The organism is Leifsonia sp. NPDC056665, assembly GCF_042791795.1.
GTDB lineage: Bacteria > Actinomycetota > Actinomycetes > Actinomycetales > Microbacteriaceae > Leifsonia.
Genome location: NZ_JBHTXK010000003.1, coordinates 1 through 55,234, shown reverse-complemented (window position 1 = coordinate 55,234; position 55,234 = coordinate 1). Strand labels below are relative to the sequence as shown.

Below are 55,234 nucleotides of genomic sequence, written 5' to 3'. Positions count from 1 at the left end.
CCATCGACTCCTTGGTGCCGACGGCCTCCAGGACGCAGTCCGGTCCGATGCCGTCGAAGAGCTCCTTGACGGCCGCGATGCCCTCATCGCCGCGCTCGGCGACGATGTCGGTCGCGCCGAACTCGCGGGCGAGCGCCTGGCGCGACTCGTGCCGTGACATGGCGACGATGCGGGAGGCTCCGAGGCGCTTGGACGCGAGCACGGCGCACAGGCCGACCGCGCCGTCGCCGACCACGACGACCGTGCTGCCCTCGGTGACGCCGGCGGAGACGGCGGCGTGGTGGCCGGTACCCATCACGTCCGACAGGGTCAGCAGGCTCGGGATGAGCTCCGCCCGCGGGTACTCCGGCGTCGCGACGAGCGAGCCGTCGGCGTGCGGGACGCGCACCTTCTGGCCCTGGCCGCCGTCGGCGAAGCCGCCGACCTGGTCGTCGGCGCCCCACCAGCCGCCGTGCAGGCAGGAGGTGCTGACGCCGTTCTTGCAGTTCTCGCAGGTCATGTCGCAGTCGTAGAACGGGGCGATCACGAAGTCGCCGACCGAGATCGTGCTCACCTCGGAGCCGACCTCCTCCACGACACCGACGAACTCGTGGCCGATGCGGCGCGGGGAGGCGGTGGGGGTGACGCCGCGGTACGGCCACAGGTCGGACCCGCAGACGCAGGCCGCCACGACGCGCACGATGGCGTCGCCACCGGTCGAGAGGACGGGGTCGGGGACTTCTTCGAGGCGCACATCGCGCTCTCCGTGGATGATGGTCGCAAGCATGCCTCCCAGCCTACGCGCGGCAGGTGAATACCCCCTCTCTGCGGGCCAGAGGAGCGCCCGGTGGATGCCCTAAGCTCGCATCCGTGCTCCGCGGAAACCCCCGCCGCGACGAGCCGAGGAAGGATCGCCCGTGCCCGAGGTATCGCGACGTGCCGTGATGGCGCTGCGCATGCTCGTGCTCGGGGCGTCCGAGCGGGGCGCCGGCGATCTGCGGGCCGTTCGGCTGCGTCCCGTCGAGCCCGTGGAGACGGCGCCCGAGCTGCCGGCGACGTCCTCCGCCGTCCTCCCGGGCGCGGTGACGCTGAGGCCTTCGACCGCCGCCGACGAGCCGTTCCTCCGGCGCGTCTTCCGGGATGCACGACGCTGGGAGCTCCCGGGAGCAGAGGGCGCAGAGCTCGATCCGGCGCTCGGACCGAAATACCGCGCGCACTCGGCCGACCGTCGCGACCGCTACCCCGACGCCGAGACCTCCGTCGTCCTGGAGGGCGGGGAGCCGGTCGGCATCGTCACGCTCCACGACGAGCACGGCCGCACGCACGTCGTGGAGCTGGCCGTGCTCGCCGAGCACCGCGGCCACGGCATCGCCTCCCGCGTGCTGACCGGGCTGCTCGCCTCCCACCGCCGGCTCACGGTCACGGTGTGGGAGCAGAACCGCGCCGCCCAACGGCTGTACGAGCGGCACGGCTTCGCGGTCGTCGCCGAGCAGTTCGGCTACCTGCTGATGGCGACGGAGGCCGACCGCTGACGGCCGGCCCCGGCACCGGCGGCTAGGCCTGCTCCTCCCGGACCGGCGCGACGGCCAGCCGCTCGCCGGACGGGTCCAGGTCGACCCGCACCGTGTCCCCGTCGCGGATCTCGCCCGCGAGCAGCTCGGTGGCGAGCCGGTCCTCGATCTCGCGCTGCATCAGCCGGCGCAGCGGACGCGCCCCGTAGATCGGGTCGTAGCCGCGCTCGGCCAGCCAGCGCCGTGCGTCCGGGGTGACCGCCAGCTCCAGCCGGCGCTCCTCCAGCCGCCGCATCAGGCGGTCGATGTTGAGCTCCACGATCTCGCCGAGCTCCTCCTGGGTGAGGGTCGAGAACACCACGATGTCGTCCAGCCGGTTGACGAACTCCGGCTTGAACGCCTGCCGCACCATCTGCAGTACGGCCTCCTCGCGCTCCATCTCGTTCAGGGTCGGGTCGACCAGGTGCTGGCTGCCCAGGTTGGAGGTCAGGATCAGGATGGTGTTACGGAAGTCCACCGTGCGGCCCTGGCCGTCGGTGAGGCGGCCGTCGTCCAGCACCTGCAGCAGCACGTCGAAGACCTCGGGGTGCGCCTTCTCCACCTCGTCCAGCAGGATGACCGAGTACGGGCGCCGCCGCACGGCCTCCGTGAGCTGGCCGCCCTGTTCGTAACCGACGTAGCCGGGAGGGGCGCCGACGAGCCGCGAGACGGAGAACTTCTCCCCGTACTCGCTCATGTCGATGCGCACCATCGCCTTCTCATCGTCGAACAGGAACCCGGCGAGCGCCTTCGCCAGCTCGGTCTTGCCGACGCCGGTCGGGCCGAGGAAGAGGAACGACCCGGTCGGGCGGCCGGGGTCGGAGATGCCCGCCCTGGTGCGCCGCACCGCGTCGGCGACCGCCTGCACGGCCTTCTTCTGGCCGATGATGCGGCGGCCGAGCTCGTGCTCCAGGTTCAGCAGCTTCTCGGTCTCGCCCTGGGTGAGCCTGTCCACCGGGATGCCGGTCCAGGCGGCTACGACCGCGGCGATGTCGTCGGCGGTCACCTGCTCGTTCACCATCCGCGGGTGGCTGTGCTCGGCCTGCTCGGCCTCGGCCAGCTCGCGCTCGATGCTCGGGATGGTCTCGTACTCGATCTTGGAGGCCTCCTGGTAGCGGCCGTCGCGCAGCGCGAGGTCGCGGTGGGTCTTCGCCTCCTCGAGCTGCGACCGCAGCGCGCCGACGCGGTTGAGCGCGGCCTTCTCGGCGCGCCAGCGCTCCTGGAGCTCTTCGAGGATGTCCTCCTGCTCGTGGAGGCGCTGGCGGAGCTGCTCCAGGCGGTCCTTGCTGGCGTCGTCCTTCTCCTTCTTGAGCGCGAACTCCTCCAGCTTCATGCGCTCCACCTGGCGCTGGAGGGTGTCGATCTCGACCGGGGCGGAGTCGATCTCCATCTTGAGCCGGCTGGCGGCCTCGTCGATCAGGTCGATCGCCTTGTCCGGGAGCTGTCGCGCGGTGATGTAGCGGTTCGAGAGGGAGGCCGCGGCGACCAGGGCCGAGTCCTCGATGGTGACGCCGTGATGCGCCTCGTAGCGGCCCTTCAGACCGCGCAGGATGGCGACGGTGTCCTCCACGCTGGGCTCGCCGACGTAGACCTGCTGGAAGCGGCGCTCCAGAGCGGCGTCCTTCTCGATGAACTCGCGGTACTCGTTGAGCGTGGTGGCGCCGATCAGCCGCAGCTCGCCGCGGGCCAGCATCGGCTTCAGCATGTTGGAGGCCGCGACCGAGCCCTCCCCACCGCCGGCGCCCATCAGGATGTGCAGTTCGTCGACGAAGGTGATGATCTCGCCCTCGGCGTCGTTGATCTCCTTGAGGACGGCCTTCAACCGCTCCTCGAACTGGCCGCGGTACATCGCGCCGGCGACCAGGGCGGAGAGGTCGAGCGTGACGAGCTGTTTGCCCTTGAGCGAGTCGGCGACGTCGCCGGCGACGATGCGCTGGGCCAGGCCCTCCACGACCGCGGTCTTGCCGACGCCGGGCTCGCCGATGAGCACCGGGTTGTTCTTGGTGCGCCGGGTCAGCACCTGGCTGACGCGGCGGATCTCGGCGTCCCGCCCGATGACCGGGTCGAGCTTGCCGCTCTTCGCGATCTCGGTGAGGTTGATGCCGTACTGTTCGAGCGCGCTCTTCGCGTCCTCCTGCGTGGAGGGGGCGCCCTGCATGTTCGCCATGCTGGTGGGTTTCCTTTCGAAGTCCTGTGACAAAGTTGAGTCTACTAGGCTCAACTTTGAATCGGCCAGAGGCATTCCGATGCGACTACCCTGACTCCCATGATCGACCCGTTGGACGCGCGAGTGGTACTGCTCGACGGCCAGACCGCGGCGACGCTCGCCCAAGTCCTGCCGCTGCTGCTGCTGACGCTCATGGTCGAACTGCGGCGGGTGGAGGTCCACCGGCGCGGGCGCATCCGGCTCACGCGCACACTGCTCGCACTGTTCTTCATCGTGTTCGGGATCGTGGAGCTGGTGCTGGTGATGTCGATCGACGGAACGTTCATCCCGTTCGAGTGGACCGACCTGTTGCTGGCGCTGCTGATCTTCGGACTGCTCGGGCTGCTGTTCGGGCTGTCCCTGCTGGACGCGCCCGGTGCGCGAAGGCGCGCCCGCGACGACGCGCGCTCCGAGCACCCGCGCACCTGAGCCGCCGAAGGGCACGTCGTTGTCACTTTCGCGGGCGACAAGTGACAACGACGTGCCCCTCGGGTCAGGACGTCAGCTGCGGTTGGCGGGGGTGTCGGGGGTGTCGGGGGGGGAGTCCTCCGTTGGCTGCGGGCGCCGCCGCGTGAGGAGGAGGATGACGACGCCGATCACGGCGAGCGCCACGATGCCGATGGCGATGCCGATGACCAGGCCGAGGTCGTTGCCGGAGGAGGCCTTGGTGGGCACGGCCGTGGACACGGTGGAGGTCGGCGCGGGCGCGGCGGCGCCGGGGGTCGCGACGGCATTCGACCGGGCGCAGCGGGAGGCGGCGCTGCCGGGCGCGGCGGCCGTCCCGGCCGGCGGCTGGTACGTGAAGCCGTACGAACCCGACACCGTGTGGCCGTCCGCCGAGACGACCTGCCAGTCCACCGTGTACCCGCCGGCGACGCCGAGCGCCACCGGGGCCGAGACCGCGGTGTCGAGGATGGTCGGGCATCCCGTCTCGTAGTGCTTGCCTGACGCGTCGGTGACCCGGAGGATCGCCGACGACCCGTTGCCGCCCAGGTCGAGCACTCGGTCGTTGAACGTCAGCTTCACCTGGGTCAGCGGCTCGGTCTGCGTCGCACCGCTCGCGGGCGACGTGTCCACCAGGTAGTCGTGGGCGCTCGCGGCGACGGACGGCGCCAGCGCCAGCGCGACCGTCGCCAGGAGGCCGCCGACCCCGGCGAGCACGCGTGTCGTCATCCTCGTCATGTCACTGCTCCTTCTGGGCCGTCCGCGGCCGTCTGGTCGCCGCGAACACGGCGACGACGAGCGCGATTGCCCCCAGCGCGAGGCCGCCGATACCGAGGCCGATGGCGACCGCCGCGGCGCCGGGCGAGGCGGCGGCGCTGGAGGGCGACGTCGCGCCGGAGGTGGCGAGCACGCTCGACGCGGAGCCGTCCGCGGCAGGTGGCGCGTCATTGATGTAGACCGTCGGCGCGGGGTGCTCCGGCTCGGCGCCGGAGGCCGGCGTCTTCTGGTCCCAGTTCACGACCGTGCCGTCCGAGTAGTACTGGTGGACAGGGAGGACGATGCTGCCGGTGTCGGGGATCGCGCCCGCCGAGATCACGAACTGCTGGAACTGGCCCGGCGCTACCTGGACGCCGGACGCGGCGGTCCAGATGACCTTGACCGGAGCCTCCGTGACTGTGCCGTCGTCGGTCTTGATAGGCGTGGCCAGCTTCTCGGTGACCACCTGCGTGCTCCAGCCGGCGATGGGCTGGTAGGCGACGGAGCCGAGCGGGGTGCTGGTCGGGAGGTCGACCTCCAGCTTGACGGTGCTCGCGGACGCGGACTCGGTGGGGACCTTGAAGGTGAGCGTCGGATAGCTGCCCGGCGCGGCCTGGTTCGGTCCCACGGTGACGTGCGCGCTGGCGGCGAGCGGCGACGCCAGGGCGAGGGCGATGGCGGCGATCGAGGCGGCGCCGGCGATGCCCCAGGTGCGGGTGCGAGCGGTGCGGGTGCGGGCGGTGCGGATGCGCGCGTGCGTGCGCGCGGGAGTGCTGTTCATGGGTTCGTCCGGTTTCTCGGCCGCGCGGAGGCGGCCGGGTGAGGAGAGGGTGAGCTGCCTTCCCCGGCGGCGAGCGAGTGCACTCAGCCGGCCGGGATGACGGCCCGCGGCGGACCCCTGTGCCGCAGAGCGCCGATCAGCGCCTCCACCCCGTGCAGGGTCGCAGGGACGGTGTCGATCGGCGTGGAGATTCGGCCCAGCGCCGGCGTCACCGCGGCGACGCGGTCGACGAACCGGCGCAGCCGGAAGAAGGTGAACCGCGCGACGGCGAGCACCGTCCGCTCGCCGCGCAGCAGGACGGCGATGGTCAGCGCGGCGGCCGCGGCGTGGGCCAGCCACATCCAGACGTCCTCGCCGAGGAAGGTCGGGCCGGCCGTCACAGCGTCGGGCGCGGTGCTTGCGCCCGGCACCAGCGTCAGGTGCATGCCCGCGTGGAGGTGGCCGCCCATCGGCATCCCGCTGAAGCTCGCCGACGGGCTCAGGGTGAACAGGGCGTGGAAGAGGAACTGGCTGACCGCCACCGACAGTGTCACGCGCCAGAGCGCGACCCGGCGGCCGACGAGGACGATGCTCGCGAGCGACGAGAAGACCAGGCTGAGCGTGAGGGCGACGGCGCTGGGCGCCTGGCCGCCTCCCGCCATGTGGAACAGGGCGGCGACGAGCGTCGCGACGCCGGCGGCCGCGAAGCCGCGGACGACCCGGGCTCCGCGCGAACTCATGCCCCCACTCTACGCGGCGTCGAAGAGCCGTCCAGGCGCACAAACGCGACCCGCCGAGCACCTCGGGGTCAGAGGGTGCTCGGCGGTCGCGTCGGGCCGACGGCGGCCGCGTTCTGCTCGGGTCAGAGCGCGGCCGGGTCCCTGTCGTCGATGTTCGCAGGGGCCTTCGCGTCGAGCTCCGCGGGGAGCTCGAGCGGACGACGTGTGTAGTACGCCTTGCCCTTCCGGTAGAAGAGCACCAGCGGCACGATGCCGATGGCGATCAAGCCGACGCCGAGGACGTTCACGATCGGAGTGTTCTGCGTGATGCCCATCACGAAGATCACACCCATGAAGATCGCTCCCGCCAGCGGCCAGAGGAAGATCAGGATGGCGTTCTTCACCGACTTGAACAGCACCCGCCGGTAGGCGACCACCACGGCCAGCCCCGCGAGCGTGTAGTAGAAGGCGATCTGCATGCCGATCGAGGCGATCGCGTTCGTCATGATCTCGCCGACCGAGCCGAGCAGGTTGGAGCCGACGAACAGGATGATCGAGACGCCGACGACGATGAGCGTCGCGAACGCCGGGGTCTTCCAGCGCGGGTGGATGCGGCCGAACGCCTTCGGGATGGTGTGGTCGCGGCCCATCGCGAACAGCGTGCGGGTGACCTGGATGAGCGTGGTCTCCAGCGTCGCGATGGTGGACAGCGCGACGGCGACCACGAGGATCTTGCCGCCGATGCCCGGCCAGACGGCGTCGCCGAGGACCGAGAGGATGTTGGCGCTGTTGTTCTCGATCGTCTTCGACGGCAGCATGACGAGCGTCGCGATCGTGAAGATCTCGAACAGCAGGAACACGATCACGATGCCGATGATGCCGGCCGAGCCCGCGTTCTTGTGGCCGTCCTTGGTCTCCTCGTTGAGGTTCGAGGAGACATCCCAGCCCCAGTAGTAGAAGGCCGCGATGAGGGCCGCCGAGACGAACACGCCCTGGCCGGTCAGGTGGCTGAAGCCCAGCCAGTCCCACGAGAAGGACGGTCCGGCGTGGCTGCTGGTCGCTGCACGCACGATCATCAGCACGGCGAACAGGACGAGGATGCCGACCTCGATGAGCGACATGACCCACTGCGCGCGGGCGGTCACGTGCACGCCGAACAGCACGCACGCCGCCATCACGAGGAACCAGATGGCGCCGACGCCCGTGATGAGCCACGCGTTGTTGGCCTGGTCGGGCGCGAACAGCGTCACGGTCATCGCGCCGGCCGGGAGGGCTCCCGCGACCATGAAGATCGTGGCCGAGATGACCAGCGCCCAGCCGGACAGGAAGCCGAGGATGGGGTGGAGGGCCCGCGCGACCCAGGAGTACGTGGCTCCCGCGTTCACGTCGGCGCGGCCGAGGTAGAGGAACGCCCACGCGATGCCGAGCATCGGGATGCCGCACCAGAGGAGTGCGGCGGGCGCGCCGAGTGCTGCGGCGCCCACGAGGGTCGCTGTGGTGGCTGCGATCGAGTACGCGGGCGCGCTGCCCGCCACGGCCATCACGATGGAGCCGGCGGCGCTCACCCCGTCCGCCTGCAGTGCGTGTTTCTCTTCGCCCCCGCGAGGGTCGGCTCCGTTGCCGAGTGCTACGGAATCCGGCCGGGAATATTCCTGCGTCATTGCTCTCCCTGGCTAGGGTCGCGTATGCGACAGGGGGACGTTAGCAATTCCCGGACCCGAGGACAAGCCTTTTCGCCACGAAATCGGTTGTGAATGTGAATGAAACAGACGAAAACCGAGGCGGATGAGGGCCTACTCAGAGATTATCGACACTTTTCGTCCCGAGCGGCGGGGTCTCGACGGCCCCGCGGGACGGCTGGGCCGCGCGTTCGGTGGTGTGGTCGGCCTCCGACAGGACGAAGGTGGACCGCTCGGGCGTCCCTCCCGCGAGACGGAAGCCCAGTCGGAGCGCCAGCCGGGCCGACGACGTGTTGGACCGCTCGATGACCGCGGTCACCAGGCAGGCGCCCAGCTCGTCGAAAGCGACGTCGAGCATCGCCCGGGCGGCCTCCGTGGCGTAGCCGTGGCCGCCCTCCGCCGTGAGCTGCAGCCAGCCGACCTCCGCGATCCGGGTCTCCGGCGCGACCGTGCGCAGGTGCAGGGAGACGTCGCCGATGACGCGGCCGTCGTGCTCGACCGCGAGCACCAGGAGGTCGCCGGGAGCGGAGAGCGTGCGGTGCGCCGTGCGGGCGAGGAGGTGCGCGCCCACTTGACGCGAGGTCCGCAGCGGCCAGTCGAGGCCGCGGCGCACCTCCTCGTCATCCTCGATCCGACGCCAATCGGCTGCGTCCGCCGCGCGGTAGGGCCGCAGCAGCAGGCGGGCCGTCCTCACCTCGTGCGCCTCGACCGGCAGCCCGAGCACCGGCGCACCCCACAGGGAGCGCAGCGATCGCAGCGGGCGCGGGCGGCGCGGGAGAGAGGTCACAGCGTCCTCCTCTCCTGCTTCGACGGTAGAACGGGCGTGCTATGGCTGCGCTGCGACCTCCGCGGTCAGCGTGAGAAGCCCGGAAGCGTCGCATAGCCTACGCACAGGGCGTTGCGGTCGACCCCCGACGGGGTGTCTTCAAATCCGGGGCCGAATGTGCCTAGGGTTGCCCATGAGCGGCGACGAGGAGCGGCAGCCCGGGAAGGTCTCCCGGCGCACGGTCATCGGTGTGTCGGTGGGCGCCGTCGCGGTGGTGGCCGCCGGAGCGGTCGGCGTCGGCTCGCTGCTCTCCGCGTCCAACCGGTCGACGCCGGGCGGGACGCAGCCCACCGGCTCCGGGATGCTGACGGTCGCGCACCACGGCGGCTCCCGGGATTGGCCGGAGATGTCGATGCTCGGCTACCACAACTCCGTCCTCCTCGGGGCCAGGGCACTGGAGGTCTCGCTGGCGCGCACGAGGGACGGGGTCTGGTTCGGGCTGCACGACGCCACCCTCGACCGCACGTCGGGGACCACGGACTTCGTCGCGGCCGCGCACACCTGGGCGGAGGTCTCCCAGCACCGGATCTCGGCCGCGGGGACCACCAACCCGTCGCAACCGGCGCAGCCGTACGCCCGCTTCGAGGACATCGTCGCCGCCTATGCTGCGACCCACGTGCTCTACGTCGACCCGAAGGTCGTGCCGGCCATCCACTTCCCCGAGCTGTTCGCGATCATGTCCCGCACGCCGTCGCCGACGCGCGCCTTCGTGGCCAAGGGCTACTGCACGGCGACCGACTGGCCGGCCCAGGCCGCCGCGCGCGGTTACCGCGGCTGGGGGTACTACTACGCGTCGGAGGTGGAGGCCGACGCGAAGCTGCTGACCTCCACGCAGGCGCGCTGGACGACGCTGGGCCTCGACTACAACGGCTCCCCCGCAGTGTGGGAGCGGATGCGGAAGCTCGGCAGGCCGGTGCTGGCGCACGTCGTCCCTGACGCCACAGCCGCCGAGACCGCACGGAAGCGCGGCGCCTCCGGCATGGTCGTCTCCGGCGTCCGCGAGGTCCTCGCGCCGAAGGGCACGTAAACGCCCTTAAAACGCGGTTTGAGGGGCGTCTACGTGCCCCTCGGCGGTGGCGGGTCAGGGGCGGCGGGAGGCGGTGACGGTGAATTTGGGGTTGCGGGCGATCTGGCGGGTCGGGCCGACGGCACGCTCCAGGGCGGCACGGTAGCCGAGGTGCGAGTTCCACACCGTCCACAGCTCGCCTCCCGGCGCGAGCACCCGGCCGGCGTCGGCGAACATCCTGTGCGCGATCCCGGTGTGCACGGCGCCGCCGATGTGGAACGGCGGGTTGAGCACGATCAGGTCGGCCGACCCGTCCGGCTGCGAGGCCAAGCCGTCGTCGCGCACGACCTCGACCCGGTCGGCGACGTCGTTCGCCGCGGCGGTCGCCCGCGCCGAGGCGACCGCCGCCGCGGACTGGTCGGTCGCCATCACGCTCAGGCCCGGCCGGGACGTGGCGAGCGCGGAGGCCAGCACACCTGTTCCGCAGCCGAGGTCGATCGCCGTCCTCGCCTCCGGCACCGCGTCGCCGAGCACGGTCAGCAGGAACCGCGTCCCGATGTCCACCGTCGCGCCCGCGAACGCCGCGCCGTATGCGCAGACGTGGAGGCCTGTCGCCTCGTCGAACGCCCGGTCGGGCCAGCGGTCGAGCGCGAGCTCGGCGGCCGGCTCCGGCGTGCGCGCCGTGAGCACGCGGGCCTTCTGCCGGGCGAGGGACGCCTGCACGTCGCCGAAGACCTCTCCCAGCACGCCGTTCATCGCGGTGGTCATGTGCTTGAGCATCCCGCCCGCGAAGACCACGACCTCCGGATGCGCGTGCTCTGCGGTCAGCGCGGCGATCTCGGCGAGCGCCTCCAGGCTCCGCGGCAGGCGCAGCAGCACTGTGCGGGCGCCGGCGACGAGGGAGGCGTCGAGCGGCCGGTGCTCGTACGCGCCACCGAGCCCGAGGTCGTCGGAGTTGGCGTCGAGCGCCCGCTCGGCGGTGAGCGGGTCCTGGTGCACGCGTATGCCGCGGGCGCCGCGAGACGCCGCGGCGAGGGTGAGCGCTCCGTACGCGTCCCCGATGACGACCAGCCCGTCGCGGAGGACGTCGTCGCCGGCGAGGTCGGCGATCAGCCGGTCGGCGGCGTCCGACGCGAAGAGGTTCTGCGCTTCGACGTCGGGGCGGCGGCGGAGGCGCTCGTAGGGGAACACCGGTTCAGTCAATCAGACGGGACCGCGCGGTGTGGTACTCCTGAGCCATGACCGACCCCGACCCGCACGTCCTCGCGCCCGGACTCGCGCCGACGCCGTTCACCGCCGCGGAGATCCGCGCCGGCTGCCCCGAAGGGCGGGTGTCGGTGGTCCGCCACCCCGACGGGCTGACCGCGATCCGGTTCGCGGAGGGCGACGAGGAGGGCGCCTGGATCGAGGACACGCCCGTGGACGGGGAGGGCCGGCCCGCCGGCGGGGTCGAGCGCGAGCGGTCCACGTGGCTGGAGCTGCAGGAGCACGCCGCCTTCCCGGTGGAGAACACGACGATCGACCGCGTGGAGCTTCTCGGGCCGCTGGACCAGCGCCGGTGCCTTCGCTACAGGGTGCGGCGCGGGAATGCCACGCTCCTCTTCTGGTTCGCGGTCGACCTCCCGGGGATGCCCATCCGGGTGGACCGCTGCGAAGGCGGCGTGACGCTGACCACGCTCGAGGTGGTCAGGGTCTCCGGGATCCCCGTGCCTGGAAGGTGACGTCGCCTAGAACGTGACGTCGGCGGTCCCTACGACCTCCGCCGTGCGCCCGGGCGCCCGGTGGTTGCCCCAGTACAGGTTGGTGTGCGCGATGACGAGGTCGGGCGTCGGCGCGCCCCACTCGCTCAAGTCCTCCGTCGTGTGGGCGTCGCCGACAAGCGTCACGTCGTAGCCGCGCACGAGGCCGCCGTGGATGGTCGAACGGATGCACTCGTCCGTCTGCGAGCCGGTGACCACGAGCCGGCCGACGCCCGCGGCGGCGAGCACATCCTCCAGTTGCGTCTCCTCGAACGCGTCGGCGTAGTGCTTGGGCACCAGCGCCTCCGCGTCGTCGCGCGACAGCTCCGGCACGTACTGCCACGCCTCGCTGCCGTACTCGACGTTCTCGTCGGAGTGCTGGATCCAGACGACCGGGACGCCCTCGGAGCGCGCCCGGTCGACGAGGCCGCGGATGTTGCCGACCACGTCGTCCCGGCGGTACGCGCCGCCGATGACACCGTTCTGGACGTCGATCACCAGCAGTGCGGAGCCCTCGCGGCCCTGGAGTGTCGTCATGTCGTCCCCCTCACCGCACCGACGGTACTCGGGTCGGCGGCCGGAGGAAATGGTGCGCCCCCTCGGCCGGATCATCACGGCCGAGGGGGCGGGCTTCTGTGGGACGGCGCACTGCCGCCCCGGGTCACACGGTGAACCGGATCGGCTCCCCGAGCGTCGCGACCGACGTGCCGACCTGCACGGCATACTCGCCCGGCTCGGTGCGCCAGGCGTGGTCGTCGACCGACCAGTGCTGCAGGGAGCGCGGTTCCAGTTCGACGGTCGCGACCGCGGCCTCCCCCGCCTCCGCACGGACCAGGGCGTAGCCCGCCAGCCAGAGCACGGGCCGCTCGATGTCCGAGTCGGAGACGCGCGACAGGTACACCTGCACGACCTGCTTGCCCGCACGGTCGCCCACGTTGGTCACCGGGACGCTCACTGTGCGCCCGTCGAGGGTCGCCTCGCCGAGCTCCCACTCGGTGTAGCCGAGGCCGTGACCGAACGGGATGGCCGGGGCCGGGCCGCCGAGGGCCGCGCGGCGCAGCCACTCGCGGTAGCCGACGTTGAGCTTCTCGTCGTAGAACAGCTTCCCGTCGATCGGCTCGACCTGCCAGACCGGCACGTCCTCCTCGTCGGCGGCCCAGGTGGTCGGGATGCGGCCGCCGGGCTCGCGGGCGCCGGTGAGCACGTCGGCGAGCGCGCCGCCGGTCTCCTGACCCGGGAACCAGGTGAGCAGCACGGCCGGCGCCTCCTCCAGCCAGGGGAGGATGACGGGGCCGCCGGAGTTGACGACCACGACCGTGCGCGGGTTGACCGCGAGCACCCGGCGGACGAGCTCGTCCTGGCCGTCCGGGAGGCGCAGGCCGGTGCGGTCGAAGCCCTCCGACTCCAGGGTCTCGGTCGTGCCGACGACGACCACGGCGACGTCGGAGGCCGCGGCGAGCTCGACCGCGCGCGCCAGTTCGGCCTCGGGGTCGGCGAACGGCTCCTCGTAGCCGAAGGTGAACATGACGGCCGCCAGCCCGGCCTGCTGCTGGGGGCGGTGCTCCAGCCGCAGCGAGACGCTCTGGCCGGCCTTCAGCTCGACGGGGAACGACTGCTTCGGCGGGTTGAGGAACGCCATGAACGGGTCGGTGCCCTCCGGGAAGAACAGGCCGTCGCTCTTCAGCTCGCCGTCCACCTCGAAGCGGAACAGGCCGAGGCCTGCGAAGCCGACCGAGTACTCGCCGTCCTCGGGCGCGGTGAACTCGGCGGTGGCCTCCACCACGGCGGTCTCGCCGAGGATCGGGTCGCCGAGCCAGACCAGTTTGCCGGAGGCGCGGTGTTCGTCGAGCAGCACGGCGCCGTCCTCCGCGAGGAACCGGACGTGCACGCCGGGCTCGCCGGTCACGGGGTCGGTCGCCACGCGCGCGTCGATCGGGAGGACCGACTCCGACGACTTCACGCCGGCCGCGTAGCGGACCCGCTCTGCGCCGAACGCCTCGACCAGCCCGTCGAACGGGGTGACGACGTGGTCGGGGAACACCGTCGCGGAGCCACCACCCTGCGTGCGGGCGATGCGGGCATGCTCGCCCACCCCGGCGACGGTCGGCGCGGCGGCGGGGTCGAGCGGCAGCACGCCGTCGTTGCGCACCAGCACCATCCCGTCGGCCGCGGCCTCGCGCAACAGGGCGTCGATGCGCTCCTGCGGCCACGGCTCGGCGAGCGGGGCCGCAGCCTCCACACCATCGAGCGCGCCGAGGCGCCCGGCGAGCCGGAGGATGCGGCGCACCTTCTCGTCGATGGCGGCCTCGTCCACCTGGCCGGCCTGCACGGCCTGCACCAGCGCGTCGCCCCAGACGCCCTCCGGGCCGGGCATCGCGAGGTCCTGCGCCGAGCTCCCGGCGGCGACGGTGTCGCGCACGCCCATCCAGTCGGAGACCACGACGCCGTCGAAGCCCCACTCCTCCTTCAGCGGCGCGCGCAGCAGGTCGTTCTCGGTCATCGTGACGCCGTTGACCGAGTTGTAGGAGGACATCACCAGCCAGGCGCCGCCCTCCACGACCATGCGCTCGAACGGGGCGAGGTATACCTCGCGCAGCGTCCGCTCGTCCACCTGCACGTCGACGGTCATCCGGTCGGTCTCGCTGTCGTTCGCCACGTAGTGCTTGGGCGTGGCGCCGACACCGCAGGACTGGATGCCCTTCACGGAGGCGGTGCCGACGACGCCCGAGAGCCACGGGTCCTCGCTGTACGCCTCGAAGTGGCGGCCGCCGCGCGGCGAGCGCTGGATGTTGACGGTCGGGCCGAGCGCGACGCCGACGCCCTTGCGGCGGGCCTCCGCCGCGATGAGCTGCCCGAGCCGGTGCACCCGCTCGACGTCCCACGACGCGGCGAGGGAGGTCGGCGACGGGAGGCTTGCCGAGGAGTCGCGCTCGTCCCAGAGCTGGCCGCGGACGCCGGCGGGGCCGTCGGAGACCACGATGGTCTCCAGGCCGACCTGCGGCTCGTCGTGAAGGGTCCAGAAGGACGCGCCGGTGAGGAGGCGCACCTTCTGCTCGAGCGAGAGGGAGCCGAGCAGGCCGTCGAGGAACTCGTCGGCGACGTCGGTGGCGGTGGTGGTGTCGGTCATGACGGTGGTGCTCCTAGCGGACGGACTTGATCGGGAGGACGGCGAACGCACCCAGGAGGGCGATCACGATCCCGACCGGGAACAGGGCGGCGTAGCCGCCGAAGGTGAGGATGATCAGGGCGGCGATCCCGGGGGCGAGGGTCTGCGGGAGGGTGGCCGCGATGTTCAGGACGCCCAGGTCCTTGGCGAAGTCGTCCTTCGACGGCAGCACCTCGCTCATCAGGGCCGTGTCCACCGCCTGGAAGGCGCCGAAGCCGAGACCCGCGACGAACGCGAACAGCATCATGCCGACGATCGACGGGAAGATGAGCGGGAACAGCATCGAGACAGCCATGACGCTGCCCGCCACGATCACGACGACCTTGCGGCGTCCGAGCTTGTCGGACAGCGGACCGCCGATCAGCGTGGTGATGATCGTGCCGACCATGCTGATCAGGCTCAGCAGCGGGACGTAGCCGCCGGCCTTCGCACCCAGCCCGACGTAGTCGCGGAGGATGTAGAGCTGGTAGCCGGTGACCATGAAGTAGCCGGCGTAGAGGAGCAGGCGGCCGGTGAATCCCCAGAAGAAGTCGGGGTGCTTGACCGGGTTGACCCAGAACGTCTTGAGGAAGGCGCCGAGGTTGAGCGGCGGCTTCGGCTCGCCCTTGTTCGAGCGGTCCGGGTTGAAGACGACAAAGAGGACCAGGACGATCACGGCGATTCCGGCGAAGACCAGGTAGCCCAGCGACAGGTTGGACAGGAACATGGCGCCGACGATGCTGCCGCCGAGCGCGCCCACCATCAGGCCGAGCCCGGAGAAGGCGGAGAACGATCCACGGGCTCCGCTCGGCACCCGGTCGGGCAGGATGGCCGACAGCGGTCCCTGCGCGAAGTTGTAGCAGACCTGCACCATCACCCAGCCGATCCCGATCTGGAGGATGGTGTTCGACGAGCCCATGAAGATGAGCGAGAGGCCGCCGAGGAGGGCGCCGGCCACCATCCAGGGCGCGCGCCGGCCGAACCGGCTCCTGGTCCGGTCGGAGACCAGGCCGGCGATCGGCTGCGCGATCATGGCCGCGAACGCCCCGATCGTCGCGATCAGACCGTACGTCCCGACGCTCGCCTTGTCGCCGACGATGTTCGCGATCTGCGTCGGGAGGAGCAGCCCGGGGACGGCGCCCCAGATGCTGAACACAGCGACGTTGGCGACCGCCATCCACAGCATCAGCTTCAGCAGCTTGCCGCGCACCTTGACCTTCTGCGGCGCCTGGGCCGACACCGCGGAGGTCGGGGCTGCCGAGAACGCCGAGTCGGCGGTGGTCAGCGTCGAGCCGAGCGCCACGCTGTCGGGCGCGCCGGAGAGGTTCGGGGGGAGGGTGGGCTGGACCGGGCGGGGGCCCTCGGGGAAGTCATCAGACGGCGTTGTCACGGGAGGTTGTCCTTTCAGAGCAGGCGACGTTGCGTGCTAACACGCGTAACCATACGCCACCGCCTTCCTCGAATACAAGCCATCGCTCGGTTTTGCTGACGCGAGTAAGCAGATCCATTGCCGAGACATAGACTGAGCACACCATGTTCACGCCCCAGGTCGTCAAAGCCCCGACCAGCGCCGACGTCGCGCTCGCGGCGGGCGTCTCGCGCGCGACCGTGTCGTTCGTCCTCAACGACAAGCCGAACTCCCGGGTCTCCGACGACACCAGGCACCGCGTGCTGGAGGCCGCCCGTCTGCTGGGCTACACGCCCAACACCGCAGCCAGGTCACTGGCGAGCGGCGAGTCCGTCGCCGGGCTGCTCGTCGCGTCCTCCGCGATCGACCACGGCGCCACCGTCGCCCGGGCGCTGGACGCTCTGCTCTCCCGCACCGTGGACGACGGCATCGACGCCCTCCGGCACGCCGACACCGCGACGACCGGGGCGGAGGCCGGCCAGCTCTGGGCCAAGCTGCGGCCGGAGGCCGTGCTCGCCGAGGCCGCGCGCTGCGACGCGGAGGCCACCGAGGTGCTGCGGCTCGCAGGCGTGCGCGCGCTCGTCGTTCACGGCACCGTGGCCGTCGACTACGCGCCGTCGCTCGTCATCCCACAGCGCCCGTTCGGCGGCCTGGCCGTCGAGCACCTCGTGGCACTCGGCCACGACCACATCGTCTACCTCGCCCCCGCAACGCCCGGCCCTGCAGCCGCAGAACGCCTAGCGGGCGCCCGGGAGACCGCCGACCTGCTGGGCATCCGGCTCGACGTCACGCACGCGGCCGCCTCGGCCCGCACCCTCCGCGACTGGGCGCACGGCCGCCGCTACGACACGCACGCGCCCACCGCCATCGCGGCCTCCGACGACGGCCTCGCGATGGCCGCGATCCGCGCGCTCGCGGACGCCGGCCTCCGGGCGCCGGCCGACCTCTCGGTTGTCGGCGCGGACGACCACCCGGGAGCGGCGGACTTCCTGCCCCGGCTGAGCACGGTCACGTTCGACGCGGACGCGCTGGCGGGGACGCTCCTGGATGCCTTCGCGCGCATGCGCGCCGGCGAGCGGGTGGAGCTGCTGGAGGCGCCGCCGATCCGGCTGGAGGCGCGGGAGTCGTCGGCGGCGCCGACGCGCTGACGACGGCGCCACCCCTCCACGAGCGGCACCCGGTTACGGGGCCGCCCTCCGTCCGAAACGCCCAGTCGGCCCGCTTAGGCTTGAAGCCGTGGGGACTCTCGCTTGGCTCACGCTCGCTCTCGGGCTGCTCGCCGCCTACCCGGTGGTGCGCTTCGCCGCGCGCGGATGGCGGTTCCGCGCGGGGTCGACCGTGCGCGTCGTCGTCATCGGCCAGGTCGTCGGGCTCGCCTTCATCATCGCGTGGTGCCTCTTCGCGCCGCGGGCCGACCTGGGCGGGATCGGCTGGTTCGCGATCGCGCTGGCCTCCGTCGCGATCCCGCTCGCGCTCGGGGACGCGCTGCAGTCGGCCGGCCGGCTCCGGGTCCTCTCGATCGCGCTCACAGTCGTCATCGGGCTGACCGGGGTCGCCGCCGGAGCGCTCACCATCGCCCCCACCCTCGCGACGGCGACGGTGGCGGGGAAGGCCGTCCCGGTCACCGAGCAGACATTGACCAACGGCGCCCAGCTCACCGTGCGCATCCCGCCGACGGCCTCCGGGTTCTCGGCCCGCGACGCGCACCTCTTCGTGCCGCCGGGCTGGCTGCGCGACCCGTCCAGCACGCGTCCCGTCGTCGAGATGATGATGGGGCAGCCGGGCAACCCCACCCTCGGCGCGACGCTCGACGCCCTCCACGGCATCGGCGGCGAACGGCTGGACGACGCGCCGTTCATCCTCGTGGTGGACCAGCTCGGGAACATCAAGGCCAACCCGCCGTGCAGCGACACCAGCGCCGGCAAGCTCGACACCTACCTGTCGAAGGACGTCCCGGCCTGGATCCGCGGCAACCTCCCCGTGAGCGGCGACCGCGCGAACTGGGCGATCGCCGGATACTCCCACGGCGGCGAGTGCGCGGCCTACCTCGGCGCGAAGCACCCCGGCATCTGGGCGAACGTCGTGTCCATCTCCGGGCCGGACAAGCCGGGCGAGCACCGGCCGTACTACACGCGCGACACCTACTACGGCGGCAGCCAGGCGACCTACGCGGCCACCTGGCCGGCGAACATCCTCGCGTCCACCCGCTACCCGCAGCCGACGAGGGCGATCTTCGTCACCGGCGCGCTGGACACCCACTTCCGCCCGCAAGTGGAGGCGACCGCGACCGCCGCCGAGAAGGCCGGGTGGAAGGTCACCTACTGGGCCGTGCCGAACTCCACCCACACCCAGGCGCTGGAGCCCGGGCTGAAGACCGCGTACAACCAGCTCATCGGCGTGTGGGTCTCGTCCGGCGCCGTGGCGGCGCAGGCCGATCGGCTGCTCTGCACTCCGGACCAGAACGCGCGCGCCTGCGGCCTGACGCAGGCGGGGTCGGTCGCCGGAACCGTAACGATCGTCGACCTCAGCGTGCTCGCCGTGTTCCTCGGGGCGCAGCTGCTGCTGTTCTTCCGCCGCGGGCGCCGCCTCCGCGCCGAGGCCGACCCCGCCTGACCCGCCCAGCCCGCACTTTTCGTGCCGAATGTCCCGTATCGCGTCGCTATTCGCGACATTCGTGCCGAATCGCGGCGGCTACGCGGCGACGGTGTCGCGCGCGGCGCTGAACGCCGCGACGCAGCGCCGGATCTCGTCGTCGGTGTGAGCGGCCGAGAGCTGCACGCGGATCCGCGCCTTGCCGCGCGGCACCACCGGGAACGAGAACGCCGTCACGTACACGCCGTGCTTCTGCATCTCGTCCGCGATGCGGGCGGTGAGCGCGGCGTCGCCGAACATCACGGGCACGATCGGGTGCTCGCCCGGCAGGAGGTCGAAGCCGGCCTCCGTCATCAGCTCGCGGAACAGCGCGGCGTTCGCGACGAGGCGCGCGCGCAGCTCGTCCGACTGCTCCAGCAGGTCGAGCGCGGCCAGCGTGCCGGCCACGATCGACGGCGCGAGCGTGTTCGAGAACAGGTAGGGCCGGGCGCGCTGGCGCAGGAGGTCGACGACCTCCTGGCGGGAGGAGACGTACCCTCCCGACGCGCCGCCGAGCGCCTTGCCGAACGTGCCGGTGTAGATGTCGACCCGGTCGGCCACGCCGCAGAACTCCGGGGTGCCGCGACCGTGCTCGCCGATGAAGCCGACGGCGTGCGAGTCGTCCACGAAGACCAGGGCGCCGAACTCGTCGGCCAGGTCGCAGATCTCGGCGAGCGGGGCGATGTAGCCGTCCATCGAGAACACCCCGTCGGTGACGACGACGGTGTGGCGCGCGCCCGCGTCGAGCGCAGCGGTGAGCTGGGCGCGGAGGTCGTCCATGTCGCGGTTCTTGTAGCGGAACCGCTGGGCCTTCGACAGGCGGATGCCGTCGATGATGGAGGCGTGGTTGAGCTCGTCGGAGACGATCGCATCCTCCGCGGAGAACAGCGTCTCGAACACACCGCCGTTGGCGTCGAAGCACGACGAGAACAGGATCGTCGCCTCGGTGCCGAGGAACGCGGACACCCGCCGCTCCAACTCCAGGTGCTGCTCCTGGGTGCCGCAGATGAACCGCACGCTCGCCATCCCGTAGCCCCAGTCGTCGAGCGCGGACTTCGCCGCGTCGCGGAGGGCGGGATGGTCGGCGAGACCGAGGTAGTTGTTGGCGCAGAAGTTCAGCACCTCCGCGCCGTCGGCGGTGATCAGCGCCGCCTGCGGGCCGTGGATGCTGCGCTCGCGCTTGGTGAGCCCGGCCTCCTCGATCTCCGTCAGCTGCGCCGCGAGGTGGTCGCGAAACGTCCCGTACATCAGAGCTCCGTCCAGTCGAGGATGACCTTGCCGCCGCCGGCCGCCGCAGCCGCGGCGAACCCCTTCTCCCAGTCGCGGGCCGCGAAGCGGTCGGACACGATCGAGGCGATGGAGTCGTGCAGCGGCTTGGAGGTCTGCAGCATCGCACCCATCGCGTTCCAGGTCTCGAACATCTCGCGGCCGTAGATGCCCTTCAGCGTGAGCATGTGCGTGACGACGATGCCCCAGTCGATCGCGATCTGCTGGCTCGGGAGGCCGAGCATCGCGATGCGGCCGCCGTGGTTCATGTTCTCGATCATCGAGGGCAGCGCGGTGGGGGCGCCGCTCATCTCGAAGCCGACGTCGAAGCCCTCGCGCATCCCGAGCGCCCGCTGGGCCTCCCGGATGTCGTGCTTCGAGACGTCGACGGTGAAGTCCGCGCCCATGCCCTTCGCGAGCTCCAGCCGCTGCGCGCTGACGTCGGTGCCGACGATGAAGCGGGCGCCGACGTGGCGGGCGACGGCGATGGCCATCAGCCCGATCGGCCCGCAGCCGGTGACGAGCACGTCCTCCCCGACCACCGGGAACGCGAGCGCGGTGTGGACGGCGTTGCCGAGCGGGTCGAACAGGGCGCCGACCTCCGGCTCGATGCCGTTGTGGTGCACCCAGACGTTCGTGGCGGGGAGCACGAGGTACTCGGCGAACGCGCCGTCGCGCTGCACGCCAACGCCCTGGGTGCGGATGCACATCTGGCGGCGGCCGGCGCGGCAGTTGCGGCAGGTGCCGCAGACGATGTGGCCCTCGCCGGAGACCTTGTCGCCGACCTCCACGTCGTGGACGAGGGAGCCGACCTCCACGACCTCGCCGTAGAACTCGTGGCCGGGGACCAGCGGTGCGGCGACGGCGGAGGCCGCCCAGTCGTCCCACCGCAGGATGTGCAGGTCGGTGCCGCAGATGCCGGTGCGCAGCACCCGGATCTTGACGTCCTCCGGCCCGATCACGGGCTCTGGAACCTCGACCAGGGCCAGACCTGGCGCGGCTTCGCTCTTGAACAGGGCCTTCATGTTCGCCATCCTCGTGGGGTTGTGCGGGTGCGTCTTCGCTGTGGCCGCCGTGCCTTGTGAGCGTGGAGGCCGCGCACCAGCCTACCCGCGGCGCGGGCTGGTGCGGCGCAGATGACGGACACGCGTGCGCGTCGGTAAGCTCTCCGCCATGACGGGCGAACTGGTCGGCGGCAGCACAGGCGGCGCCGCCGTACCCGTTCCCGGCGGCCGGCCGTGGACCGACGCCGACAGCGCGCTCTGGCACACCGCGCGCATCCTCGACTCGGTGGAGGGCGGTGTCCTTCCCGACCAGGGCATCCGTACGCTGTTCCCGCTGCACCCCGGGGAGGTCGCGCTCGCGCAGGGCACGTACACGCTCGACTCCCTGCGCGCGCTCGGCGACGGCAGCTACCAGCGCACCGGCTCGTTCGCATTCGGCTTCGGCGTGGTCGGCCTGGCGGTGACGGCCGGCACGCTCGCCGCCAATGCCTCGCGGAACAACGCCGCCCGCGCACAGGCCGCGGCCGACGCGCAGGTGGTCTGGCGGCCCGACCACGCGGGCCTGCTGACGGTCACGAACCTCGGCTTCTTCATCGTCACGAGCAGCGGCACGTTCTGGTGGGAGTGGGCGTCCGTGGACCTCATGCAGGTGGTCGCGTTCAACACAGTGGTGCTGCAGGGCCGCTCGGACCGCGGCCCCGTCACCTGGCGCGTCTACTCCCACTGGGCGGAGCTGCTGTTCGGCGTGTGGGCGCAGGCCCGGCATCCCGGCCACCCGCAGCTCGACGGCCGGGCGTGGCTGCCGGAGCGGTGGGAGGCGTGGGCCGGGTCGGTGGGGCATCCGCTGCCGCCCGCGTAGCGTTAGAGTGCGGTCATGAAGCGCGCACTCATCGTGATCGACGTGCAGAACGAGTACGTCACCGGCAACCTGAAGATCTGCCACCCGGACCTGATGACCTCCATCCCGAACATCGAGGTCGCGATGGACGCGGCCGCCGACCACGACGTGAAGCTCGTGCTCGTGCAGCACATCGAGGACGAGGGGTCACCGGTGTTCGCGCGCGGCTCGGAGGGCGCCGCCCTGCACTCGTCGGTCGCCGACCGCACGCCCGACCTCCTGGTCACCAAGCAGGGCGTCTCCTCGTTCGCGGGCACCCAGCTCGAGCAGTGGCTGCGCTCGGAGGGCGTCGACACGGTGGCGATCGCCGGCTACATGACCCAGCACTGCTGTGCCGGTACGGCCCGCGACGCAGCCGCGCTCGGCTTCACGGTGGAGTTCCTCTCCGACGCCACCGGAACGCTCGACCTCGTGAACGAGGCCGGCTCGATCTCGGCGGACGCCCTCCACATCAGCGTGCTGGTGACGATGGACTCGGAGTTCGCCGCCGTCGCGACCACCGAGGAGTGGACGCTGGCGGTGGAGGCCGGCGACGCCCTCCCGGCCTCGAACCTCTGGGACAGCACGGGCCACGCCCGCGTCCCGGGCAAGCACGAGGAGCTGCACAAGCTGATGCGGGAGGTCCGCGCGGGCATCGACAGCGACATCGCGGCCGAGGAGGCGCGCGAGTTCCGCAACACCCTCTACGTCGGCCAGGGCGCGTCCTCGTTGCTATAACGACCACCGCCGAGGGGCACGTAAACGCCCCTAAAAGCGCGTTTTAGGGGCGTTTGCGTGCCCTTCGGTCGTGTACAGATCCGCAGGCCCGCGGCCGCCTGGCTGAGAGCAGCCTCCACGCCGTCCCCCGCCCGGTGAACGCCGCGTGAAGCGTGGGCGAGCAGTTGCGTCGGCGCATGGCACCTGCTGCGCGCGCGGGCCACGATCGACGAGGTTGAACGCCCCCGTTCGGGGGCGGCCTCTCGAAAGGATGCTGATGGCCCCCATCAGACGGACCGCACGCCCCCGGGTCCTCGCAGCGAGCGCCGCCATCGCCGGTGGAGCGCTGCTCGTCGGCGTCACCGCCGCGCCCTCCCTCGCCGACGAAGGCCAGGGCCACGGCGCCCGCGCCGACGTGAAGCACGTGCTCCTCCTCTCGGTCGACGGCCTCCACCAGAAGGACCTCGACTGGTACGTCCGCACGCACCCCGCGTCCGCGATGGCCGCCCTTGCCGCCCACGGCACCGACTACACGAACGCCTCCACCCCGGTCCCCTCCGACTCGTTCCCCGGGATGGTCGCCCAGGCCACCGGCGGCAACCCGGGCACCACGGGCGTCTACTACGACGACACCTACAACCATGCGCTCCTGCCGGCCGGCACCACGAACTGCGTCGGCGTGAAGCCGGGTGCGGAGGTGGCCTTCACGGAGGCCGCCGACAAGAACCAGGCGAGCATCGACGCCGGTCAGGGTCTCGCCGGCCTCCCCGGCAGCATCCTGTCGATGACGGGCACCCCTGTCAGCCTGCTCGACCCCGCGCAGCTCCCGGTCGACCCGGCCACCTGCAAGCCGGTCTACCCGCACCAGTACATCAAGGTGAACACGATCTTCGAGGTCGCCAAGCAGGCCGGCCTCCACACGGCGTGGAGCGACAAGCACCCCGCCTATGAGATCCTCAACGGCCCGTCGGGCACGGGCGTCGACGACCTGTTCACGCCGGAGATCAACAGCAACGCGGCCGCGCCGTTCACCGGTGACTGGACGCAGGACAACCTGGCCACGCAGCAGTACGACGGCTACAAGGTGCAGGCCGTGCTCAACGAGATCGACGGCAAGGACCACTCGGGCACGAAGGCCGAGCCGGTGCCCGGGATCTTCGGCATGAACTTCCAGACGGTCTCGACCGCGCAGAAGCTGCCGACCTCGGACGGGCTCACCGGCGGCTACCTGGCCGACGGCTCGACCCCCGGCCCGCTGCTGACGAAGGCGCTCGCCTACGTCGACGCGTCGCTGGGCGCGTTCACCTCCGAGCTGAAGAAGACCGGTCACGCCGGTGACACGACGGTCATCCTGTCGGCCAAGCACGGCCAGTCCCCGACGAACCCGGCCGCCCTCAAGCGCGTGGACGACGGCCCGATCATCGCCGGCCTGAACGCCGCGTGGAAGGCCGCCCACCCGGCCGCAGGCGACCTCGTCGCGTTCTCGACGGACGACGACATCATGCAGCTCTGGCTGAACGACCACACCCAGGCGGCAGCGGACTTCGCCAAGCAGTACCTGGCGACGCACGCCGCGGCGGGCAACACCATCACGAAGGCGCCGGTCACGGTGCAGGCGTCGGGGCTCACGACTATCTACGCGGGCGCGGGAGTGGCGAAGTACTTCGGCACCGCGGCCTCCGACGCACGCATCCCGGATGTGCTCGGGATCGCACAGACCGGCGTCGTCTACACGGGTGGCACTGCGAAGATCGCGGAGCACGGCGGCGCGAGCGCCGACGACCGCAACGTCCCGATCCTGGTCTCGTCCCCCGGCGCGAAGCACGCGCAGCGGATCGGCGCCCCGGTCGAGACGACGCAGATCGCGCCGACCATCCTGAGCCAGCTCGGGCTCGACCCGCGCGCCCTCCAGGCGGTGAAGATCGAGGGGACGAAGGTCCTCCCGGCTTCGAAGCACTAGCGAACACGACTGAGGGGCACGTTGTTGTCACTTTCCGACCGGAAAAGTGACAACGACGTGCCCCTCGGCGTTGGGCGCTAGCGCTCCAGGGGGCGCCAGACGACGATCTGGTTGCTGCGGCGGACGCGGGTGCCTGCGCGCATGGAGACGACTTCGCCCTCCGAACCGGCGGCGAAGACGCGCCGGCCCGGCCGGTTGAGCAGCTCGTCGGCGAGCGCCGACTCCAGGTCGCGCACGCGGTCGCTCAGCGCGTTCACGTGATCCTCCAGCTCCAGGATGCGTCGGATGCCCTCCAGGCTGACGCCCTCGGAGCCCAGGCGCGCGATCTCGCGGAGCTTCTCGACGTCGCGCATCGAGTAGCGCCGCGACTTGCCGGCCGTGCGGCCGGGGCTCACGAGCCCGAGCCGGTCGTACTGCCGGAGCGTCTGCGGGTGCATCCCCGCCAGCTCGGCGGCGATCGAGATCACGAAGACCTGCGTGTTCTCATCCATGGCTAGCCCCGAGCCTTGGCCAGGATGTCCTCTCGCGGGTTCTCGTCGGGAAGCTTCTCGGCGAAGGCCTCGAGAGCCTCCTTGGCGTCACTGGACAGGTGCGACGGCACTGCGACCTGCACGACCGCGAGGAGGTCGCCCGTGCCCTTCGCGGTCTGCACGCCGCGGCCCTTCACCCGCAGCACGCGGCCGCTCGGGGTGCCGGGGGCCACACGGAGCTTGACCGGCTCGCCGCCGAGCGTCGGCACCTCGATGGTCGCGCCGAGCGCGGCCTCCGCGAAGGTGACCGGCACGGTGACGCGGAGGTTCAGGCCGTCGCGCTCGAAGACGGGGTGCTTGCGAACGGCCACGGTGAGGACGATGTCGCCGGCCTCCCCGCCGTCCGGGCTGGGCTGGCCCTTGCCGCGCAGCTTGATCTTCTGGCCGTCGGCCACGCCCGCGGGGATCTTGACCTTGAACGGCTTGCCGTCCGCGGCCTGGAGGCTGATGGTCTCGCCCTTGGTGGCGGTGACGAAGTCGATGGTGGTGTGCGCGGTCACGTCGTTGCCTCGCGTCGGGCCGCCGTAACCGCGGTAGCCGCCGCTCGTCGTGCCGAACCGGCCGTTGCCGAACAGTCCGCCGAAGACGTCGTCGAAGCCGCCCTGGCCGCCGCCCTGCTGGAAGGCCCCACCTCCTGGAAAGTACTGGCGCTGGCCGCCCTGGCCGCCGCCGAACATCCCGCCGAAGACGTCGTCGAAGCCGCCCTGGCTGCTGGAACCCGGGGCGGTGAACCGCGCCCCGGTGCCCATCGCGCGGATCTGGTCGTACTCCTTGCGCTGCTCGGGGTCGGCGAGCACCGAGTGGGCCTCGCTGATCTCCTTGAACTTGGCCTCGGCGGCCGGGTCGCCCGGGTTGGAGTCCGGGTGGTACTTGCGCGCGAGCTTGCGGTACGTCTTCTTGAGGTCCGCCTCGCTGACGTCCTTGGAGACGCCTAGGACCTTGTAGAAGTCCTTGTCGAACCAGTCCTGGCTTGCCACGGCGCCTCCTCTCCTGCCTGAGCTGTCGTGGTCGGTGCCCTCGTGGGGCCCGCTGTCTGTTTCGAAGTCTGCATGTGTCGTGGCGCGAGGAGCGGCGGGACACGCATCCCGCCGCTCCTGGCGCTCATCGTCCGGCCGGTCAGGCCGGGGTGGCGACGACCACCTTGGCGACCCGCACCACGGTGGAGCCCAGCCGGTAGCCGGTCTCCACCACCTCCGCGACGGTGTCGGCCGTCACGCCGGGGGTGGGCTGCTGGAAGATCGCCTCGTGGACCTGCGGGTCGAAGGGCTCGCCCTTCTCGCCGTACGGGGTGAGACCGAGCCGCTCGACCGCGGTGCGCAGCTTGGCCGCGATGGTCGCGAACGCGCTGCCCTCCGTGAGGTCGCCGTGCTTGTCGGCGCGCTCCACGTCGTCGAGCACCGGGATGAGGCCCTTGACGGCGTCCCCGATCGCGCGCTCGCGCTCGATCTCCCGGTTGGCCTCGGTGCGCTTGCGGTAGTTCGCGTACTCCGCGGTCACCCGCTGGAGGTCGGCGAGCCGCTCCGCCGCGAGCTGGTCGGACGTGGTCTGGCCGGAGAGAATGTCGAGGTCGTCGTCCGACAGGACGCTCGCCTCCTCCTCGTCGGCCGGACCGACGTCGACCAGCTCCTCGTGCGAGAGGTCGTGCTCTTCGCCCTGCGGCTCGCGAACCTTGCCGGTCTCGGGGTCGATCCTCCGCTTGTCGCGGATGATCGGCTCCTCGCGCTCCGGCTCCTCCGAACCGGCCCCGTCTCGGTTCTTGTCGACCATGGTTACTTCTTCTCCTCGTCCTCGACGACCTCGGCGTCGATGACGTCCTCATCGTCGGAGGAGGAGCCCTCGCCCTCTGCGCCCGCCTCGCCGGCGTCGCCGGCCGGGGCCTCGGACGCCTGCGCGGCCGAGTAGATCGCCTGGCCGATCTTCTGCTGGCTCTCGCTGAGCTTCTCGTACGCGGTCTTCACGGCCTCGTCGTCGTCGCCGGCGAGCGCGGTCTTCAGCGCGTCGATGTCGCCCTGGACCTCGTTCTTGACGTCCTCGGGGAGCTTGTCCTCGTTGTCCTTGATCAGCTTCTCGTTCGAGTAGACGAGCTGCTCGGCCTGGTTGCGGGTCTCGGCGGACTCGCGGCGCTTCTTGTCCTCCGCCGCGTGCTCCTCGGCCTCGCGCACCATGCGCTCGATGTCGTCCTTCGGCAGGCTTGAGCCGCCGGTGATCGTCATCGACTGCTCCTTGCCGGTGCCCTTGTCCTTGGCGGACACGTGCACGATGCCGTTGGCGTCGATGTCGAAGGTGACCTCGATCTGCGGGATGCCGCGGGGGGCCGGGGCGATGCCGGTCAGCTCGAAGGTGCCGAGCGGCTTGTTGTCGCGGGTGAACTCGCGCTCGCCCTGGAAGACCTGGATCGCGACGGACGGCTGGTTGTCGTCGGCCGTGGTGAAGGTCTCGCTGCGCTTGGTCGGGATGGCCGTGTTGCGCTCGATGAGCTTGGTCATGATGCCGCCCTTGGTCTCGATGCCGAGGGACAGCGGGGTTACGTCGATGAGGAGGACGTCCTTGCGCTCGCCCTTGAGGACACCGGCCTGCAGGGCGGCGCCGACGGCGACGACCTCGTCCGGGTTCACGCCCTTGTTGGGCTCCTTGCCGCCGGTCTCCTGCTTCACGAGCTCGCTCACGGCGGGCATGCGGGTGGAGCCGCCGACGAGGACGACGTGCGCGATGTCGGACACCTTGATGCCGGCCTCGCGGATGACGTCCTGGAAGGGCTTCTTGGTGCGGTCGAGGAGGTCGCTGGTCATCTGCTCGAACTGGGCGCGGGTGAGCGTCTCGTCGAGGTTGGCCGGGCCGTTCTCGGTCAGCGACAGGTAGGGGAGCTGGATGCTGGTGCTCATCGAGGAGCTGAGCTCCTTCTTGGCCTGCTCGGCGGCCTCCTTGAGGCGCTGCAGTGCGATCTTGTCCTTGGAGACGTCGACGCCGGTGGAGTCCTTGAAGCGCTTGATCAGCCAGTCGACGACGCGCTGGTCCCAGTCGTCGCCGCCGAGGCGGTTGTCGCCGGCGGTCGAGCGGACCTGGATGGTGGAGAAGTCGTCGTCCTTGCCCACCTCGAGGAGGGAGACGTCGAAGGTTCCGCCACCGAGGTCGAAGACGAGGATGAGCTCGTCCTCCTTGCCCTTGTCGAGGCCGTACGCGAGGGCCGCGGCGGTGGGCTCGTTGATGATGCGCAGCACGTTGAGGCCCGCGATCTCTCCGGCCTCCTTGGTGGCCTGGCGCTCGGCGTCGTTGAAGTAGGCCGGGACGGTGACGACCGCGTCGGTGACCGTGTCGCCGAGGTACTGCTCGGCGTCGCGCTTGAGCTTCTGCAGGATGCGGGCCGAGATCTCCTGGGCGGTGTACTTCTTGCCGTCGATCTCCTGGGTCCAGGTGGTGCCCATGTGGCGCTTGACGGACGAGATGGTGCGGTCGACGTTGGTGACCGCCTGGCGCTTGGCGGTCTCGCCGACGAGCACCTCGCCGTCCTTGGTGAAGGCGACGACGGAGGGGGTGGTGCGGAAGCCCTCCGCGTTGGCGATGACCGTGGGCTCGCCGCCCTCGAGCACCGAGACGACGGAGTTCGTGGTTCCGAGGTCGATTCCTACTGCACGTGACATATGTGCTTTCTCTCCTTTGTTGCTGGCGTTGGATAGCCGGTGAAGTAATGGGGGTCAAGAGTTGAGCCTCGACGGCTCAAGCCTGACATCCCGGGTGGGAGGCTGTCAAGCCGTGCGGATCAAAACTTGAGTACCTTTGACTCAACTTTGAGATCGAGCGGTCTATTCCGCTCAGCCGAGAACCGGGGCGTCGCTGTCCGACGGCGCCGGATCCGGGAGGCGCCGCATCCGCAGCGCATTCCCCGCGCCCAGCAGGCCCGCGGCGAGCGGGACCAGCAGCGCGACCTGCAGCGCGATCGGCCGCGACTCGGTGTTGATGCGGACGACCTCCGCGCGCACCTCCGGCGTCTCGGTGGCGAGCTGCTTCTCGAGCTGGGTGTTCGACATCACCTGGGCGTCCTCCTCCAGGGCGGTCGCCACCTGCTGTTTGTCGGCGGAGGGGAGCACGGTGCTCGCGTTGGTCATCGCGGTGAAGGTGAAGGCCAGCGTCGCCAGCATGATCGCGCCCGCGAAGGCCAGGCCGAACGACAGCCCGAACGAGCCCGCGGCGGAGTTGACGCCCGCGGCCTCGCTGACCCGCTCGTCGCTGATCGGCGACAGCGTGTAGTTGTTGAGCTGCGAGACCAGGAGACCGAGGCCGCCGCCCGACACGATGAGCGGAATGGTCAGGAACCAGCCGTTCGTGGCGATCGGGACGATCGGCAGCAGGATCGCGACGCCGATCACGGTGAGCAGGAAGCCCCACAGGATCAGGTTCGCTGGGCGTCCCTTCGCCCTCCGGCCGGCGAGCAGCGCGACGACGAACATGCTCAGCGACAGCGGGGCGATCGAGAGGCCGGCCTGCAGCGCGTTGTACTCCAGCACCATCTGCAGGTAGATGGGCAGCGCGATCATGGTGCCGCCGAGCGCCACCTGCTGGAGGAGCTGGCCGCTGACGCCCGTGCGGAACAGCTTCGACGAGAACAGGGCCGGGTCGAGCAGGGTCGGCTTGGCGCGGCGGGCGCGCGAGCGCAGCCAGAACACCAGGCCGACGAGCGCCGCGACGCCGACGACGATCAGCAGGAGCACGTACTGGCCGCCCTCCTGCCAGACCAGGATGCCGGTGACGATGCCGCCCATCCCGACGACCGACAGCAGCGCGCCGAACAGGTCGATCGAGCGCGAGCCGGTGTACGGGACGTCGTGGACCAGCCCGATCCCGGCGAGGACCACCGCGATGATGACGGCCTCCAGCAGGAACCCGACTCGCCACGACAGGAAGGTCGTGATGAACCCGCCGAGCAGCGGCCCGACCGCGGCGGCGATCGCAGCGGACGCGCCGACCAGCGCGTAGACCCGCTTCTGTTGCGCGCCCTCGAAGTTGCCGTGGATGAGCGACTGCATCGCCGGCAGCAGCAGCGAGGCGCCGATCCCGCCCACGACGGCCCAGAAGATGATGATCGCGAGGAGGTTCTGAGCGAGCGTCATCGCGACCGCGCCGACCGCGTAACCGAGCAGGCCGAGGATGTAGGCGAGCTTGCGCCCGATGAGGTCGCCGGTCTTGCCGCCGATCAGGATGAACGCGGCCGAGACCAGGGCCTCCAGCGCGATCGCACCCTGGACTCCGCTGACCGTGGTGTGGAGGTCGTGGACGACGGCGGAGATCGACACGTTCATCAGCGAGGTGTCCACGACGAGTACGAACATCGCCATCGCGAGGAGGATCGCGAGGCGGACGTTGAAAGGCGCGTCCCCGCCGGCCCCGCTGCCCCCGCCGCTCATGCGCACAGGAAAGCACAGCGGACGGACGTTTGGCGACAGCCGATTCACACCCGTTCCACAACCCGCGTCGATAGCGTCGGGGACATGGATTCGGACCCGGCCCCGCTGCTCTCCACCCGGGCGATCGAGGCCCTGCAGAGCATCGATCCGGCCACGCTGAGCGAGGTGCAGGCGTTCCGCGAGGACTTCGCGCGGTTCATCATGCCGTACAAGTTCGGCATCGACGAGATCTCCACCAAGGTGTCCATCCTGCGCGAGGAGTTCGCCGAGCTGCAGGACTACAACCCCATCGAGCACATCTCCAGCAGGCTGAAATCGGCCGAGAGCCTGGAGCAGAAGGTCATCCGCAAGAACTGCGAGCCGTCGTTCGAGGCGATCCGCGAGGCCATCACCGACATCGCGGGCATCCGGATCGTCTGCTCGTTCGTCTCCGACGTCTACCGCGTGTTCGAGCTGCTGACGGCGCAGGAGGACGTGCGGGTGCTGCGGGTGAAGGACTACATCGCGCACCCGAAGCCGAACGGCTACAAGAGCCTGCACGTCATCGTCGAGGTGCCGGTGTTCCTCAGCGGCGGCCCGGTCGCGGTGCCGGTGGAGGTGCAGCTCCGGACGGTCGCGATGGACTTCTGGGCGAGCCTGGAGCACAAGATCTACTACAAGTACGACGGCGAGGTGCCGGAGGCGCTGCTGCGCGACCTCACGGCGGCGGCGGGCACGGCGGGGCAGCTCGACATCACGATGGAGGACATCCACCGGCAGGTGCGCGGGGACGGCGGGGCGGAGCAGTACGCGTTGCCGGTGTCGGTGTAGCGATCGTCGTTTGGCGCGCGCCAAGCATGCGAGGATAACCCGGTGAGCGAGAGCACCGAACCGTCCGAGCAGCCGGCGGACGCCGAATTCCCGCGGCGCCGCTCGCGCGCGCTGGTCATCATCCTTGTCATCGCGGTCGTCGTCGTGCTGGCCGACCAGCTCACCAAGCTGTGGGCGACCGCCAGCCTCCAGGTCGGCGTCTACCACTCGCTGATCGGGAACCTGCTCGGCATCCAGCTCATCTACAACTCGGGCGCGGCGTTCTCGTTCCTGGTGGACCAGACCTGGGTGTTCACGATCATCGCCGCGCTGGCGGTCGTCGCGCTCCTCTACTTCTCGCGGCGGGTCGGCGCGCGGTCGTGGGCGGTCGCGTTCGGCCTCCTGCTCGGTGGCGCGGTGACCCATCTCGGCGACCGGCTGTTCCGGGCGCCGTCGTTCGGGCAGGGGCACGTTGTCGACTTCATCGCCTACGCGAACTGGTTCATCGGGAACGTGGCGGACATCGCGATCTTCTGCGGCGCGGTGCTGGCGCTCATCCTCGCCGTCGTCGGCGTCCCGCTCCGCGGCGGCCCGCGCCACACGCACGGCGACGATTCCGCACGAATCGCGGACTAACGGAGCGCAACATTCGTCACGAATCGCCGCTCAGCGCGCGCGAAACGCGACATTCGGCACGAATCGCGTTGGCTACTGCCGCGCGACGGCGGTGAGGTAGTCGTCGAACGTGACGGTGCCGAGCTGGGCGTCGGGGCCGGGCAGGAGGGTGCCGTCGCGGAGGGCGCGGCCCCAGCGGCCGGGGAGCGGCACCGCGAGCACGCGGGCCGGGCTCCCGGTCGCGGCGAGGTAGCGGCGGACCAGTGTGGGCATGTCCTCCACCTTCGGGCCGCCGAGGTCGCGGCTGAGCCCGGCCGGCTCCCCGGTCGCCAGCTCGGCGAGCCGCGCGCCGACCTCCGCCGCCGCGACCGGCTGCGAGCGCACCGCCGGGACCGGCTTCACCCGGCCGCGGGAGCGCGCCGCGAGCTGGGACGCGAACTCGTGGAACTGCGTCGCCCGCAGCAGGCTCCAGCCGTCCCCGCTCGCCATCACCAGCCGCTCCTGGGCGGCCTTGCCCGCGTAGTACGCGTACGGCGCCGCCGCCGCGCCCACGATCGAGAGCGCGACGTGGTGCTTTACGCCGGCTGCCCGTTCCGCGGTGAGGAGCGCCGTCGTCACCGCCTCGAAGAAGCGCGTGGAGGCCGCGCCTCCCATCGTCGTCACCGATGTCACATCCACGACGGCCGCGCAGCCGTCGAGGGTGCGGGCCAGCCGGTGCGCCTCGCCCGTGTCGTGGGCCGCCGCGAGGAGGTCCGTGCCTTCCGAGCGGCTCAGCACCACCGGCTCGTGCCCGGCCCTCCGGAGTGCTTCTACCGTTCGAGCGCCCACCATGCCGGTCCCGCCGGCCACCGCGATCTTCATCGTGTCCATACGGACAGCATCCGCACCGAACGCCTCCTGGACAACCTCCCATCCGTGCGGGCCGCGCGCCGACGTACGATCGGGCCATGACATTCACCGGGTTCGACGAGGACGCGATCGCGTTCTACCGCGAGCTGACCGTGCACAACGACAAGGCGTTCTGGCTGGAGAACCGCGAGCGCTACGAGACGCGCGTCGCCGGGCCTCTGCACGCGCTCGCGGACGCGCTGGAGCCCGAGTTCGGCGCAGGGAAGCTGTTCCGGCCGTACCGCGACGTGCGTTCTCGGCGGACAAGTCGCCGTACAAGCTGCACGCGGCGATGACGTTCGAGCGCGGCGGCTACGTGCAGGTGTCGGCGGAAGGGCTCGCGGCTGGAGCCGGCGCGCACCAGCTCGACAAGGCGCAGCTCGACCGGTACCGCCGCGCGGTGGACGCCCCGAAGACCGGCGGCGAGCTGACGGCGGCGGTGGAGGCGGTCCGGGCGGCCGGGATCGGCATCGAGGGCACCGACCGGCTCAAGACCGCGCCGCGCGGGTTCGCGGCCGACCATCCCCGCGCGGAACTGCTGCGCTACAAGGGCCTGATCACGTGGGAGGAGTGGGGCGTCCCCGACTGGTTCGCGACGCCCGAGGCCGCCGAGCGGATCGCCGGGTTCCTGCACGACAGCGAGCCCGTGACGGGGTGGCTGCGCGCGAACGTGCTCGCCGGCGACGACGGCGGCGACGGCACGCGCTGACCCCGCACGCGCGGTTCACCGCGTGTTCCCCGCCACGCCCTACGCTGTCTCCATGACGACCGAACGACCGGCGGGCGGCGACGGCGACGCCCTCGCGACCGCGGCGAGCCCGATCTTCGCCGACAGCTCCGCCGAGCGCCGCATCCCTCGCAGCTGGGTGGCGTCGTGGGCGCTGTGGGATGCCGGCGGCGCGGCCTTCAACGCGGTCATCACCACGTTCGTCTTCACCGTCTACCTGACCTCCGACTACTTCATCTCCCCCGGGCTCATCTCGGCGCAGAACGCGGAGAAGGACGCCTCCGGGCCGGCGCACCACGCGGTGACCGGCGCGATCGCCGGCCTCTCCAGCGGGCTCGCGTGGGGTATCGGGATCGCCGGGATCGTCGTCGCCGTCCTGGCGCCCGTGCTCGGGCGGCGCACGGACGGCTCCGGCCGCCGCAAGCTGTGGCTGGGGATCAACACCGGCGTCGTGGTGGTCCTCACCGCGCTGATGTTCTTCGTCGTCGGCGAGCCGTCGTTCTTCCTGTTCGGGGTCGTCCTCGTCGCGGTCGGGACCGTGTTCTACGAGATCGCGACCGTCAACTACAACGCGATGCTGGTGCAGGTCTCGACGCCGAAGACGGTCGGCCGGGTGAGCGGACTCGGCTGGGCCAGCGGGTACTTCGGCGGCATCCTGCTGCTCGTCCTCGTGCTCGTGCTGCTCGCGTCGCCCAACGGCGACGGCACGGGAGGCATCCTCCACGTCACCACCGACCAAGGGCTCAACTACCGGCTCGTCGCGCTGGTCGCCGCGATCTGGGCGCTCGCCCTGTCCATCCCGGTGCTGCTGAAGGTGCCGGAGGCTCCGGCCAACCGGCGGCTGCCCCGGGTCGGATTCTTCGCGTCGTACGGGCTGCTGTTCCGCGACCTCGGGGTGCTGTGGCGGGAGAGCAGGAACACGGTGATGTTCCTCATCTCGTCGGCGCTGTTCCGGGACGGGCTGGTGGGCGTGTTCACGTTCGGCGGCATCCTCGCGAAGGGCACGTTCGGGTTCAGCCAGTCAGGCGTGATCGTGTTCGCCATCGCGGCGAACGTGGTCGCGGGGCTGAGCACGGTGCTGTCCGGGCGGTTCGACGACCGGTTCGGCGCGAAGCCGGTGATCGTGACGGCGCTGGTCGGACTGGTGATCGCCGGGCTCGCGGTGTTCTTCCTGCACGACGGCGGGGCGATCGCGTTCTGGGTGTTCGGGCTGCTCCTGTGCCTGTTCGTCGGGCCGGCGCAGTCGGCGAGCCGGACCTTCCTGACCCGGGTGACGCCGGCCGGGCGCGAAGGCGAGGTGTTCGGGCTGTACGCGACGTGCGGGCGGGCGGTGTCGTTCGTGGCGCCGCTGCTGTTCGCACTGTTCGTCGCAGTCGGCGGGGCGCAGTACTGGGGGATTCTCGGGATCGTGGTGGTGCTGCTGGTGGGGCTGGTGCTGCTGATTCCGGTGCGGTCGCCGCGGTAGGGGTCAGCGGGGCCAGGCCTGGACGAAGCGGGCGAAGAGTTCGGCGAAGGTGCGGGCCTCCTCGGGGGTGAAGCTGGCGAGGGCGGTCTCGACGGCGGAACGGCGGTGGTCCTGGACCTCCCCGAGCTGCGAGCGCCCGGCGGTGGTGAGCTGGATGAGTGCCCGCCGCGCGTCGGACGGGTCGGGGACGCGCCGCACGAGCCCGCGCTCGACGCCCTCCTGCACGAGCCGGCTCGCGCGCGGCTGATCGACGCCGATCGCGGTGGCGAGGGAGCTGACCGAGAGCTGCCGCCCCTCCGCCTCCGCAGCGGCCAGTGCCTCGAGCATCCGGACGCGGGCGAAGCGGCCGAGCGACCCGTCGCGTCCACGGCGACCGGGGCCGGGACGGGCGGAGTCGCCGAACGGCCCGGGGAAGCCGGCCCACGGGCCGCGCGGGGACCAGGTGTGCGGGTCGAAGCCGTGCGGGGTGGGGTGGGAGTGGCCGTGGTGATCGTGAGCGGCGGCGCCGTTGCGGGGGTCGGTGTCGTCGGCGCCGGGGTGGGAGGAGTCGTGGTCGGGGCGGTGGTGGTCGGTGTCGTCGGCGCGGGCCTGGTCGGCGTCATCGGCGGGGCCGCTGTGGTCCGTGCCGTTGCCGCCGTGGTCGGCACCGTGGTTGGCGCGGCCGTGGCCGGGGTAGGCGCCGTGGTCCCACGGCCCCGTCGGGCGGCGGCGCGACTGGTCGCGGCGGACGGCGACCAGTGAGCGCTCGATGAGTGCGACCACGTCCGCTTCAGGCGAACGGTCCTGCTCTTGACGATCCTCAGCCATGCATGTAACTATACATTTACTTGTAACAGTACATAGAAAACGAAGGGAGTCTCCCGATGACGACCATCGACGACTCGAACACCCACGATTCATCCGACACCCCGCCGTACTTCTGGTTCGGCGAGATCAGCGCGCGCCTCCGCGCCCGGACGCGCGACGAGCTCCACGAGCTCGACCTCGGCCGCCGGGGCTGGCGCGTGCTCCACGCCCTCGCGGACGGCCCGGCCACCGCCGACGAGCTCCACGCCTCCCTCCCACACCGCGGACGCCGCGGCGGCCCCTTCGGAGGCCGGCCCACTGGCGCCGGAAGCCCCGCTGAGGCGGACGCACGCCCGGACGGCGACGCCCCCTCCGGCGAGCAGACCCACGCGGCCGCTGGGCCGCGGGAGTGGCGCGGCCGCCCCGACTGGATGCGGCGCGAGTGGGAGCGCCGCCAGCAGATGTACCGCGCGTGGATGGAGCACGACAACTCCCGCACGCAGGACGGCCCGCACGACCACGCCGACCACGACCACGACCACAGCGCGCACGACCACTACGGGCCCGACCACACTGGACTCGACCACTCGGGGCACGCGCACAGCGACGACCAGCAGGGGCACGACCACTACGGGCCCGACCACGGCGACGACCACCAGGCGCACGACGGGCACGATCACAGCGACGACCACGACCACGCGCACGACCACCACCACCCGCACCCCGACCACCACGGCGCCGAGCAGGCGTTCGAGCGCGGCTTCGAGCGCGGATTCGTCCGCGGCGTCGAGCGTGCGCACGCCGGGCACGGCTTCGGCCCCGGCGGGCTCGGGTACGGCGGCTTCGGCCCCGGCCGCTACGGTCGCGGCTTCGGCCCCGGCCGGTTCGCTCCCGACGCCTGGGGGCACGAGCACGCAGGGCACGGCCGTCCGCCGTTCGCCGGGCGGCACGGCTTCGACGGGCGCTGCCAGGGCAGCGTGGACCGCATCCTCGCGGACTTCGTCGAGCGCGGCTGGGTCTGGTTCGACGGCGACCGTGCGACGCTGACCGACGAGGGACGCGCCGCGCACGACACCGCCTTCGAGCGCATCCGCACGGCGCGGGTGACGGCCTCGGAGGGCATCGACCCCGCCGACCTCGCCACCACCCTCGCCACCCTGGAGGCGATGGCGCGCAACCTCGGCTGGACGCCGCGCGCGGAGGAGGCCGGGGAGACCACCACAGCCCCCGACTCCCAACAGGGCGCCGGCCCGGAAGTGGGCACCGACGCCGACTGACGCGCGGGCACACTCCCGAGGGGGCGCGACCACCGGCCGCGCCCCCTCGGCCTGCCCCCTCCCCGCATCCCGCCCGCGCCTAGGATGGACGCATGACGTCACCGCGCGAAGAGGTCGTCCTGCTCGCGGAGGACGGCACCCCGATCGGGACCGCGGACAAGGCGACCGTCCACACCACGGACACGCCCCTCCACCTGGCCTTCTCCTGCCACCTCTTCGACGGCGAGGGCCGGATCCTCGTGACCCGCCGCGCGCTGAGCAAGGCGACCTGGCCTGGCGTGTGGACCAACTCGTTCTGCGGGCATCCCGCGCCCGGCGAGTCGATGGAGGACGCGATCGCACGCCGTGCCGCCGACGAGCTCGGCACCTCCGTGGAGAACCTCGTGCCGGTGATCCCCGACTTCCAGTACCGCGCGACCGACGCCGCCGGCATCGTCGAGTACGAGGTCTGCCCGGTGTTCACGGCGACGATCGCCGGCGAGCTGAACCCGTCCGCCGACGAAGTCGCCGAATGGGAGTGGGTCGACCCGCGCGCACTGCTGGCCGCGGTGGAGGCCACCCCGTGGGCGTTCAGCCCCTGGCTGACCCTCCAGCTCCCCGCTCTCTACGCCGACGACGCACCCGAAGCTTCAGGCCAGCTGTGAGTCTGACTCACTATTTTCCACCTGTGTAATCAACTGTGGATAACTCGCGGAGCGTATGCCGCGAAGCGAATCCATTCGGAGACGAAGCAGTTCGCCGGGGTAGCAGTTGCGGGACCGCACAGCCGCTGCGCAGGACGGATCAGCCCGTTCGTGTCGCGTCGACGTGCTGCTCCAGCCACCAGGTGCGGCCCTCGTCGTTCGAGACCCAGCCGTCCCACTCGAACGACTCGTCGGTGATCTTCGAGAAGTTCCAGCGGATCGGCCGGCCGTCGGTCTGGGTGCCGTCCTGCCGGATGCCGTCGCGGCGATGCGGTGTGGCGACCAGCGTGCAGAAGTCGCCGGCCGCGGCGCCGAACCAGCTCACCCGCCACGCACCGAGCGTCGAGTCGTAGACGCGCACGGTCGAGCCGTGGGCGACGAGGGACTCGGGGTGCTCGGGATCGCGCGCCACGAGCACGTCCTGCACGGCCCGGCCGCCGAGCGTGTACGCGAACACCCACTCCTCGACCCGTTCCGTCCACGCGCCGGAGGCCTCGTCCAGGAAGCGGACGTCGGCCCGCCAGCTCCCGACGAGCCGCCCGAACAGGTGCATCCGCTGGGGCCGCTCCGGCGTCGGCTCGGTCGCGATCAGGGCTCGCGCGAAAAGGGAATCGGTCGACTCGCTCATGGGCAGCCCTCTCGGCTCGGGGACTAGCTGGACGGGCGTCCGGCTTCGGTCGCGGACACGTCGGTCCGGTGGAAGTTGAGGAACGAACGCGAGGCCGTCGGCCCGCGCTGACCCTGGTACCGCGAGCTGTACTCGGCCGACCCGTACGGCCTCTCGGCCGCGGACGACAGCCGGAAGAAGCACATCTGGCCGATCTTCATCCCCGGCCACAGCTTGATCGGCAGCGTCGCGACGTTGCTCAGCTCCAGGGTCACGTGACCGGAGAAGCCGGGGTCGATGAAGCCGGCCGTGGAGTGGGTGAGGAGGCCGAGACGCCCGAGCGAGCTCTTGCCCTCCAGCCGCGCGGCGACGTCGTCGGGCAGGCTCACCAGCTCGAACGTCGACCCGAGCACGAACTCGCCCGGGTGCAGGATGAACGCCTGGTCGGGGTCCACCTCGACGAACCGGGTCAGCTCCGGCTGGTCGATCGCGGGGTCGATGAAGGGGTACTTGTGGTTGTCGAACAGACGGAAGAAGCGGTCGAGCCGGACGTCGATGCTCGACGGCTGGACCATCGCCGGCTCGTACGGCTCCAGCGCGATCCGCCCGGCACCCAGTTCGGCCTTGATGTCACGATCGGAGAGAAGCACGCGCCCAGCCTATCGGGTGCGCGGGTACCGGCATCGGGGGTTACGCAAGAGGTCGATGGTCGGTGACGGACGGCCCGAACCGGCTAAAGGAGCGGATGGTAGAAGCCGTCGACGAACGCGGGCTCCGAGTGAACGAGGTCGAGCAAACTCTTCGAGTACCCGGTGCTCCCCTCGATCTGGTCGACCATACCGGCGAGGAGAGTCAGCGCTGCAGCCGGAGTATTGGGGGAGAGAAATCGCCGCTTCACCCGGAGAGCGATTTCAGGGAGCGTGACATAGCCATCGAATCGTCGATTCCACAGCCTCCCGTGATGAGCGGCGATGTTTCTCAGGAAGGCGATGTTCTGAATGGCCTGGAGTAGCTTCGGCTCGTCCTCGAGCTGAAGTGACTTGGTAACGGGCGCAAGGACCGACTTGTCGCGAAGCGCCTTCAGGAAACGAGAGAATGTGCCGATCGAAACCACTTCGATAGCAGCCCAGAACGGAACAGGGTCCCCTCTGTCGATGTGATGCCTGATGAATATCTCGTCGCGACCCTGAATCGCGCGGAAAGTCCCCAGGACTTTGTCGCGGTTCTTGACCTCGGCCTGCCAACGTTTCCCCCCGTTCACGTAAGAGACCGGCGTCGTCGGCGCGATTGGAAGGTAAAGGGTTTCGTCCAGGTATCCATCGCCGCCACCTATGACCTTCGCGACGTGGAATGCGACTCGGCTTCGCAGCGTCGGTTCGACTACTCCGACTCCGTCTAGTACGAGATTGCGGATAGAGCGATCGAGGTCGTAGATGTCCACGAGCTGTGCTGCAGTCGTCCCGGCGACGTACCGGTCTGCATTGGGTTGGTAGAAACAGCGCGCGTACCCGCTCACGCGGTAGTAGTTGCTCGAATACAGGAACATGGCGAACCTGCTCGTGGTCACGCCACCCAAATCGAGCCCGCGGTCTACATGCTTGTGCACTTGAGCGCTGAGATCGATCCAGTTTTTCAATTCTGCCCCCAGAAACGAAGAACCCACCCGGCTGCGCCGAGTGGGTCCGAATGTTGAGTACATCGTATGTCAGACTGCCCCCGTTACGCAAATTGGACGGTCACAACCGCAGCCCGCCCTCCAGGAACGAGAACGCCCTGTCCACGAGGACGGCTAGCTCGGCGTCCGGGTCGTCGGCGAGCTCCGAGAGCACGGCGAACATGCTGCCGATGATGGCGCCCGCGAGGGTGCGGACGCCGAAGTCGTCGCGCGGGCGGCCTGCGCGGTCGGCGATCGCCTCAGAGATCAGGAGCATCGACTGCGAGAGCTGGTCGAGGATCGCGCCGCGCAGGGCGGGGACGTCCAGGACGAGTGCAAGGCGCTCGCGCTGCTCCTCCAGCTGCTCCGCGGTCAGGTCGCCGAAGGCCTCCCGCAGCGCGACGCGCATCGCCGCGACCGGCGGGACGTCGGCGGGCTGGGCGAGGAAGGCCGAGACGATCTGCGGGTCGAAGTCGTCGAAGAGGACGACGGACTCCTTGGTCGGGAAGTAGCGGAAGAACGTGCTCGCCGACACCTCGGCCGCGTCGATGACCTGGTCGATCGTCGTGGCGTCGTAGCCCTGCTCGGTGAACAGGCGCAGCGCGTGCGACTGGATGGCCGCCCGCGTTCGCGCCTTCTTGCGCTCGCGGAGGCCTGGCCTGTCAGACGTGCCGTCCGGCATGCGTGCTCCTTCCGTCCGGGATGGGGGCGGTCACAGCAACGGGCGCGGCCGCGAGGTGCGAACCGCGCTCCGCGCGCGGCAGGACCACCATCGCCATGATGCCTCCCGCGACCGCGATGCCGGCGGAGACCCACAGCGACACGCTCATCCCCTGCGTGAACGCGTCGCGCACGGCCGCCGCGAGCGCGGTCGAGTGCAGCCGGTCGGCCACGGCGATCCCGGCGTAGACGCTGGACTTCGCCGCCGAGGCGACCGCCGCGGGCACCGGGGCCGACGAGAACACCGTGGCGAGCTGCGCCGTGTAGACGGCCGCGACCACGCTGCCGAGGATGGCGGTCCCGAGCGGGGCGCTCGTCTTCTGGAGGGCCTGGACGACGCCGGATCCCACGCCGCTGTGCTCGGCGGTGAGCCGGGACAGCGCGGCCGACATGGCGGAGGTCAGCGCGAGCCCCGCGCCCGCGCAGACCGTCGCCATCCACCCCGCGATGACGACCTCGCTGGTCGAGCCGGTCGTCCACGATCCGATGGCCGAGCCCGCCGCGATGACGACGAAACCGATGGTCACCGTGGCGCGGAAGCCGATGGCCGTGGCGATCCGGGAGGCCGGCAGAGCGCCGATCAGCATGCCGCCGACGAACGGGAGCAGGCGGAGCCCGGAGGCGAACACGTCCACGCCCTGCACCGCCTGGAAGAACTGCGGCATCACGAACAGCAGCCCGACCATCCCCATGCCGGCGACCCCGGCGAGCGCCGCGCCACCGGTGAACGTCCGGGACCGGAACAGCGTGGTGTCGACCAGCGGCGAGCGGCCGCGGCGGGTCAGCGCGACCTCCCACGCGACGAACCCGGCGAGGATGGCGACGCCGAGGGCGAGCGCGGTCAGGGCCCCGGCGTCCGACCAGCCGTGCTGCCCGGCCTCCACGATCCCGTAAGTGAACACGACCAAACCGGCCACCGAGGCCAGCACGCCGACCGCGTCGAACGACGGCCGCTTGGCCGCCTTCGACTCGGGGACGAGCAGCGCCACCGCGACCAGGCCGATCGCGACGACGGGGAGGTTGAGAAGGAACACCCAGCCCCACCAGAGGTTGGCGAGCATCCAGCCGCCCAGGATCGGCCCGAGCGGCAGCGACAGGAAGTTCGCCGCCGCGAACACGCCGACCGCCCTGGGCCGTGAGGCCTCGTCGAAGAACACGGTCAGCGCGGAGAGCGCCATGACCGCGACGCCGGCGCCCGCGACACCCATCAGCAGCCGTGCGACGAGGAACACCTCGGGAGTCGTCGCGAACGCACACAGCGCCGAACCGCCCCCGAACGCGGCGAGCGAGACGAGCAGCACGGCCTTGCGGCCGAACCGGTCGCCGAGGAGACCGAGCGGCAGCACGGCGGCAGCGAGCGTGAGCAGGTAGCCGGACGAGAACCATTCGAGCTGCGTCTCGGACGCGTGCAGCGCGCCGGCGAGGGTCGGCAGGGCGATCGAGAGGACCGTCCCGTCGATCCCGACGGCCAGGACGCTCAGGCTCACGGCGCCCAGTGCCCACCATCTCCGGGTTTCCAGGTTCATGACATTCACCTCCTTTTGGATGGTAACTCCATTTTGGAAGTTTGTGTCAATTTTGTTGAGAAAATCGCAGAAAGTCTTTTGCAGAATCTTTTCTGCGATTACACTGCCCGGTATGACCGACGAGCCGAACCCGTTCCCGGAGCTCGATCCCGCACAGGATGTGCTGCTCAGCCCCTCCGCCATGCGCGGGCTGGTCAACCCGCTGCGACTCCGGCTGCTCGACCTCCTCCAGGCCGACGGGCCCTCCACCGCGACCGAGCTCGGCCGGCGCGTGGGCCAGTCCACCGGCGTCACCAGCTACCACCTGCGCGTGCTCGCCGAGCACGGCTTCATCGCGGAGGACGCCGAGCGCGGCAACGACCGTGACCGCTGGTGGCGCGCGGTGCACCGGTCGACCTCCTTCTCGTTCCGTGTGCCTGGCGACGCCGCCACCGAGGAGACCGTCGACCAGGCCGTGCAGTTCGTGAGGCTCAACGCCGAGGAGTCGCACCGGCGCGTGCTGGCCTGGGTGGACACGCTGTCCAGCCAGGTGGACGAGCTGCCGGAGCTGCCGTGGACCGTCAGCGACTGGCCGCTCACCCTCACCGTCGAGCAGGCGCGGGAGGTCACGGCCGCAGTGCGCGAGCTCGTGGCGCGATTCCGGCGCGCGCCGGGGGCGGAGGCCGGCGACGGAGTCAGGGTGCACGCGCAGTTCCAGCTGTTCCCCGAGCCATGAGCGACATCGCCCGCCGCGCTCCCCTGCTCGGGCTGATCGGCGCGTACCTGGTCTCCGGCGCCGGCACGGCACTGTCGGCCATCGCCATCCCGTGGCTCGTGCTCGTCACGACCGGCAGCGCCGTCGCCACCGGCCTGGTCGGGTTCGCGGAGATGGCGCCGTACGTGCTGCTGCAGGCGACGGCCGGGCCGCTGGTCGACCGGGTCGGTCTGCGCCGCACGTTCCTGATCGGCAACCTCGTCGCCGCAGCTGCGGTGTTCGCGGTGTTCCTGCTCGGCGCGCTGCACGACCTCCCGCTCGGCGCGCTGGTGGCGCTGGTCGCGGTGGCCGGCGCCGTGCGCGGTGCTGCGGACGCGGCCTCCACGCCGATGATCCCCCCGCTGGCGCGGCTGGCCCGCTGGAGCGACGAGCGCGCGGTCGGGCTCTACTCCGGCGCGAACCGGGCGGCGCTGCTGGTGGGGATGCCGCTCGCCGGGGTGCTGGTCGCGCTGGTCGGGCCGTCGATCACGATCCTGATCGACAGCCTGAGCTTCCTCTGCGCGGTCGTGGTGGTGGCCGCGACGGTTCCGCGGGCCCAGCCGGTGTCGGAGACGCCCACCGTCGCGCCACGGCTCGGCCCGCGCGCCTACTTCGCCGAGCTGCGGGAGGGGCTGCGCTTCCTCCGCGCCGACCGGCTGCTCCTCAGCCTCATGGCCCTGATAGTGCTCACGAACCTGCTCGACCAGGCGATGAGCGCGGTGTTCCTGCCGGTCTGGGCGCACGACCGGGTGCACGACGCGGTCGCGTTCGGCGTGGTCGGCGGCGCCTCCGGGCTCGGGATGCTCGCCGGCGTGCTGCTCACCGCGTGGCTGGGCCGGCGGCTGCCGCGCTGGCTGACCTTCGCCTGCTGCACCCTCCTGGCATCGGCGCCGCCCTTCTTCGCGGTGGCGGGCTGGACCTCCGTCGTCGCCGTCGCCGCGGTATTCTTCGTGTGCGGCGTCTTCGGCGGCGTCCCGAACCCGATCATCGGGGCGGTGCAGTACGAGCGGGTGCCCGCGCTGCTGCAGACCCGCGTGCTCGGGGCGATGAAGGCGAGCGCCTACCTGGGCGTCCCGGTCGGATCGCTGCTCGGCGGCCTCCTCGCGCAGGGCGTCGGCCTGACCTGGGCGTGCGTCGGCGCGGGCGTGGTGATGCTGCTCGCGACGATCGCTCCGCTGGTGTTCCCGGTCTGGCGGCAGCTCGACAGGCCCGGCTCCGCGCCCAGAGCGCCGCGGCTCAATCCCGAGACGGCGTGAGCCGGGCTCGTCAGTACCCGGCAGGCCAGGCGAACGCCTTCGGCGCGGAGGCCGTCGTCCCCTTCTTCGCGACCACGAAGTCGATGTCCTCGTGCGACGTGAGCGCGATCGTGCGCGGGTCGCCGGTGTACGCCTTGCCGTTCACGAAGACGGTGACGGTCTGGCCGTCGGCGCCGTCCCGGAAGGCACCGACCTGGCCAGGCCCGAGCTTCTGGCCCCACTCGTCGAACACCTGGGCCAGCGTGAACGTGCGGACCTCCGCCGACTCGACGTGGATGATCCCGGACGTGTCGTGCGTGTGGATCGGCGAGATCCGCTGCTGCGCCTCCTCGATGCCGATGAGGGCGGGAACGGCGACGGGCGCGCCGTCGACTGTGACGCTCAGGTGCTGATGGATGTGCAGCGCCGTCCCCTCGGCGGTCAGCATCTGCAGGCCCGCGGCGCGAACTGCCCCCTCCACGTCGGCGGGCGCGGCCCAGGCTCCCGCGCTCGCGGAGGAGCTGGAGCTGCTCGCGGCGGACGTCGACGACGGCTGACCGTTCAGCACGACAGCGGTGACGATGCCGGCCACGGCGAGCACCGCGACCGCGGCGCCGCCTCCGATCAGGAGCTGGCGGCGGCGGGCCCGGCGCTGCTCCTGCAGCCGCAACTCGGCCGCGCGCTTCTGGGCCTCGAGCCGGCGATCTCGCTTGGGGGTGTCGTTCACCCTCACAGTCAATCAAGCCGCTGCTGTGCGGCCGCCTCGGACTCGGTGCGAAAAGTCCCGGAATCCTCAGGTAGCGCTCGCCTGCCGCGCCGCGGGCATGCTCGTCGGCAGCTCGATCGTCGCCCGCGTGCCGCCGATCGGCGGCGAATCGAGCCGGACTGAGCCCCCGTTGCGCTCCACCAGCTCCGCGACGATGGCCAACCCGAGGCCCGTCCCGGGAACGGCGTCGCGCTGCATCCCTGGCGCGCGGTAGAACCGGTCGAAGGCGTGCGCGCGGATCTCCTCGCTCATGCCCGGCCCGGTGTCCGCCACGACCACGGTGATCGTCGCCTCGCCGGCCGACGACGTGACCGTCACGCGCCCGCCGTCCGGCGTGAACTTGACGGCGTTGGCGACCAGGTTGGTCAGGATGCGGCCCACGTCCGCCGGCTCCGCGCGGGCGGTTCCGGCGTGGCCTTGTGTCGACAGGTCGATGCGTTTCTTCGCCGCGATGACGCTGGACGCGCTCACCACGTCGTGGATCTGCGCGTCCACGTCGGCCTCGGCGAGCGCGCCGACGGGCCTCGCCACCGCCCCCAGGGTCAGGAGGTCCTCGACCAGGGAGGACAGCCGCACGGCGTTCCGGTCGATCACCTCCACCCAGGCCTTCTCCTGGTCCCCGAGCGCGTCCGACTCGGCGAGCAGCTCACAGAACCCGACGATGCTGGTGATCGGGGTGCGGAGCTCGTGGCTCGTCGTCGCGACGAAGTCCTCGCGCTGCCGCTCCAGGTCCATCCGGGTGGTGCGCGCGGCCTCCTGCTCGGCTTCGGCGGCGAGCGTCGCCGCCTGCATCCGGAGCGTGTCCGTCACGTCCACGAGCTGCACGGCGAAGCGGTCGGGCTCGTCCGGGATGCCGTTCGCCGCCACCGTGAGCGTGCCCGACTCGCAGGTCACCGTGATGGCGGCCCCGTCGGTGAGGGCCGACCGCGCAGCGTCGGCGAGCTCCCCCTCCCAGCGCCGGCCGCTCCCCTGAGGGAGCAGGGCGGCGGCGGTGGGGTTGCGCCAGATCACGCGCAGCTCGCCGACCCTGGAGCGCTCCCCGATCAGCAGCCCCACGGAGGCCTCCACGAGGCTGCCGGAGAGGAGCCGGGAGGTGGCGAGAAGCTGCCGGGTGGTGGCCCGCAGCTCGTACTGGGCGGCCGCCAGGACGATCGCGAAGCCGGCGAAGGTGACCAGGAAGGTCTCCCCGAGCGCGGCCCGCTGCGTGAAGTCCAGGGTCGAGTGATTGAACGGACCGCCGCCGGCGATGGTGAGCGCGAGCATGGCCATCGAGGCCAGGAGCGTCTCGGTCACCGCGACGCGGATGGGGAACCGGAACGCCGCCCACGAGAGCACCGGATAGGGCAGGAACGCGAGCGGCAGACCCACCGCCGGGTGGAAGACAACGACGATCACCGCCGCGAGTGCGACACCCTGGACCACCATCTCCACGACGGTCGCGCGAACCGGGATGCGCGGCGGGAGCAGTCCGAACGGGGCGATCATGAACACGGCCGCCGCGTGCGAGGCGGCGACGAACGCCGCCGTGGTGAAGAAGCTGCCGCCCTCGAAGACGACGACGGCCGCGGCCGCCAGCACCCCGATCGCGACCGCACCGGCGAGGACGGCGCCGGCGAACCTCAGCGCGGAGTCGAGATCGCGCAGGCGGAAGCCCGGGCCCCCGACCCGGAGCAGGATCGCGACGACCACCAGCGCCTCAACGGCGTTCGCCAGCCCGAACGCGGACGAGACCAGGACCGGCCGCCCGGCCGCGGCGTTCGCCAGAGCCGTGGCCACGAAGATCGCGGCCAGCGCCGCCGCCCGCTCCCTCCGGCCGCGCACGAGCAGCACGAGCAGCACGGAGAGGCCCGCTGCGGGCCACCAGATCGCGACCTGGCTGCCCGGCGGGGCGAGCCGGACGCCCAGCACCGACGCGCCGAAGATCAAGAGGACGCCCAGCAGCCATCCCCACCACGGGAAGGCGGCACGGGACCGCTCGGTGTCCTGTTCGTCGGCGAGCGCAACGTCGGCAGGGCTGAGGGTCACATCAGGGACCGTACCCGCGGGCGGCGTCATCGGCGTGCAGGCTCGCCCTCACCGCAGCCCGAGCGTACGGTGCCGACGACAGGCACGAACGACAGGACGGACGAGAACGATGACCGAGCGCGACGCACAACGCCCCGACCCCGACGACCTCCCCGACGGCTCCGGCCCGCAGTCCGAGGAGTCCGACGACGGCGCAGACACCGCCTCGGGCGGCGGGGCGGACGACCGCTGACATGACCCGGGGATCCGAGGACCTGAAGCGCCGCGGCGGCTGGCTCCCGCACGACCAGGACGAACTGGAGGGGTGGCTGGACGGCCGGATCGACCGGCTCGGCGACGACGACACGGCGCCGTACCGGCATCCCGTGATCCAGGAGTTCGCCGACCTCATCGACCGGGACGCGATCGTGCGCATGTACCTGACCCGGATGATCGAGGAGGTGCCGATGACCCGCCAGTACAGCGCGCGTCACATCGAGAGCGTCGGCCAGCTCCTCCGGCTGATCGACGACGTGCTGGACACGGCGCCGGAGTTCAGCGAGGGCGCGATGGTGACCACACCGCTGACGGGCATCCTCGATTGGACGATGGGCACCCCCTCCGGGATGGCCGCCTACCGCGACCCGCGGGTCAACGCGATCCTGAAGAAGGTCCTCGACGCCTGGGCCGAGTTCCTCAACGGACCGGACTCGCTCTCCGTGCTGAACGACTCGCCCCAGGGCTGGATGTCCGAGAAGGCGCGCGCGGTGGTGGGCATCGATCAGTTCGAGCACGACCCCGACGCCGAGCACTGGGGCTTCACCTCCTGGAACGACTTCTTCACCCGACGGCTGAAGGAGGGCGCGCGGCCGGTCGACTCCCCCGACGACGACGCGGTGGTGGTGAGCGCCTGCGAGTCCACGCCGTACCGGATCAGCCGGGATGTCGCCCGGCACAGCGAGTTCTGGATCAAGAACCAGCCCTACTCGCTGCAGGACCTGCTCGCGGGCGACGAGTCGGTGGACGAGTTCGTCGGAGGGACGGTGTACCAGGGCTTCCTCAGCGCGCTGAACTACCACCGCTGGCACAGCCCGGTCGCGGGAACCGTCGTCCGCGCCTTCGTGCAGCCCGGCACCTACTTCTCCGAGGCGGAGTCCGAGGGCGCGGAGGCTGTGGAAGCCACGGCCTCGCAGGGCTACCTCGCCCACGTCGCCGCACGGGCGATCATCCTCATCCGGGCGGACAACCCTGCGATCGGGCTGATGGCGGTGGTGCCGGTGGGCATGGTGGAGGTGTCGTCCTGCGTGATCGGCGACGACATCGTGCCGGGTCGTCACGTCGGCAAGGGCGACGAGCTGGGCTACTTCCAGTTCGGCGGGTCGACCGAGTGCCTGGTCTTCCGGCCAGGGGCGATCCAGGAGTTCGCGCTCGGGGCGATCCCGCAGACCGGAGCGGCCGGGGAGTCCGTGCTGAAGGTGCGCTCGAGGCTCGCGGTCGCGTCGCGGTAGGAGCCCCGCTCACAGGGATTCGACTAGACGGAGCCCTCCGGCACGCCGAAGGCGGCCCGGTACGAACGGCGGAACCTGTCTTCCGAGGGGAACCCCCAGCGCGCGGCCAGCGCCGCGTCGCTCAGCGCGGGCTCCGCCGCCCGGTCGACCCGCGCGGCCGAGAGCCGGGCACGGCGCAAGTAGCTGCCCGCGCCGGTGCCCGTGCGCGACCGGAACGCCGCATTGAGGGTGTTGAGATCGGTCGCGGCAGCGGCGGCGACGTCGCCGAGGGTGATCGGCAGCGACAGGCAGTCGTCGATGAAACGGGTCGCGCGGCGGTAGACGGCGGCCTCGGAGCGCCGCGTCACGGGCGCGCTGCCGCCGTTGCGTTGCAGGGGGAAGGTCTCCAGCGCGCCGACCGCGAGCTGGTGGAACAGGCCCGCGCGGACCATCGGATGCTCGATCATCCCCGACCGCACGTACTCCGAGGCCACCTGGAGGGTCTGCAGCATGACGAGGCTGCGCTGCGGGTCGATCGGGCGGGGCGAGTCGAAGACCGGGTCGATCCGGTCGTCGGCGTAGATCTGACGCGCGACCTCCGTGAGCCGTTCGGGGGTGATGTAGACGTTGACGATCGTCAGGTCGTCGCCGTGACCGAACAGGTCGTGCCCGGGCCGCGACAGGAACGGGGACGCGTAGCCGGAGTCGCGGTCACCATCGATCTCCCACCGGTAGTCGCCGGAGAAGACGCCGTGGACGCTGAACTGGTCGAACTCGCCATCGGACTGCCACTCCCCGTCGATGCGGTACACCCCGACGGCGACGCCGTCGTCGCCGGCCTGCTTCACCCGGAAGGAGAAGTCCGACCCGGGGTCGCGGGAGAACGCGAACCGGCCGCCCGCCTCGCGCAGCAGTGCGTCGGCCTCCGCCGGGTCGCCCGTGCTGCTCTGCACGCGCCTGAGAGCGTCCACACCGGGAACAGTACCCCCGGGAGGCCGGACACACCTACTGGTTCTTGCGATCCGGGCGGCCGTTATGGAATGCTCTCCCTCGTGATCCTCTAGCAGAGCCCCTTCCTCCCCACGACCGTGGGTGAGTCGATCGACCCTGCAAACGAAGAGGTTTCATGTCTACGTCAGAGAACACCAACACCATGACCCCCACCACCACCCTGGGGGGCTTCACCGTCGAGCCGCTCGTCGTCCCGGTCAGCGTCGACGCCGCGGATGCCGCGGACTTCGTCGCCTTCGTCGCGGTGCGCAGCGCCGTCGAGGCGGAGCTGCGCGGCCACGCCGGCGAGGTCATGACCGCGGCCGAGCTGCTGCCGGACTGGAGGGACGAGTCGCGGCAGATGACCGGACTCGTCGCCAAGGTCGACGGCCGCGTCGTCGCCCGGGCGAACCTGGCACTGCCGGCCGACGCGCCGGAATGCTGGGGGGCGGTCTCCGTCCTCCCCGGGTTCCGCGGCCGCGGCATCGGCTCCGCGCTGTTCGCCCGCCTGGAGGAGCTGGCCAGGGAGGCCGGCCGTGCGACCATCCAGAACCAGACGACCTACCCGGCCGGCGTCGGGGGCGAGGAGGTCGCCGCACCGACCGGATTCGGGTCGGTGCCGGTCGACCTCGCGTCGACGCGGTTCCTGCTCCGCCAGGGCTTCACGCTCGAACAGGTCGGGCGCATCAGCGCTCTGCCGCTGCCCGTCGACGCGGACGTGCTCGCCACGCTCCTCGCCGAGGCGGCCTCCGCGGCGGCCGGCTACCGGACCGTCTCCTGGCAAGGCCGGACTCCGGAGGAGTGGGTGGAGTCCATCGCGTTCCTGCGCACCCGGATGAGCACCGACGCGCCCAACGCCGGCATCGAGCTGACCGACGTCTGGACGGCGGAGCGCGTCCGCGCCGTCGACGACCTCTGGGCCGAGAGCCCCCGGGTCGCCCTGACGTCGATCGCGGTCCACGAGGCGACCGGACAGGCCGTCGGGTTCACCGAGCTCGACGGGTCCAGCGAGTCCGACCGCCCGGCCGAGCAGATGGACACACTGGTGCTGCGCGAGCACCGCGGGCACCGCCTCGGGATGCTGCTGAAGCTCGCCAACCTGCGCGAGCTGACCGCCCGGTTCCCCGGGTGCGCTCTCGTGGAGACGGTCAACGCGGAGGAGAACGTGCCGATGCTCGAGGTCAACGACGCGATCGGCTTCGCGGCGAGCGCCTTCTCGGCGCGCTGGCGGAAGCGCCTCGACGGGTGACCGGTGGCGCAGGCCGCTCTCGACTGGAGCGGCCTGCGCCCTGGATCGTCGCGGCCGCGGCGTCAGAAGACGAGGACACCCGACCGGACCACGATGACCGCGCCGATCAGGATGAAGACGACCGGGACGATCCAGTGCCCGAACCGCTGGATGACGCCGACCACCGCTCGATGTGCGCCGAGCACGGATCCGGCCACGCACCAGACGGCGACGCAGACGAGGAACACCAGGACGGTGACGAACGACTCCGCCGGATCGATGGTGCGGAACAGCGCCGTGTAGACGGTGAGGTTGTCGGCCCCGTTGGCGACCGTGACGCCGATGACCGACAGCACTCCGGTGGCGACCCGCAGCCGCGGCTGCCCGTCCTCGCGGCCGCTGGTGCGGATCGCGATCACCAGCCCGCGGACGCCGAGCCCGAGCGGGATCAGCCCGAGGAGCCCCACCCAGCGGTCGGGGACCACGGCGAGGCCGAGCGCGAGCACGAAGGAGCCGGCGATGAGGATCCCGATGCCGGAGTACTGACCGACCCAGATCTTCAGGGCGCTCGGCCTCCCGGACGCGCGCGAGGACAGGAAGAGGACGGTCAGCACCAGGAGGTCGTCGACGTTCGTTCCGGCGAACACGACGACAGCGGTGACGATCGTTCCCAGCACGTCGCCTCCGTTCCTCTCGCGTCAGTCGTCGCCGAAGTCGACTGCCCCCGATCCTGTCACGTGGCAGGATCTGACCGAGCGCACCGACGACGATGTCGAAAGGATCCCCATGACCGACCCCGCGATCACCAGCCCACGCCTCGCCCGGGTGGGCGGCTGGTTCGGCATCGCCGGACCCGTGCTCCTGACGATCTACTTCGCAGCCCCCGCATTCGCGGGCTGGCCCTACGCGGGCGGGACCGACGCGCAGCTCATGGCCTACGCGCGCTCGCACGAGACCCTCTTCTACGCCGGCGCCTGGTTCCAGGTCACCGGCGCCCTGCTGAGCGTGGTGTTCTTCCTCGTCCTCGTCACGCGGACCGGCAAGGGAGCCTGCTTCATCGGCCAGCTCGCCACCGTCGGCGCGGCGCTGCTGATCGGCGTCGTGGTCATCGAGGCGGCACTCCTCATCGCGGTCCCGGTGGCGGCAGCGGGCGGCTCCGCCGCCGCGGTTTCGACCGCGTTCACGCTGAGCAACGGCGTGTTCGCGAGGGTGTTCCCCCTCGCCCCGGCGCCGCTCCTGTTCGCCGCGACCGGACTGGCGCTGCGCTTCACCTCGGTGCTCCCCCGCGCGTTCGGGCCGCTCGCGCTGGTGGTCGCCGGACTGTTCGTGGCCTCCGGGATCGCGGCGATCTTCAGCACAGCGGGCCTGATCGCCGCCATCGCGATGTCGATTCTGCAGGAGGTGTGGATCGTGGCCGCGGCGATCGCGCTGCTGCTGCGTGCGCGGGACCCGAAGGGACTGGCGCCGAACCGCGGCTGACCGGATACTGAGCGCGTGGAGATTCTGCAGGTCGCACAGCACGCCGACGACCTCGACCGCGCCGCGGAGTTCTATGAGAACCTGCTCGGCGAGACGCCGGCCGCCCGCTTCGACCCGCCGGGCCTGCTCTTCTTCAACATCGGCATCGGCCGCCTCCTGCTCGAGAAGGGCGCCCCCTCGGCGCTGGTCTACCTCCAGGTGGACGATGTGGCCGAGACTGTGGAGCGGTTGCGCGGCGACGGCGTGAACGTGGTCACCGAGCCGCACGTGATCTTCACGCACCAGGACGACACGATCGGGCCGGCGGGGAACGACGAGTGGATGGCGTTCATCGAAGACAGCGAGGGGAACACGGTCGGGCTGGTGAGTTTCGAGCCCCGGCACGACCCGTGAGCGGGTTCGGGGCTTTTCCCACTATTGGCGTACTCGTGTGATCTCACTCACGCCGTGGATCACGCCCAAAGCGGTGAGTAAACGGTGAGCTACGAGAGTCCGGGTCCAGAGTCGCCGCGCACGTTGAACCGTTCGAGGATCGCCGTCGAGTCCGGCACCTGCACCACCCGCGGAAGATAGGACTGCTCCGTCGTCGCGTACGTCGAGTGACCCAACTGGTGTTGCGCGCGCTCGAGGCCGGCGGCGTCGCGGATCGCGGTCGCGACGGTGGATCTGAACTCCTTCGGCACCCGGCCTTCGAATCGCGTCCCCTTCAGTGCGATGTGCCACTGGAGACGGAAGTTGTCCGGGATCCGCGGCGTCAGCGCGCCGAACAGCTCACACCGTACCCGCCCGGCATTCCGGCTCTGTTGCCCGGAGAGGTGACCGCGCCGTACCTCTCACACGCGCAACTCGCACGGAGGTCTACTCCGGAAGGGTAGGACTCTCGCCGATCCCGGAGAAAGGATCATTGAGCTCCTGCATACGCTCGAGCATGTAACCCATGGCCAGGTGGTTATTGGGTTCCGTCACGGTGGTGTTCGCAGATTCGACCATGAGGTTCAGCAGCAGGTCCGCTGCAGCGCTGCCCATCAACAATGACTTCTCCGCGAACGTGACGTGCTTCATGCCGCCGAAACGTAGTTCTTTCGCCAGCGAGCGCAGTGGCTTGACAACGCAGCAGATCCTTGTTGCGGCTGGCCGGACATCTGCATGGGCTCGCGCGATGCCCCGCTGGCCCCGCCGTGTCAACCGGCTGAACCTCCTGCTCTTTGCGTGGATGTATGGACGTCACACATCCGACGAGCGAAAAGGAGAGCCGGGTATGACGAACTCGGAAAGCGGATTCGGCGGTACGCCGGTATTCGACACGACGCGCCAGTATCACGATGATGCGGTCGACGAAGCGAGCACGACCGACATCGCCAAGGAGGAGGCGGGCCGTCTGGCGGACTCCGCTGTCGACGCCGGCAAGGATGTCGCCGCAGTCGCGAAGGACGAAGCGCACGAGGTGGCGCACGAGACGAAGCAACAGGCGAAGGACCTCTACCGGCAGACCCAGCAGGAGCTGCGCGAGCAGGCTGCGGTGCAGCAGCAGCGGGTGGCGGACGGGCTGCGGTCGATCGGTGACGAGTTGCAGCAGATGTCGCGGTCGTCCGACCAGCACGGGGTCGCGAGCGACCTGGTCGGACAGGCGGCGAACCGCACGCAGTCGGTCGCGCACTGGCTGGACGAGCGCGATCCGGGTTCGCTGCTGCGCGAGGTCAAGTCGTATGCGCGCCGCAACCCGGGCACCTTCATCGCCGTGGCTGCCCTCACCGGCGTGGTCGCAGGGCGGCTGACCAGGGCGTTGGCCTCCGGCGACGACGGCAGCAGCGGGGGCAGCCACTCTACCCCGGCCACCAGCAGTGCACCCGTGGGCGAGACCACGCTGGGCGACACGACATTCCGCGGACCGGCTGCGGCCGGCAACCCGGCCGGAGGCCCGCTGTGACCGATCAGCCCACTCCTTCGGAGGCGCGGGCGGAGCACGAATCCCTCGGCGACCTGCTCGCCGAGGTGAGCCGTGACCTGTCGACGCTGGTCCGGCAGGAGGTGGAGCTGGCCAAAGCCGAGCTGAGACAGACGGCCACCCGGGCGGGGAAGGGCGCCGGGATGATGGGCGGCGCCGGCTACGCGGCCCTGATGGCGGTGCTCTTCCTCTCCATCGCGCTCTGGTGGGCGCTCGGCTATCTGATGGGCAACGCCTGGTCCGGCGTCGTCGTGGCCGTCATCTGGGCCATCGTCGCCCTGATCCTGTTCGTGGTCGGGCGCAATCAGCTGAAGACGGTGAAGGGGCTGCCGCAGACCGTGGAGACGGTCAAGGAGTTCCCTGACACCCTGAAACGAAACGGAGAGAACCGATGACTGACGACCCCGACGTGATCCGCGCCGAAATCGAGAGCACCCGCCGCAACCTGAGCGGCGACGTGGACGCCCTGGCCGACAAGGTCACGCCCAGCAAGATCGCCGAGCGGCAGAAGCAGAAAGTGAAGGGCGCCCTCCACTCGTTCACCCAGCGCATCATGGGCTCCGACGATCCCTACGACGTCCACCGCGGCGTCGGCGAGGCGACAGGCGACGCGATCGGCGACGCCAAGGACGCCACCGTCGACGCCGGCAAGCGGGTGGTCGCCAAGGCCGAGGGCAACCCGGTCGCAGTCGGCCTGATCGCCTTCGGCGTCGGGCTGCTCGCGGCCTCCCTCATCCCCGCCAGCGACAAAGAGCAGGAACTCGCCGCCAGGGCCAAGGACGCCGCGCAGCCGATGCTGCACGAAGCGGCCGAGGTCGGCAAGCAGGTGGCCCAGGACCTGCAGCAGCCCGCCCAGGAGGCGGTGCAGGCCGTGAAGGAGACGGCGCAGGAGTCGGTCGAGACCGTCAAGGCGGAGGCAGCCGACCGTGCGAACGACGTGGCCGAGGACGCCAGGGACGCCGGACAGCACGTGCAGAACGGCTGACGAAACCGGCGAACCACCCGGCGGCGCGGCGGAGGCGAAATGCC

At 71.0% G+C, this 55,234-nt stretch carries 55 protein-coding genes and 1 pseudogene (1 of these 56 cut by a window edge); 25 read left to right on the top strand and 31 right to left on the bottom strand.

Annotated elements, in window-relative coordinates; all coding sequences use genetic code 11:
- Positions 1-766: the 5' portion of a zinc-dependent alcohol dehydrogenase family protein gene (locus tag ACFQ9V_RS04580; RefSeq protein WP_370055083.1), read on the bottom strand. It extends 284 nt beyond the left edge of the window; the window shows 766 of its 1,050 coding nt (coding positions 1-766); the start codon lies at positions 764-766; the stop codon falls past the left edge of the window.
- Between the two features lie 130 nt (positions 767-896).
- On the opposite strand from ACFQ9V_RS04580, the gene ACFQ9V_RS04575 reads away from it, so the two are divergent.
- Entirely contained in the window at positions 897-1,511 is a 615-nt protein-coding gene (locus ACFQ9V_RS04575; RefSeq protein WP_382457985.1) for a GNAT family N-acetyltransferase, read from the top strand.
- Positions 1,512-1,533: 22 nt separating this feature from the next.
- Here the strand turns inward: ACFQ9V_RS04575 and ACFQ9V_RS04570 are convergent, their stop codons facing one another.
- Entirely contained in the window at positions 1,534-3,696 is a 2,163-nt protein-coding gene (locus ACFQ9V_RS04570) for an ATP-dependent Clp protease ATP-binding subunit (protein WP_382457984.1), read from the bottom strand.
- A 99-nt stretch (positions 3,697-3,795) separates the two neighbouring features.
- Here ACFQ9V_RS04570 and ACFQ9V_RS04565 point away from each other — a divergent pair, with 99 nt between their 5' ends.
- Positions 3,796-4,164: a hypothetical protein gene (locus ACFQ9V_RS04565; protein WP_382457983.1), complete on the top strand. Its 369-nt coding sequence runs from the start codon at positions 3,796-3,798 to the stop codon at positions 4,162-4,164.
- Between the two features lie 72 nt (positions 4,165-4,236).
- Here the strand turns inward: ACFQ9V_RS04565 and ACFQ9V_RS04560 are convergent, their stop codons facing one another.
- From ACFQ9V_RS04560 to ACFQ9V_RS04540, 5 genes are all read right to left on the bottom strand, one after another.
- Positions 4,237-4,917 (bottom strand): copper resistance protein CopC, encoded by a 681-nt coding sequence (locus ACFQ9V_RS04560; protein ID WP_382457982.1) that lies wholly within the window; start codon positions 4,915-4,917, stop codon positions 4,237-4,239.
- A gap of 1 nt (position 4,918) precedes the next feature.
- On the bottom strand, positions 4,919-5,716 hold the full coding sequence (locus ACFQ9V_RS04555; protein WP_382457981.1) for a YcnI family protein: 798 nt from the start codon (positions 5,714-5,716) through the stop codon (positions 4,919-4,921).
- Positions 5,717-5,799: 83 nt separating this feature from the next.
- Positions 5,800-6,435, bottom strand: coding sequence for a hypothetical protein (locus ACFQ9V_RS04550; RefSeq protein WP_382457980.1), 636 nt, complete (start codon positions 6,433-6,435; stop codon positions 5,800-5,802).
- Positions 6,436-6,557: 122 nt separating this feature from the next.
- The gene (locus ACFQ9V_RS04545) at positions 6,558-7,979 is read right to left on the bottom strand and encodes an APC family permease (protein WP_382457979.1); all 1,422 of its coding nucleotides are present in this window, start codon (positions 7,977-7,979) and stop codon (positions 6,558-6,560) included.
- 232 nt (positions 7,980-8,211) lie between these two features.
- On the bottom strand, positions 8,212-8,880 hold the full coding sequence (locus ACFQ9V_RS04540) for a GNAT family N-acetyltransferase (protein WP_382457978.1): 669 nt from the start codon (positions 8,878-8,880) through the stop codon (positions 8,212-8,214).
- A 172-nt stretch (positions 8,881-9,052) separates the two neighbouring features.
- On the opposite strand from ACFQ9V_RS04540, the gene ACFQ9V_RS04535 reads away from it, so the two are divergent.
- Positions 9,053-9,946 (top strand): glycerophosphodiester phosphodiesterase, encoded by an 894-nt coding sequence (locus tag ACFQ9V_RS04535; protein WP_382457977.1) that lies wholly within the window; start codon positions 9,053-9,055, stop codon positions 9,944-9,946.
- Between the two features lie 54 nt (positions 9,947-10,000).
- Here ACFQ9V_RS04535 and ACFQ9V_RS04530 read toward each other — a convergent pair whose 3' ends face one another.
- Positions 10,001-11,116, bottom strand: coding sequence for a class I SAM-dependent methyltransferase (locus tag ACFQ9V_RS04530; RefSeq protein ID WP_382457976.1), 1,116 nt, complete (start codon positions 11,114-11,116; stop codon positions 10,001-10,003).
- Positions 11,117-11,163: 47 nt separating this feature from the next.
- Here ACFQ9V_RS04530 and ACFQ9V_RS04525 point away from each other — a divergent pair, with 47 nt between their 5' ends.
- The gene (locus ACFQ9V_RS04525; RefSeq protein ID WP_382457975.1) at positions 11,164-11,646 is read left to right on the top strand and encodes a hypothetical protein; all 483 of its coding nucleotides are present in this window, start codon (positions 11,164-11,166) and stop codon (positions 11,644-11,646) included.
- Positions 11,647-11,652: 6 nt separating this feature from the next.
- Here ACFQ9V_RS04525 and ACFQ9V_RS04520 read toward each other — a convergent pair whose 3' ends face one another.
- From ACFQ9V_RS04520 to ACFQ9V_RS04510, 3 genes are all read right to left on the bottom strand, one after another.
- Positions 11,653-12,201, bottom strand: a complete 549-nt coding sequence (locus tag ACFQ9V_RS04520) for an isochorismatase family protein (RefSeq protein ID WP_382457974.1) — start codon at positions 12,199-12,201, stop codon at positions 11,653-11,655.
- A gap of 124 nt (positions 12,202-12,325) precedes the next feature.
- Entirely contained in the window at positions 12,326-14,791 is a 2,466-nt protein-coding gene (locus ACFQ9V_RS04515; protein WP_382457973.1) for a glycoside hydrolase family 3 protein, read from the bottom strand.
- A 13-nt stretch (positions 14,792-14,804) separates the two neighbouring features.
- Positions 14,805-16,199: an MFS transporter gene (locus ACFQ9V_RS04510; RefSeq protein ID WP_382457972.1), complete on the bottom strand. Its 1,395-nt coding sequence runs from the start codon at positions 16,197-16,199 to the stop codon at positions 14,805-14,807.
- A gap of 143 nt (positions 16,200-16,342) precedes the next feature.
- On the opposite strand from ACFQ9V_RS04510, the gene ACFQ9V_RS04505 reads away from it, so the two are divergent.
- Positions 16,343-17,365: a LacI family DNA-binding transcriptional regulator gene (locus tag ACFQ9V_RS04505; RefSeq protein WP_382457971.1), complete on the top strand. Its 1,023-nt coding sequence runs from the start codon at positions 16,343-16,345 to the stop codon at positions 17,363-17,365.
- An 88-nt stretch (positions 17,366-17,453) separates the two neighbouring features.
- Positions 17,454-18,830 (top strand): alpha/beta hydrolase, encoded by a 1,377-nt coding sequence (locus tag ACFQ9V_RS04500; RefSeq protein WP_382457970.1) that lies wholly within the window; start codon positions 17,454-17,456, stop codon positions 18,828-18,830.
- 78 nt (positions 18,831-18,908) lie between these two features.
- Here the strand turns inward: ACFQ9V_RS04500 and ACFQ9V_RS04495 are convergent, their stop codons facing one another.
- Both ACFQ9V_RS04495 and tdh read right to left on the bottom strand, forming a co-directional pair.
- On the bottom strand, positions 18,909-20,096 hold the full coding sequence (locus ACFQ9V_RS04495) for a glycine C-acetyltransferase (RefSeq protein ID WP_382457969.1): 1,188 nt from the start codon (positions 20,094-20,096) through the stop codon (positions 18,909-18,911).
- On the bottom strand, positions 20,096-21,139 hold the full coding sequence (gene tdh, locus ACFQ9V_RS04490) for an L-threonine 3-dehydrogenase (RefSeq protein ID WP_382457968.1): 1,044 nt from the start codon (positions 21,137-21,139) through the stop codon (positions 20,096-20,098). Before tdh ends, ACFQ9V_RS04495 begins: the two co-directional genes overlap by 1 nt.
- Positions 21,140-21,287: 148 nt before the next feature.
- Here tdh and ACFQ9V_RS04485 point away from each other — a divergent pair, with 148 nt between their 5' ends.
- The 3 genes from ACFQ9V_RS04485 to ACFQ9V_RS04475 all read left to right on the top strand — a co-directional run bounded on the left by ACFQ9V_RS04485 (position 21,288) and on the right by ACFQ9V_RS04475 (position 24,672).
- Entirely contained in the window at positions 21,288-21,977 is a 690-nt protein-coding gene (locus tag ACFQ9V_RS04485) for a hypothetical protein (protein ID WP_382457967.1), read from the top strand.
- 15 nt (positions 21,978-21,992) lie between these two features.
- The gene (locus ACFQ9V_RS04480; RefSeq protein ID WP_382457966.1) at positions 21,993-22,733 is read left to right on the top strand and encodes a cysteine hydrolase family protein; all 741 of its coding nucleotides are present in this window, start codon (positions 21,993-21,995) and stop codon (positions 22,731-22,733) included.
- A 256-nt stretch (positions 22,734-22,989) separates the two neighbouring features.
- A complete protein-coding gene (locus ACFQ9V_RS04475; protein ID WP_382457965.1) occupies positions 22,990-24,672 on the top strand; it encodes an alkaline phosphatase family protein in 1,683 nt (560 codons plus the stop codon).
- Between the two features lie 77 nt (positions 24,673-24,749).
- On the opposite strand, the gene ACFQ9V_RS04470 is transcribed toward ACFQ9V_RS04475, so the two are convergent.
- The 5 genes from ACFQ9V_RS04470 to ACFQ9V_RS04450 all read right to left on the bottom strand — a co-directional run bounded on the left by ACFQ9V_RS04470 (position 24,750) and on the right by ACFQ9V_RS04450 (position 30,601).
- On the bottom strand, positions 24,750-25,163 hold the full coding sequence (locus tag ACFQ9V_RS04470) for a heat shock protein transcriptional repressor HspR (RefSeq protein WP_370055112.1): 414 nt from the start codon (positions 25,161-25,163) through the stop codon (positions 24,750-24,752).
- A gap of 2 nt (positions 25,164-25,165) precedes the next feature.
- Positions 25,166-26,179, bottom strand: coding sequence for a DnaJ C-terminal domain-containing protein (locus ACFQ9V_RS04465; protein WP_382457964.1), 1,014 nt, complete (start codon positions 26,177-26,179; stop codon positions 25,166-25,168).
- Positions 26,180-26,318: 139 nt separating this feature from the next.
- Entirely contained in the window at positions 26,319-26,969 is a 651-nt protein-coding gene (locus ACFQ9V_RS04460; protein ID WP_382457963.1) for a nucleotide exchange factor GrpE, read from the bottom strand.
- A 2-nt stretch (positions 26,970-26,971) separates the two neighbouring features.
- On the bottom strand, positions 26,972-28,840 hold the full coding sequence (gene dnaK, locus ACFQ9V_RS04455) for a molecular chaperone DnaK (protein WP_382457962.1): 1,869 nt from the start codon (positions 28,838-28,840) through the stop codon (positions 26,972-26,974).
- Between the two features lie 171 nt (positions 28,841-29,011).
- The gene (locus ACFQ9V_RS04450) at positions 29,012-30,601 is read right to left on the bottom strand and encodes an MFS transporter (protein WP_382457961.1); all 1,590 of its coding nucleotides are present in this window, start codon (positions 30,599-30,601) and stop codon (positions 29,012-29,014) included.
- Between the two features lie 84 nt (positions 30,602-30,685).
- Here ACFQ9V_RS04450 and ACFQ9V_RS04445 point away from each other — a divergent pair, with 84 nt between their 5' ends.
- Both ACFQ9V_RS04445 and ACFQ9V_RS04440 read left to right on the top strand, forming a co-directional pair.
- Positions 30,686-31,411: a GTP pyrophosphokinase family protein gene (locus tag ACFQ9V_RS04445; RefSeq protein ID WP_382457960.1), complete on the top strand. Its 726-nt coding sequence runs from the start codon at positions 30,686-30,688 to the stop codon at positions 31,409-31,411.
- Positions 31,412-31,453: 42 nt separating this feature from the next.
- Positions 31,454-32,026: a signal peptidase II gene (locus tag ACFQ9V_RS04440; RefSeq protein WP_382457959.1), complete on the top strand. Its 573-nt coding sequence runs from the start codon at positions 31,454-31,456 to the stop codon at positions 32,024-32,026.
- A gap of 72 nt (positions 32,027-32,098) precedes the next feature.
- Here ACFQ9V_RS04440 and ACFQ9V_RS04435 read toward each other — a convergent pair whose 3' ends face one another.
- Positions 32,099-32,875, bottom strand: coding sequence for an SDR family oxidoreductase (locus ACFQ9V_RS04435; RefSeq protein WP_382457958.1), 777 nt, complete (start codon positions 32,873-32,875; stop codon positions 32,099-32,101).
- 77 nt (positions 32,876-32,952) lie between these two features.
- Between ACFQ9V_RS04435 and ACFQ9V_RS04430 the strand changes: the two are divergent.
- Positions 32,953-33,602, top strand: a pseudogene (locus ACFQ9V_RS04430) (DUF2461 domain-containing protein).
- A 52-nt stretch (positions 33,603-33,654) separates the two neighbouring features.
- The gene (locus ACFQ9V_RS04425; protein WP_382457957.1) at positions 33,655-35,085 is read left to right on the top strand and encodes an MFS transporter; all 1,431 of its coding nucleotides are present in this window, start codon (positions 33,655-33,657) and stop codon (positions 35,083-35,085) included.
- A gap of 3 nt (positions 35,086-35,088) precedes the next feature.
- Here ACFQ9V_RS04425 and ACFQ9V_RS04420 read toward each other — a convergent pair whose 3' ends face one another.
- On the bottom strand, positions 35,089-35,892 hold the full coding sequence (locus ACFQ9V_RS04420; protein WP_382457956.1) for a MarR family transcriptional regulator: 804 nt from the start codon (positions 35,890-35,892) through the stop codon (positions 35,089-35,091).
- Positions 35,893-35,948: 56 nt separating this feature from the next.
- Between ACFQ9V_RS04420 and ACFQ9V_RS04415 the strand changes: the two genes are divergently transcribed.
- Together ACFQ9V_RS04415 and idi are read left to right on the top strand one after the other, a co-directional pair.
- Positions 35,949-37,148 (top strand): hypothetical protein, encoded by a 1,200-nt coding sequence (locus ACFQ9V_RS04415; RefSeq protein WP_382457955.1) that lies wholly within the window; start codon positions 35,949-35,951, stop codon positions 37,146-37,148.
- 92 nt (positions 37,149-37,240) lie between these two features.
- Positions 37,241-37,792, top strand: a complete 552-nt coding sequence (gene idi, locus ACFQ9V_RS04410) for an isopentenyl-diphosphate Delta-isomerase (RefSeq protein ID WP_382457954.1) — start codon at positions 37,241-37,243, stop codon at positions 37,790-37,792.
- A gap of 139 nt (positions 37,793-37,931) precedes the next feature.
- Here the strand turns inward: idi and ACFQ9V_RS04405 are convergent, their stop codons facing one another.
- From ACFQ9V_RS04405 to ACFQ9V_RS04385, 5 genes are all read right to left on the bottom strand, one after another.
- Positions 37,932-38,459 carry a hypothetical protein gene (locus ACFQ9V_RS04405; protein WP_382457953.1) on the bottom strand — a complete coding sequence of 176 codons (528 nt, stop codon included), beginning with the start codon at positions 38,457-38,459 and terminating at the stop codon, positions 37,932-37,934.
- A 23-nt stretch (positions 38,460-38,482) separates the two neighbouring features.
- On the bottom strand, positions 38,483-39,088 hold the full coding sequence (gene dcd / locus ACFQ9V_RS04400) for a dCTP deaminase (RefSeq protein WP_382457952.1): 606 nt from the start codon (positions 39,086-39,088) through the stop codon (positions 38,483-38,485).
- An 83-nt stretch (positions 39,089-39,171) separates the two neighbouring features.
- Positions 39,172-40,005, bottom strand: coding sequence for an Abi family protein (locus ACFQ9V_RS04395; RefSeq protein WP_382457951.1), 834 nt, complete (start codon positions 40,003-40,005; stop codon positions 39,172-39,174).
- A 169-nt stretch (positions 40,006-40,174) separates the two neighbouring features.
- The gene (locus ACFQ9V_RS04390) at positions 40,175-40,774 is read right to left on the bottom strand and encodes a TetR family transcriptional regulator (RefSeq protein ID WP_382457950.1); all 600 of its coding nucleotides are present in this window, start codon (positions 40,772-40,774) and stop codon (positions 40,175-40,177) included.
- The gene (locus ACFQ9V_RS04385; protein ID WP_382457949.1) at positions 40,755-42,338 is read right to left on the bottom strand and encodes an MFS transporter; all 1,584 of its coding nucleotides are present in this window, start codon (positions 42,336-42,338) and stop codon (positions 40,755-40,757) included. The genes ACFQ9V_RS04390 and ACFQ9V_RS04385 overlap by 20 nt, the downstream gene beginning before the upstream one ends.
- A 112-nt stretch (positions 42,339-42,450) precedes the next feature.
- On the opposite strand from ACFQ9V_RS04385, the gene ACFQ9V_RS04380 reads away from it, so the two are divergent.
- A complete protein-coding gene (locus ACFQ9V_RS04380) occupies positions 42,451-43,053 on the top strand; it encodes a helix-turn-helix domain-containing protein (RefSeq protein WP_382457948.1) in 603 nt (200 codons plus the stop codon).
- Positions 43,050-44,327, top strand: coding sequence for an MFS transporter (locus ACFQ9V_RS04375; protein WP_382457947.1), 1,278 nt, complete (start codon positions 43,050-43,052; stop codon positions 44,325-44,327). The genes ACFQ9V_RS04380 and ACFQ9V_RS04375 overlap by 4 nt, the downstream gene beginning before the upstream one ends.
- A 10-nt stretch (positions 44,328-44,337) precedes the next feature.
- Here the strand turns inward: ACFQ9V_RS04375 and ACFQ9V_RS04370 are convergent, their stop codons facing one another.
- Positions 44,338-45,033 (bottom strand): hypothetical protein, encoded by a 696-nt coding sequence (locus ACFQ9V_RS04370; protein WP_382457946.1) that lies wholly within the window; start codon positions 45,031-45,033, stop codon positions 44,338-44,340.
- Between the two features lie 66 nt (positions 45,034-45,099).
- Positions 45,100-47,097 (bottom strand): ATP-binding protein, encoded by a 1,998-nt coding sequence (locus ACFQ9V_RS04365; RefSeq protein WP_382457945.1) that lies wholly within the window; start codon positions 47,095-47,097, stop codon positions 45,100-45,102.
- Between the two features lie 109 nt (positions 47,098-47,206).
- Here ACFQ9V_RS04365 and ACFQ9V_RS04360 point away from each other — a divergent pair, with 109 nt between their 5' ends.
- The gene (locus tag ACFQ9V_RS04360; protein WP_382457944.1) at positions 47,207-47,329 is read left to right on the top strand and encodes a hypothetical protein; all 123 of its coding nucleotides are present in this window, start codon (positions 47,207-47,209) and stop codon (positions 47,327-47,329) included.
- Position 47,330: 1 nt separating this feature from the next.
- Positions 47,331-48,584: a phosphatidylserine decarboxylase family protein gene (locus ACFQ9V_RS04355; RefSeq protein WP_382457943.1), complete on the top strand. Its 1,254-nt coding sequence runs from the start codon at positions 47,331-47,333 to the stop codon at positions 48,582-48,584.
- Positions 48,585-48,607: 23 nt separating this feature from the next.
- Here ACFQ9V_RS04355 and ACFQ9V_RS04350 read toward each other — a convergent pair whose 3' ends face one another.
- On the bottom strand, positions 48,608-49,534 hold the full coding sequence (locus tag ACFQ9V_RS04350; protein ID WP_382457942.1) for a helix-turn-helix domain-containing protein: 927 nt from the start codon (positions 49,532-49,534) through the stop codon (positions 48,608-48,610).
- Positions 49,535-49,689: 155 nt separating this feature from the next.
- Here ACFQ9V_RS04350 and ACFQ9V_RS04345 point away from each other — a divergent pair, with 155 nt between their 5' ends.
- The gene (locus tag ACFQ9V_RS04345) at positions 49,690-50,802 is read left to right on the top strand and encodes a GNAT family N-acetyltransferase (RefSeq protein ID WP_382457941.1); all 1,113 of its coding nucleotides are present in this window, start codon (positions 49,690-49,692) and stop codon (positions 50,800-50,802) included.
- 62 nt (positions 50,803-50,864) lie between these two features.
- Here ACFQ9V_RS04345 and ACFQ9V_RS04340 read toward each other — a convergent pair whose 3' ends face one another.
- Positions 50,865-51,458, bottom strand: a complete 594-nt coding sequence (locus ACFQ9V_RS04340; protein WP_382457940.1) for a cadmium resistance transporter — start codon at positions 51,456-51,458, stop codon at positions 50,865-50,867.
- 109 nt (positions 51,459-51,567) lie between these two features.
- Here ACFQ9V_RS04340 and ACFQ9V_RS04335 point away from each other — a divergent pair, with 109 nt between their 5' ends.
- A complete protein-coding gene (locus ACFQ9V_RS04335; RefSeq protein ID WP_382457939.1) occupies positions 51,568-52,260 on the top strand; it encodes a hypothetical protein in 693 nt (230 codons plus the stop codon).
- A gap of 15 nt (positions 52,261-52,275) precedes the next feature.
- A complete protein-coding gene (locus tag ACFQ9V_RS04330) occupies positions 52,276-52,653 on the top strand; it encodes a VOC family protein (protein WP_382457938.1) in 378 nt (125 codons plus the stop codon).
- Between the two features lie 89 nt (positions 52,654-52,742).
- On the opposite strand, the gene ACFQ9V_RS04325 is transcribed toward ACFQ9V_RS04330, so the two are convergent.
- Both ACFQ9V_RS04325 and ACFQ9V_RS04320 read right to left on the bottom strand, forming a co-directional pair.
- Entirely contained in the window at positions 52,743-52,943 is a 201-nt protein-coding gene (locus ACFQ9V_RS04325; RefSeq protein WP_382457937.1) for a hypothetical protein, read from the bottom strand.
- Between the two features lie 175 nt (positions 52,944-53,118).
- Entirely contained in the window at positions 53,119-53,322 is a 204-nt protein-coding gene (locus ACFQ9V_RS04320) for a hypothetical protein (protein ID WP_382457936.1), read from the bottom strand.
- 196 nt (positions 53,323-53,518) lie between these two features.
- Between ACFQ9V_RS04320 and ACFQ9V_RS04315 the strand changes: the two genes are divergently transcribed.
- The 3 genes from ACFQ9V_RS04315 to ACFQ9V_RS04305 are packed head-to-tail and all read left to right on the top strand — an operon-like array spanning position 53,519 to position 55,190.
- Positions 53,519-54,187 carry a hypothetical protein gene (locus ACFQ9V_RS04315; protein WP_382457935.1) on the top strand — a complete coding sequence of 223 codons (669 nt, stop codon included), beginning with the start codon at positions 53,519-53,521 and terminating at the stop codon, positions 54,185-54,187.
- On the top strand, positions 54,184-54,600 hold the full coding sequence (locus tag ACFQ9V_RS04310; RefSeq protein WP_382457934.1) for a phage holin family protein: 417 nt from the start codon (positions 54,184-54,186) through the stop codon (positions 54,598-54,600). Before ACFQ9V_RS04315 ends, ACFQ9V_RS04310 begins: the two co-directional genes overlap by 4 nt.
- Positions 54,597-55,190 carry a DUF3618 domain-containing protein gene (locus tag ACFQ9V_RS04305; protein ID WP_382457933.1) on the top strand — a complete coding sequence of 198 codons (594 nt, stop codon included), beginning with the start codon at positions 54,597-54,599 and terminating at the stop codon, positions 55,188-55,190. Before ACFQ9V_RS04310 ends, ACFQ9V_RS04305 begins: the two co-directional genes overlap by 4 nt.
- Positions 55,191-55,234: the final 44 nt, after the last annotated feature.

Coding starts and splice junctions, on each gene's coding strand:
- ACFQ9V_RS04355 (WP_382457943.1), top strand. CDS start 47,331: ATGACCCGGGGATCCGAGGACCTGAAGCGCCGCGGCGGCTGGCTCCCG.
- ACFQ9V_RS04385 (WP_382457949.1), bottom strand. CDS start 42,338: ATGAACCTGGAAACCCGGAGATGGTGGGCACTGGGCGCCGTGAGCCTG.
- ACFQ9V_RS04525 (WP_382457975.1), top strand. CDS start 11,164: ATGACCGACCCCGACCCGCACGTCCTCGCGCCCGGACTCGCGCCGACG.
- ACFQ9V_RS04360 (WP_382457944.1), top strand. CDS start 47,207: ATGACCGAGCGCGACGCACAACGCCCCGACCCCGACGACCTCCCCGAC.
- ACFQ9V_RS04345 (WP_382457941.1), top strand. CDS start 49,690: ATGTCTACGTCAGAGAACACCAACACCATGACCCCCACCACCACCCTG.
- ACFQ9V_RS04535 (WP_382457977.1), top strand. CDS start 9,053: ATGAGCGGCGACGAGGAGCGGCAGCCCGGGAAGGTCTCCCGGCGCACG.
- tdh (WP_382457968.1), bottom strand. CDS start 21,139: ATGAAGGCCCTGTTCAAGAGCGAAGCCGCGCCAGGTCTGGCCCTGGTC.
- ACFQ9V_RS04450 (WP_382457961.1), bottom strand. CDS start 30,601: ATGAGCGGCGGGGGCAGCGGGGCCGGCGGGGACGCGCCTTTCAACGTC.
- ACFQ9V_RS04460 (WP_382457963.1), bottom strand. CDS start 26,969: ATGGTCGACAAGAACCGAGACGGGGCCGGTTCGGAGGAGCCGGAGCGC.
- dnaK (WP_382457962.1), bottom strand. CDS start 28,840: ATGTCACGTGCAGTAGGAATCGACCTCGGAACCACGAACTCCGTCGTC.
- ACFQ9V_RS04475 (WP_382457965.1), top strand. CDS start 22,990: ATGGCCCCCATCAGACGGACCGCACGCCCCCGGGTCCTCGCAGCGAGC.
- ACFQ9V_RS04565 (WP_382457983.1), top strand. CDS start 3,796: ATGATCGACCCGTTGGACGCGCGAGTGGTACTGCTCGACGGCCAGACC.
- ACFQ9V_RS04495 (WP_382457969.1), bottom strand. CDS start 20,096: ATGTACGGGACGTTTCGCGACCACCTCGCGGCGCAGCTGACGGAGATC.
- ACFQ9V_RS04435 (WP_382457958.1), bottom strand. CDS start 32,875: ATGGACACGATGAAGATCGCGGTGGCCGGCGGGACCGGCATGGTGGGC.
- ACFQ9V_RS04515 (WP_382457973.1), bottom strand. CDS start 14,791: ATGACCGACACCACCACCGCCACCGACGTCGCCGACGAGTTCCTCGAC.
- ACFQ9V_RS04520 (WP_382457974.1), bottom strand. CDS start 12,201: ATGACGACACTCCAGGGCCGCGAGGGCTCCGCACTGCTGGTGATCGAC.
- ACFQ9V_RS04505 (WP_382457971.1), top strand. CDS start 16,343: ATGTTCACGCCCCAGGTCGTCAAAGCCCCGACCAGCGCCGACGTCGCG.
- ACFQ9V_RS04380 (WP_382457948.1), top strand. CDS start 42,451: ATGACCGACGAGCCGAACCCGTTCCCGGAGCTCGATCCCGCACAGGAT.
- ACFQ9V_RS04480 (WP_382457966.1), top strand. CDS start 21,993: ATGAAGCGCGCACTCATCGTGATCGACGTGCAGAACGAGTACGTCACC.
- ACFQ9V_RS04390 (WP_382457950.1), bottom strand. CDS start 40,774: ATGCCGGACGGCACGTCTGACAGGCCAGGCCTCCGCGAGCGCAAGAAG.
- ACFQ9V_RS04335 (WP_382457939.1), top strand. CDS start 51,568: ATGACCGACCCCGCGATCACCAGCCCACGCCTCGCCCGGGTGGGCGGC.
- ACFQ9V_RS04305 (WP_382457933.1), top strand. CDS start 54,597: ATGACTGACGACCCCGACGTGATCCGCGCCGAAATCGAGAGCACCCGC.
- ACFQ9V_RS04550 (WP_382457980.1), bottom strand. CDS start 6,435: ATGAGTTCGCGCGGAGCCCGGGTCGTCCGCGGCTTCGCGGCCGCCGGC.
- ACFQ9V_RS04485 (WP_382457967.1), top strand. CDS start 21,288: ATGACGGGCGAACTGGTCGGCGGCAGCACAGGCGGCGCCGCCGTACCC.
- idi (WP_382457954.1), top strand. CDS start 37,241: ATGACGTCACCGCGCGAAGAGGTCGTCCTGCTCGCGGAGGACGGCACC.
- ACFQ9V_RS04570 (WP_382457984.1), bottom strand. CDS start 3,696: ATGGCGAACATGCAGGGCGCCCCCTCCACGCAGGAGGACGCGAAGAGC.
- ACFQ9V_RS04415 (WP_382457955.1), top strand. CDS start 35,949: ATGACGACCATCGACGACTCGAACACCCACGATTCATCCGACACCCCG.
- ACFQ9V_RS04320 (WP_382457936.1), bottom strand. CDS start 53,322: ATGAAGCACGTCACGTTCGCGGAGAAGTCATTGTTGATGGGCAGCGCT.
- ACFQ9V_RS04445 (WP_382457960.1), top strand. CDS start 30,686: ATGGATTCGGACCCGGCCCCGCTGCTCTCCACCCGGGCGATCGAGGCC.
- ACFQ9V_RS04470 (WP_370055112.1), bottom strand. CDS start 25,163: ATGGATGAGAACACGCAGGTCTTCGTGATCTCGATCGCCGCCGAGCTG.
- ACFQ9V_RS04315 (WP_382457935.1), top strand. CDS start 53,519: ATGACGAACTCGGAAAGCGGATTCGGCGGTACGCCGGTATTCGACACG.
- ACFQ9V_RS04425 (WP_382457957.1), top strand. CDS start 33,655: ATGACGACCGAACGACCGGCGGGCGGCGACGGCGACGCCCTCGCGACC.
- ACFQ9V_RS04375 (WP_382457947.1), top strand. CDS start 43,050: ATGAGCGACATCGCCCGCCGCGCTCCCCTGCTCGGGCTGATCGGCGCG.
- ACFQ9V_RS04420 (WP_382457956.1), bottom strand. CDS start 35,892: ATGGCTGAGGATCGTCAAGAGCAGGACCGTTCGCCTGAAGCGGACGTG.
- ACFQ9V_RS04405 (WP_382457953.1), bottom strand. CDS start 38,459: ATGAGCGAGTCGACCGATTCCCTTTTCGCGCGAGCCCTGATCGCGACC.
- ACFQ9V_RS04555 (WP_382457981.1), bottom strand. CDS start 5,716: ATGAACAGCACTCCCGCGCGCACGCACGCGCGCATCCGCACCGCCCGC.
- ACFQ9V_RS04560 (WP_382457982.1), bottom strand. CDS start 4,917: ATGACGAGGATGACGACACGCGTGCTCGCCGGGGTCGGCGGCCTCCTG.